Below are 57,671 nucleotides of genomic sequence, written 5' to 3'. Positions count from 1 at the left end.
TACAATTTCTATCTGAATAATATTATCGGCCGCTTCTGTCACGAACCAATTTCCAGTGAAAGTTTCCGTAGATGATGTGACCACAAGAATATCATTCTCTTGAAAGTGAAAAGATAAGTCCTCATACTGTGTTTGTAAAAACATATTATCACGCCTTAAACTATCTACTATCCAATCATCACATGAAAGGAAGAGTTCTTTTATTTCATCTTCATTACAACCTTGACAATCATCATCGTCAAAATTGTTATCATCATCTTCATCACAATTATTAGATGCATCGGCAATACTATTTTCCAACTCTTGAAGATCAAAAACTTGTAGTTCATCTCCATTACTCAATAGTAAGTTCAACGGAAATGTTATGTCGACGACATCGTTTTTGTCCAGGTTGGTAATAAAGTTGAATAAAACCTTGTCGTTTACTATTGAAAACGAATTGAACCGCTCACTATTGGTATTAAAGGTGGTAAGTGCAACGGGGTAGATAAGGTCTATGCATTCAATATCATCATCGACTTGGTTTTCACCACCACAACTACTTACGAAAGCATCAAAATCTGTCTGATTGTTTACTTCTTCTTCGGTATAATCAGCGAAAATAAGGGTAATAGGAAAAATTATTTCTAGGATATCATCGTCATCATCACGCTCTTCAAATATAAATTCTATTTCGTCATAACCATCTTCATCGGTGATAGTAAGCGTGTTGCCATTGGCAATAACCGTAAGTGGTAATGCAACAGAAAAACAACTTGCGCCATCTACAATATTATCAATAGAACCATCTTTTAAGGTCGTTCTAATCAATAGGTTAGCTACGGTAGAATTTGAACTTAACCCATCCTCTGGAGGAGTACCCACAAATTCGAATTCCTCTTTTCTGCATGAGGTTTGTAATAAACTCAAAACAAGTACAAAGGCAACTAAAATTCTACTGACAGTTTTCATCTTTGGTCTATTTTTAATAGTATTACCACAACTAAAACAACTTAACGTTTAAAACTCCTGAAAATTTTTTGAGAAAAGTTTTTCTACTTTTATAGAACAAAAAGGCATACCTGTTGAAAAAAGACCTGCATTTAGATATTTGTAATGAGACTTTATTTGAAAACATATATAATAAGTACATAAAAAACCTTCAGGATTTTCTCTATTACAGGTATGGAGAAAATCTTAATCCGGCAGATAAAGCGCAAGATGCTTTTGCCAAACTTTGGGAAAATTGTAGCAAAGTGACTTCCGATAAGGCAAAGAGCTTTTTGTTTACTACTGCCAATAATCTTATGCTTAACGAGGTAAAACACCAAAAGGTAGTGCTTAAATATAAAAATGAATCTCCTAAGCAATACACCAATGAGAATCCGGAGTTTATTCTTGAAAAAGAACAATACCTGAAAAAGTATCAAGAAGTACTTTCTAAATTGTCTGAAGAACAGCGAACGGCTTTTCTGTTAAACAAGGTAGAGGGTAAAAAACATCAAGAAATTGCCGATTTATTAGGGGTTACCAAAAAGGTTGTAGAGTACCGTATTTACTCGGCTTTTGACCAATTAAAAAAAGAATTGGAAAATTTTAAGATAAAATAATCAGGAGATTTAAGGATACGATTGTTATATAGGCAAAGAGTCAAAATCATGGACAAGGAAAATTTAATACAAAAATGGGTATTGAACCAGCTCTCAGAAGAAGAGAAGAAGGAATTTAATGCCTTGGATAATGCCCCTTTCTTTGAGCGTATTGTTAAGGATGCTTCACATTTTAAAGCAGCCGACCATTCTGAGTACAATGATTTTGATAGTTTTAGAAGTAAGGTTATGCAACCGGAAACTAAGGTTAGAAAATTACATTATTTAAGACCCTTGATGCGGATTGCTAGTGTTCTTATTGTGGTATTCGGTCTTTACTATTTCTTTTTGAACCAACAACCTATTAACATACAGACACAAGTTGCTCAACAAACTACCGTAGAATTGCCGGATGCGTCTACTGTAACTTTAAATGCACTTTCTGAGATAAGCTATTCTAAACAAGATTGGGCAGATAAAAGAGAAGTGAAATTGGTAGGTGAAGCATTTTTTGATGTGGCCAAGGGGGCAAAATTTGATGTGGTCACTTCAGAAGGTACCATAAGCGTATTAGGTACAGAATTCAATGTTAAGCAAAGAGACGATTTTTTTGAAGTTGCTTGTTTTGAAGGTACAGTACGTGTTGTTGCAAATGGCCATACCCAAATATTGAAGCAGGGTGATAATTTCAGAATTCAGGCAGGTAAGGCCCTAAGTGGTGAACATAATTATGATGCTCCTAAATGGACCAACAACATAAGTTATTTTGAACGTACGCCTTTGTCTGAGGTTTTTGCCGAATTAGAAAGGCAATATGGTGTTTCTGTTACTAGTAATACAGTTGATGCCAAAACTTTATTTACAGGTGGTTTTGCACATGGTGATTTAGATAGCGCCCTCAAAGCCATCGGAGAAGCGCTTGAACTTGATTACGAAATACTAAAGCCAAAAGAGATACGTTTTAGTATGCGTGAGTAAGAAGCTATTATTTTCAGGTCTTTTACTGTTATCTTTTTTCTACCATTCCCGCTGTATTTCCCAATCTAATGAGAAAACGCTAGTGCTTTCTGAGATTTTAAACGAATTACAAGAGCGTTATGGGGTGCAATTTAATTATGCTTCCGATTTAGTTGAAAACATTATTTTAGAAGCTCCTAAAAACAACTTAAGCTTAGAAAAGGCCCTAGAAAAAATAAGCTCGGAGACTTATCTGGATTTTATCTTTATTTCCAAAACTATTATCACTCTTAAAGAAAAGACCATACGTTTTTGCGGTTACTCAAAAGATAAAGACAGTAACGAAATATTGCCTTTTGTAACCCTGTATACAGGTAAAAATAGCACTATTTCTAATGAAGAAGGTTTTTTCGAATTAAAAAATCTTAAAGCAAGAGATACTATCACCATTGAACATATAGGGTATAAACCTATTCGTTTGGCTGTAAATTCCCTTAAAACCCAAGAAGCATGCGAAACCCTTTTTCTAACGCTCTATCAAGAGCAATTGGCCGAGGTAGTCGTCTATGATTTTTTGGTAAGAGGAGTAGATCAATTGGATAATGGTTCTTACCAATTAGATTTTAAGAGATTTAGCACCTTGCCAGGGTTGGTAGATAATGATGTTTTACAATCTGTACAGGCATTTCCGGGTATACAAAGTATCGATGAGACCGTTTCGAACATCAATATCAGAGGGGGTAGTAATGACCAAAACCGTATCACATGGGATGGTATTAAAATGTATCAATCGGGTCATTTTTTCGGGTTAATATCGATGTTCAATCCTAGCATAACACAAAAGGTCGAGCTTAAAAAAAATGGGAGCAATACCTATGAAACAGATGGCGTTTCAGGTACAATTGCTATGAAAACCAGCACAAAACTTAATAATGATTTTAAAGGGAGTATTGGTTTCAACCTCATTGATGCCCATTCATCGGTAGATACTCCTTTAGGTGAAAAAGCCTCCATGCAAGTAGCGGCTAGAAAAGCCATAAATGGTTTTGTACAAACACCAACCTATTCTAGTTATTTTGATCGTATTTCACAAGACACTGAAATACAACAGAATACGACAATGATTAATGAATCTGAAATTGATTTCGATTTTTATGATACTTCTTTAAGACTACTCTGGCAGCCAACTCAAAAAGATCAATTACGGTTAAACTTTATCCAGACCAACAACAGTCTTAAGTTTAATGAGACCGCTATCTTTAATGGGCAGACAGAGATTAGGGAAAGTAATCTAAATCAAAGTACTATTGCCGCTGGTTTAAATTATAATAGAGATTGGTCAGAAAAACTTAGCACAACAGTTTCAATTTATAATACGGATTATAAGTTAGATGCCAACAATGTTGCCATCGAGGCCGATCAGCGTTTTATTCAAGAAAACAAAGTTTCTGAAACCGAGTTCAGGGTTATGGCTAATTATGCCTTGAGTGAACAAATGAGTTTCATTGGTGGCTATGACTTTACAGAAACTAAAGTTACAAACCTAGATAATATAGATAACCCTTTATTTATAAGATTGGTGGGTGAGCTGTTACAGACACACGGTGTTTTTAGTGAAGTAAGATTATCTTCTAAAGATCTGGATACTAAATTGACTTTGGGCCTTCGCTATAATTATCTCTATGATTTTAACAAAGGATTATGGCAACCTCGTTTAAGCTTTAGCCATCGTTTTAATGAAAACCTTAGCGTTGAAGCACTGGGTGAGTTTAAACATCAAAGTACTTCACAGGTGATAAACTTTCAGAATGATTTTTTGGGAGTTGAAAAGAGAAGATGGCAACTTTCAAATAATGAATCCGTACCGGTAATTACAAGTAAACAAGGGTCTATAGGTATGAGTTATAACAAAGCGGGCTGGCTTTTTAATCTCGTACCCTTTTATAAGGAAGTAGATGGTATTACAACTCAAAGCCAAGGTTTTCAGGGACCCTATGAATTTGAAAGGACCTTTGGGTCTTATAGCGCTTTTGGTGCTGATGTTTTAATAAGAAAACAATTTGAAAAGAACGCTTTTTGGCTAAGCTATGCTTATTTGGATAGTCAATATTCTTTTCAGGAATTACCTGAGACTAGCTTTGCAAATAATTTTAATATTAGTCATGCTTTTACGGCGGGTACAAATTTTACAAAAGGCAATTGGTTGTGGGCAGCTGGTTTAAATTGGCGTTCAGGTAGACCATTTACTGCGCTTGAAGTAAACAATGAAGTGGTAGAGGGGGAACTAAATTTTACGAATAGTAACTCGGAGCGTTTAAAAGACTACCTACGCCTGGATTTTTCAACTCAATATCAGTTCAATTGGGGTGAACAAACCAGGGCGCAAATAGCTTTTTCAGTATGGAACGTACTTAATCGTGAAAACGAAATAAATGCTTTTTATCGTTTGAACGCTGAACAACAGGCACAAAGGTTCGGTCAGAATTCTTTGGGTATAACCCCAAATTTGTCAGTAAAGCTTCTATTTCTTTAATTTTTTTTGTTGTAGTGTAATTTTTCATATCTATATGTATGGTTCTCAAAAGAGTGGGTTAGTTCTAAAAAATTGCTAGGAATACGAAAAATTGTATTAGGCTAAAAACCACAATTCCCTTTAAACAAAAATCATGGAATTCGAACATTTTTTTTATTTGTTCGTCTCTTTGCATCATCTCCTTTTTTGTTAGCATAGTTTTTTGCATGGTCGTTCTTTTTATATAAAACAACCAAAAGTTAAAAACTCCTGAAAAGAATTTTTTTTTTCGATAAAGTGCAAAGAATTGATTGGGGGAAGAAAAGGAGATCAAGCCGGGCAATAAAGGCACTGGACCTATTTTTCAAAATGATCTCATGTCTAAATAGCCTTAGCTTTTAATAGGTATGTAATGGGCCTTTATGGGTCTTACCATCAATTTTTAGTGAGTATAAATAGACATTGTTCGTTATGTCAAATTTTTCAAGATCAATAGACGCTTTTATTTCTGGTTTTGAAGCAATTCCGTCAAAAAGCGTCTCCACTACATTACCATAATAATCCAATAATTCTAAAGTAGCAGGTGTTGATTTAACGGTTTTGCAGGTGATAAGTACTTCATTTTCTTCTTCGTTGGTCTTAATGGAGATGGGGATCCTTTTATCGGCTAAAGTAATTTCGGTAAGCACATCAGAACTATAAAGCACAAGTTCATCCACATTTTTGGTATTGAAAAGCTTTACATAAATAGTTTCACTGTCAATAAAATAACTCGTTCTTTTAGTTGTCATGAGTTCCTCAGTACTTGAGCTTTGGTCAATTAAGTTTCCGAAAGAATGCATGGCAAAAGGTTTTTTATGTGGATAGGGTACTTTCAAAACAATCCAATTGCCTGGCGCGCTTTCCCATTCAAAGCTTAGATCAAAAAAATTCATTGCTTCTTCACCCAGTTTAAGTTCGCATACATTTTTACCCGCCGTAAAAAGAGTAGTTCTGTTGGTGGGCTTTTTTAGAGATGTCGTTTTTTGTGTGAAGTGGTTGACAAGGTCAAGCGTATTAAAAGAATAGGAATGCTCATGAACAGGATCTAGAAGGCCGTGACCTGTGGAGATTACCAAAGTTCCGTATGAATCTCTCAATGATTTATAGATTTCAGTATTTTCAACCAAGGGCTTACTGTTGTTCGTGAGTAAAGGTGAATCTTGATGAAAAAGTAGATAATCTTTTTTCTTTTTGGGTTTAACATGGTGTGCATGATGACTTTGGCTCACCTTATGGGGCATATGTCTTTGATTTGGTTTATCCTCAAATTTTTCTTCTTTAAAACCCTTTGCAACAATGATACTTTCTGGGTCTAAATTTCCAAAACCTAAAGTGGTGGTATTTTCTGAAGCGATTTCCTCAAAATAGTTTTCAGATGCAATTAGCCCTTCATAAAAAATACCGGTCTTATAATTACGGATTGTAATATTACTAAGTTTTGGGGCCGATTTCCCTAAAGAGTCGGTTGCCCAAATGGCTTTCGAATTTAAATCAGGATTCAGATGGGTACGAATGAATCTTGAATTTTGCACGTAGGCAGTTCCCGGGTAAATTCCGATTAAATTTTCTTTAAAATCATAATCGGAAAGCACAGTATTTTTACTTTTTATAATTGCTCCAACAGGGAAATTAACTATCGCATTGTGTGTAGTTCTCCAAATCCCCAAATGATTAAAATCGTCAATGAATAAACCAATATTTTGATGTTCTTTGTTTGTTGAGCCATTAAGTTCAATACTATTATTGTTCAAAACAAAATGCTTTGAAACCGTTGACCACGCTTTGTCTTTGGTAGGATTGGGCTTTTTTATGGCAATACCGTTGGCGCTATTTGCGACTTTGACCTTATTTTTCTGAATAGCTTGAAACGGATTGCCAACCAAAAGAGCATAAGCCCCTTTTTTGTTATTGTTGATCAGTAGATTGGATTCTATCTTATTTTGATATCCCTTTCCATTTTTAGAACAGATAATGGAGCTTCCGTTTGCTGAGATGAAAATGTTATTTTCAATACGGGCCGAGGTGTTTTCTAAAACCAGGTCATCGCCTTTTGAATTGACAAAAACGGAATTTAATAAACTTGCCTTGCCTTCTTTATTGCCATTCCATAAAAAGGCCGGTTCGAAAGAATCCCCCATATTTTTAAATAGCACCCCTGATAGATTGACTTTAGACGCTTTTTCCAAACGGACAGAAGCGGTGACGCTCTTATTAGCGGTTGATAAAATAATGTTCTTGGTAAGTTGTTTTTCTTTAATAGCCTCACTTTGATATTCTATTGACGAAACAATAGTCAGAGGATTATAAAACAACAGATTTCCATCATTGATTACTTTTAAGCCCGATGAAAGAGTTCCCGACGAATGGGTAAATGTTATCTGACATTTGTATTTTTTTTCTTCTTGTTCCGTTCCAATTTCAAAGGTGCCACCATCAATCACAATTTGGGCAACCTGAATTTCAATATCCTTAACATCAGCAATTCGCAAAACACCCTGAACGGTAATCTTTTCCAATGGCGAAGGACTCTTCTTTAAAATAAGTGTTTTGCCTATAGGTATTACTAACTCACTTTTGCCTTGAGCTTTTAAAAAGTGAATGTTTAAAGTGATTAAAAGGGCAACAGATAAATAGCGAAATAATTTGATCATAATACTCCTGTTAAGGTTTAATGATTTTAATAGGTACTGAAATATCATCAACCCGCACGTTAAGGATATAAACTCCAGATTGCACGACTACATTCTCTAAGGATAGGGTATGATTGCCCGAATCCCTTTCGCCTAAAAATAGCTGCTTGGTTTTGCGGCCCAACATATCAAAGACTTCAACAGATAAAAACTCTTTTTGGTTTAGGGTATATTGCAGTACGGACGACGAAGTTAAAGGGTTTGGATATACAGTGATATCCCTAAAATAAAGGTCTGGGCTGTTGTCTGGCAGGCCATAGTTATTACCCGTTTTTTCTCCTTTTGGAATTAGATTTACTTTAGAATAACCGGTTTCATCGGTAACCATTTTGATATATAGTGCCCCCTCATCCTCATTAAAATAGTAGGAGTTCGCTAGTTCGTTATCTAAATCTTTTAAAGTGTCGACCTTGGTTATCGGAAAATCGTCTTCATCCAGAACCTCGACGCCAGTATAGGGGAAAGGATGCTTAAAAATGGCCCATTCACCTTCTTTTTCCAAAACACTTCGCAGCTCTAAAAGGTTTCGTCTATCATCTATCTCCCATTGGCCCAAAATGGTATAACGTTGATTGCCAAAAAAGCTATAATAGCGTTGTTTCGCCCTCTGCATTTTAGGAATACGGTGCTGATCATAGTCACGTATCAAAGCAACTTCTTGCGGCAGGTCGAACCCAATATCGGCCATTTTCAGCTGCATGGCACCTTCAGCCTCTAAAATATAGGCCTGCCATTCTTCTCTATATTCAATAGCGTCATTGGCAAATGAAGAATAGGGGTGTGCAATTAGAACAGGTCGATTATACCCCGTCAAACTACCATCTTTATCCAAAAGAATAGAAGAATTCTCGTTTTTACCCTTACTTCCCCTAGTGCTCATCCATAGGGGTAAAGTTTCTCCTTTTACTTGAATATTTTCAAAAAAATTGTATTCTTTATGACCTCCGTGCCCTATTATGGCCGCCGCCACTTTACCTTCTTCAACATCTTTATTGATATCTATAAAGGTCACGTTGCTCAATTTGGGCTCTTTACTTCCGCCTTGGGCTATGGAATAGTATCCCGCCCTTCGGTCTCCATGTCTCAAGTGTCTGTTTTTGCCCCCTATTTCATTTTTTGATTTACCAATAACGAGGGAGTTTTGCACATAAGACTCCGATGATAAGAGCCCTATGGCATTGTCGGCCAAAATAAAATTATCTAGAGTGACATTGGTTATCTCTGTCCATGCCCCGCTCATGGCATTTTTGTAGCCTGTGAAGTTATTAAAAGTCCACATCAAATCCCCATTATGAAAAGTTGTCATGAAAAAACCATGACCGTGGCCTACTTGTCCGTAAAGTGCGGTATTGGAAATTCCCTCGTTACCTAAGTTCCCTGGAACAGAGCAAGAATGGGCAACATTATCGTTGAATACAATTTCTCGGGGTAATAAGTCGTAGTCTCTAAATTCTTTGCCTCGACTACGAGTATCAAAGAAAAACCCGGTGCCGCGTTCAGAACCCGCAACATGATTGCCGATAAGATTATTATGCGGGTTTCGCATCCAAAAACCACCAACCCTTTGTTCGCCCTGAGAACTTCCACCATTACCTTCTCTAGGAAAGGCAAAAAAGTCTTTGTCCGGTCTGCGAACTAGCATAGCTAGATTGTTCTTAAAGGTATTGTTCAGCTCATTACCGTCTTCTGCGGGTACAAAAGCATGATTTTGTATGTTATAAGCAACAACATTTTCTACCAGTACATTGTCCGTTTGATGCAGTACGACCGCTCTTTGCATACCATGGTGAATACTAGAGTTTTTTATATAATCACCTTCTCTGTCACCTGCTAAGTGCCAATGAAAATTATATCTCGCTTCTTTACCAGGTTGACCTGTTTTGGTAAATTCGACGCCTTCAACACGAATTGGTCCTGAGTCTACCATGACCATGATATGTGCTCCAAACCGGAGTTCGGGCGAATCATCTGCCCCTTGAATTCTTACGTTTCTGGTCAACATCGCTACTTCGGCACGTTCATCAAGAATTTTTCCTTCATATTCTTGTAGCTCCCCGTAATGGGCATATTGCAAAGCAGGTGTAAACGAAATAGAATTTCCATTAATACCGGTTATAGTGAGCTCTTCGGCCTCGTAGGGTTCGTAACCACTTGGGGCAATAGCAATTTTATCGCCTATCTGCCATCCTTTTGGTTCAAGGTTTAATGTGAGCGAGGTGGCCCCGACTTCAAGATTGCCTTCTAATTGGCCCCAACTCAATTTTGAGGCACTTGCGCCATGAATCTCTAAAGAACCGCCCATCATGGTGGTCAAAAACCGGCCTCCCATGGTATTTACGTCTTCCTCGGGCCCATTTAAGGTAATTGTGGCTTTGCTCTGAAAAGGATTTTCTTTTGTTCCTATTTGCAAAAGGCCGTGCACCATTATCCATCTGGCGGTCAATGTCACATCGCTATCTTCAAAAATAAGTTTTCCATTAACGATTAAGCTACCAAGATTAGGAGTGCTGGTATCCAATATGATGGTTTTTCCATTGGAGATAATAACATTTTCGTTAGTTGAAGGAACTTTTCCATTTGGCCAAGAAGAAGGATTGGACCAATAAGTTTGGGCATAGCCGGTACCCACAGAGATTAATAAGATAAACAATAGGTTTGCGAATAGTGAAAGTGCTGGTTTACAGCTGGTTGATTCAGGTCTCATTGTAATAGCATTTAGGTCTACTACTGTGAACACCTGAAATCGGATAAACCCTACCATATATTCGATGAACTGCACAAAATTTTACTGAGTTGACATGAAACCTCATATTTGATTTAGTGCTAAGATGGTAACTTTCAGCTTTTAATAATTTTGGATGAGGTGCAAAAGTTAGTAAGGAGAGAAATAGTTTAAAGTAGCCCCGGCAAGAATCGAACCTTTTTCCCAGCCCCCTTTATTTAAAAGGCTTTCAGCTTTTTATGATTTTTAATGTTGACGATTTGTGAACTTTTTTGGTGATTTTTCTTTCGTCAATACAAATGTAATCGAAAGAACTTAAATGCTATTATTCTTAATTAGAATATGTAACTATCCCAAATCTTACCCTTAAACTTTAAGCATGGATCCTGTTCTGATTTTATAGTGTTCCGAGAGATAAACGTCGAGTAAAATCAGAATAGGGCGCATCCTACTTTTAATTTGAAGTTCCATTTTTTCTTTCATTATAATTACTTTTCGCTTTAATGGAACTACTTACAACTTAAATATCCAATATGTAAAGTCAATTTATTAATACGGATAAAAGGGTATTAACGACCATTTTGAGATAAGCTTTGCCGTGTTTATTTTCTTTTGCGACCTCCGGGAGAAAAAGCAAGATTGTCATGACAATGACACATCTTGAATAAACTCTCAACTTCAAATTATCTCTATCCTTAGTGGAGAATGAAAAGCGCCCAAGTTTTAACTAGAGAAAAGAAGCTCTTTTAGAAGAAGTTCATTGAATGAAAAGAATCAACGAGATTTTGAAAATGAATATATGGTGTTTTGTAAAAAACTACTATGAAACCAACATGAGCATATGCGCCCTATTTGATTTTTGATTGATGGAATTTGAGTTATTTAATCATTTTTTGCGGCTCAAAAAAATTTAAAATTACTACGGAAATAATTTTTATTAACAAATAATTAATAAAGGTTGTAAACTTATTACCATGGAAACATATTTTAATTACCTTACAATTAAATTTCAGAATAAAAATGACTCAAATTAGTTCCCCAAAGAATAAGGCACAGGAAAATGGTAAGCTCACCAATTCAAAAATAGAACAACTAAAGGATATTATTTTTGGCGAGAACATTCAAGAATATGATTCCGAATTTGAAAAAATAAAAAGCGAAATACAAAGTAAAAAAGTAGAACTTGAGAATCTAATTAACGAAATTAAAAATGAATTAGATGCTGCTATCGATAATTTAAGTACAGACATCAATATAAGACTAACAGATATTGAAGATAGTTTTTCTGATAAACTCAAAGATTTGGACAACAACAAGATTGATAAGAACTCTCTAGGGCAGCTCTTAATATCATTAGGAGAGAAAATAGCCAAGGGCCAAAAATAAAAGCCCTTTTATATGAATGAGAAAGATAAGCTTACATTATTCAAAGAAATTCTTTTAACGGACGAACGAGAGTTTGCAGAAAAAATTTCAACTAGAATTGATCAAATTGAAAAGACAATAAACGAACAAAAGAAGCTTTCAAAAAAAGTCGATCCCATAATTACTGAGCGTTTGAACGAATACACTCGAAGTATTCCCGAAACATTAGGCAGTACAATCACAGAAACACTCAAAAAAGAAATTAAAAACTCACGTAATGAAGTAGTTGATGCCCTATACCCCATTTTAGGGAAAATGATCAAAAAGTATATCTCACAAGAAATAAAAGTTCTTTCAGCCAAAATTAATGATCGTCTTAACTGGAAAAAGAGATTTAAGAATAGCATTAGAACTAAAAATAATGCTTCAACAAAACATTTAATCCCCACTAAAATTGAACAGGTTTTGCTTATTGAGCAGGAGTCCGGAATTTTGATTGGAAGTTATTCAAACAAACAGACCATTGATGAAGAAATGATTTCAGGAATGCTAACAGCAATAAAATCTTTTGTTGAAGACGCATACCTAAAAAAACAACAACACCTGGAGCTCATTGAATATGAGTTATTTAAAATACATATTCAAAGTTTTATGACTCATTACATTGCAGTTGTAATTTCAGGTAATTATCATCCTTCTTCGAAAGACAAATTACAAAACATGATTTTTGACTTTTATGAAGAGTTTACAAAAACTAGTATAATAGAAACAAAGAACCTTAATAAAAAATTAGCAAGTTATTTCAGTAATGCAGAAATCTAAAAAGATTGTACTTCTGGGACATTTCGGAGTTGGTAAAACCTCTTTAATTAGGCAATTTGTAAATAGCTCTTTTTCAGAATCTTATAAAGTAACCATTGGTGTTCATATTTCAAAAAAAGAACTCATTATCGAAACACTAGGTCCACTTTCACTAATTATATGGGATATAGAAGGAACCAAAGATTTAAATTCTGTCAGAGATGCTTATCTATTGGGTACTGATGGTGTGCTATATGTTTTTGATATAACCCGGCCTAAGAGTTATGAAAATATCCAAGACGATTTAAAAATTATTAAACAAAAATGCCCTAAAGCAAGCATACAAATCATTGGCAACAAATTAGATTTGATTGAAAAAGAAGTCTTAAACCAACTTGATAAAAAAAATCAGCTTACTTATGATTTTCTAACAAGCGCAAAAACAGGTGAACATGTTAATACTGCATTTTTAAATCTTGTAAAAAATTGTATTCTCCCAAAATCGTAAATAGAATGGGGCCGAGAATTCAACATATTATTACAGATTTAAATGGAAAAATCATTAACAGCAATCAAGCTATCTATAATTTTCAAAAAAATAGCTTGATTAGTGAAAAACACCCTTTTTTTTACAACATAGAATTTTTACCAATAAGTGACAACGGACTAATATTTACTTGTGTCAATTTGTGTATTGAAGACCAAGAAATTGTTGCTGATATTGAAATTAATAGAAGAGGGAAAATTCTTTCTATTGTTATTCAAGATTTGACAACTTATTATGAGAATTATCAATTAGTTGCCCAAGAAAAGAACGAATTAAATATCAGCTTAGAAAAAGTTAGCGAAAAAAATTTCATTCTTGAAGAAAGAGAGCAATTCAAAGAGAATTTTATTCAGAATTTTAGTCATGAATTACGAAATCCTTTAATGCATATTATCTCTTTTACTTCCCTTCTTTCTGATACCGGTTTAACTCAAGAACAAAAAGACTACGTCAATTTTATAAAAAGCTCAAGTAATAAATTGACTTCTATGGTAGAAGATATTTTAGAGGTTGGAAAAATTAATACAGGACAATTAATTATAAAAAAAGAAGCTTTTAGCATCGTTAATCTTCTTGAGAGTCTCCGCCTAGTATATGGTTTAAAAGCAAAGCAAAAAGGTCTTATTTTAAGAATGGAAATTAATAAAAATATACCTGAGGTATTAGTCTCTGACGAAAAATGCTTGTTTCAAATATTAACCAATCTTTTGGATAATGCCATTAAGTTTACAAATAGAGGGGAAATAGTCTTAAAGGTTATACTGAATCAACGCTGGGGTAGAAATATTAATTTGAGCTTTCATGTTTCCGATTCGGCTGGAGGCATTGAAAAGACTAGTATACCAAATATTTTTGAATATTTTCATCGCCTAGATAATGCCAAAGAACATAGAGGTTTAGGATTAGGTTTGCCAATAGTTAAAAAAATACTGAATGCTCTAAAAAGTGATATAAGAGTAACATCAAACTCAAAAGGTGGTTCTGTATTTTACTTCGATTTGAGTCTAACATGTATTCGAAAATCCTACATTAATCTCCCGACTTATTTGAATAAAAGTGTTTCTAAAACAACAGGTACAGCATTAAATAAAGCAAAGAAGCGTGTCATGATAGTTGAAGATGACGAGCAAACTCAATTAATCTTATTCAAGTACTTATTAGAAGAAAAAAAATACTCAATTGAAGCGTTTTCGGGTAAAGAAGATTTAAGTCCTATAATTACTAAAGAACCATTAGATTTAATAATTGTTGATATTCATCTACCAGAGACTAATGGCTATGAAATCGCCAGCCTAATTCGAAATCTTCCTGATAAAAAGACTAACAAAACTCCGATTATAGCCATAACAGCGGACGCCTATAAAAAAAATATCGAAAGATGTTATTCCTCAGGTATTAATACTGTCCTAACCAAACCATTTACAAAATTAGATTTAATTAATGCAATTAATACCTTTATTTAACCCTCAAAAAGGTGTAATTCAATTTTAACATAATTTTTTAAGCTTTTTACTTGTTAAAATACATTTCATCGATAAAAAAATACTTTTAATCGATATTTTTCTCCCTAATTCACTCTACGAATCTTACAATTAACAAAAGCAGAGCTAGCTTTATAATTAAAATGTAAAACTGGTTGTTTTCATTTTGGTGTTTTGTGGACGGGTAGATCTAAAAGTACTTATTAGTTCCCCCGATTACTTTTATTATTTACCCGTGCTAAACATTTAGCAAAAAATTTGGAAAATCAACTAATTGAATAATACCATTCATCGATTATTCATTGTTTCACAACAACTTATCGATGAAATACAACATCCGGGGGGATTGTTAAAAAAAATATAATATGTTTGAATTTTCTTACAAATATTTAAATAAAATCTTAATGAAAAGATTTATACTCAATAACTGGTTCTTTAGTCTTCTATCTTTTTTATTGCTCGGCACTGCGTTCTCTTATGGCCAAAATTGTTCGGTCAATGCAGGTATAAATGAGACAATATGCGTTAATGATGGTACGTTTACTTTATCAGGTTCTTCCGCTGGTTTGATTCAGAGTGGTCCGGTATGGTCTCAGGTTGCTGGTCCATCAGTTATCATTGATGACCCAAATGACCCTAATTCCTCAATAACGGGCTTAATTGGGGGGAACGTTTACACATTTCGGCTTTCGGCTAACTGTACGGATGGAAGCACACAATTTCAGGATGTTAACATTAGCGTGGAACCTATAACGATAGCGGATGCTGGAAATGATGTGACCTCTTGTCCCGATACCTCTGGAGCCATAAGCATAACGGGAAATACGCCGATTAATCCAGGTGAAATAGGGAGTTGGAGTATAGACGGCGCCAACAATGCTGGAGTTACTATAAATTCTCCAACTTCAGCAACAACAACTTTAGACTTAGCAGAAAGTAGCGCAGGTACCACAACACTTCGTTGGACTATTACCGGGCCAGACTTTGCTCCTGGTCAATTTTGTGAATCATCGGATACCATCACCATCACTAACTATGGTGGGGAGCTGCCAGTAAGTGCGGGAGCAAATCAAAATTTGGATAATTGTTATACCGTAACGCAGTCTACAAATTTGAATGCAAGTTTTGGCGGCAATAATATTAATGGACAACAAGGTGCCTGGTCTTTTGTCAGCGGGCCAAGCACACCAAACTTCTCAAATGCAAATAGCAATACTAGTAATGTATCTAATCTCATTGAAGGAACTTACGTATTAAGATGGACGGTTGCAGGTCCTTGCGTTTCCGGGCAAGATACGGTCACTATAACTGTAGATGAAGCTACCCAAGACATTTCGAATGCTTCAGTTCAGGAAAACAATATTCGCTTTTGCGACCCAAGTATTACAACTACAACTTTAGTAGGGTCACAACCCCAATTCTCTGGAGAGACCGTTCAATGGACACAAACCGGTGGACCTTCGGCCTCAATCCTCAATGATACGAATAGTACAACACAAATATCAGGTTTGGTTTCGCCAAATACCTATACTTTTGAGTACACGATAAGCAATTCGGTAACGGGTTGTTTTGATACGGAAACAGTTACCATAAGATATTCCGTAAATCCAATCACTATAACCGCAAACGGTGGCACTGATATCACTGGAGTTTGTGGGCAGTCCGAAGTGGACATTCCCTTTACGACAACGGGCAATGGCGGGAATACCTTTGCTATAGTTAGTGGCCCATCTGGTTCTACCTTAGTGGATCCCAATGATTTTAACAATACTGGAAGTACTCCATTGGCCATTGATTTTGATGTAGAGGGTACCTATACTGTACTATTGCGGAGAGCGGTAAGTGGGTCGGTACAGACCGGTTGTGAGGTAGGTACGGATGCCATCAATGTGACCATATCCTTGAATCCAACAAGTGCTAATGCAGGCACTGGGCAGGTCTTGGCTTGTAATGTGACATCGACCTCCTTGGCTGGTAATGCGGTAAGTACGGGGAACTCATTGTGGTCGCAAATAAATGGTCCAAATACGGCAACCATCACAAACCCCTTCGATCAGACCACCCCGGTTTCAGGACTTATTCCAGGTGAATACATCTTTCAGTATGCCATATCCGGGGGTAATGCCTGTTCTCCTTCTGCGGAGTCAACAGTAAGCGTTACCGTATCCTCAGATGCAGCGATTACCACAGATGCAGGACCAAATCAGCCTTTGGTATGTTTTGGAGCGCCAGTGTTGTTAGCTGCCCAAGATCTTCCTGCGCCCAATTTAGTTGGAGAATGGACCGTTGATACCGCTCCGGTTGGGGCTACAATCGTCTTTGCAGACGCCAATGATCCAAATACTTTGGTTTCCGGTTTGGATGATGCCAATGAAACCTATGTTTTAAGATGGACGGTTTCCAACCCCAATGACAATACATGCCCACCGCCGGGTACGGATACTGTAACCATTACCACGAATGCAACACCAGGTCCAACCACAGCAAATGCAGGCACTGATCAATGTTTAGCAGCTGGAACGGGCACAGTGAACCTGAATGGAAATGCCCCAGGTGCTGGGGAAACAGGACAATGGACCGCAACACCCAATACAGGAATAAGTTTTGCGGATAATACGTTGTTCAATACAACGGCAACAATTACAGTTGATCAAAGTTATACCCTTACTTGGACCATTTCAAAAGCCGGTTGTCAATCAACATTCGATGATGTAGAGATCACCGTAGATGCCTCGGCATCGGCCAATGCGGGTCCAGATGATAGTGTGTGCGTAGCTACGTATACGATGGTGGCAACAAGCTCAACAGGAACGGGCTTGTGGACCCAAGTTTCTGGTCCTGGTGGTGTTACCATTGATGATGAAACAAGCCCGACCGCACAATTTACTTTCACTTTTTCTGGTCAATATGTATTTGAGTGGACGGTCAACAGTGGAACCTGTTCCACAGATTCCGATCAGATTACCCTTAACATTGGTATCCCTCCTACTATTGCTGCTGTAGGTGCTGATCAGACTATTTGTCTGGCGGATAATACGGTATTGTCAGGAAACGGATTCGATTCCAATGTGGAAACTGGGTTTTGGACCTTGCTTTCCGGTGCCCCTAATACGCCCACAATTGCCAATGTGAACAATCCAAACACAGTGGTATCCAATTTAGTATCGGGAATTTACAATTTCAGATGGACCATAGCAGGGGATAGCAATTGCCCAACCTCATTTGCAGATTTACAAGTAGAAGTATTTGCACCTGCCGGAGATGATGAAACATTGCAGTTTTGTGAGATAACAAATTTTTTGGTGGAAGCTACCTTTGGTGCTACAGGTACTTGGGCACAAACCTCAGGTCCGACGACAGGTGTTTCCATAAATCAAAATCCGGCAAATAGTAATGTAGCCGAAATCGAGATTGTTGCTGGAAGTACATACGAGTTCACTTTTACAACGGATTATGCGTGTGGTACGGATACAAAAGTGGTGACCGTTGTTTCTAGTACGGCGCCTTCTATTGATCCCAATGCGGGACTAGACCAGATTTTGTGTACCGCAGATATTGGAGCTCCATTTCAGACCACTTTAGCCGGAAATTCACCACCAGTTGATGTTTCCAATGCGGAATGGCGTTTTGCCAATGAACCCTCAGGGAGTTTAGCTACCATTGATTCCCCCAACAGTCCAACATCTACAATATCAAACCTATCAGTACCGGGAGTTTATATTTTGGAATGGAACTTTGAATCTGGCAATTGTACGGATACTGCGGATGTTGTGCGCATTGAAGTTTTTGAAGCACCTTCCACCGCAGACGCTGGTGCAGATCAGACGGATGCTTGCCAATTGGATGCTCAAATGAATGCCGTTCCCCCAACTGCTGGAATTGGTACATGGACATTTTCCAACGATCCATCTGGAGGTGTCGCGGTAATTGATAGTCCAAATTCTCCCACTACAACCTTATCCAATATCACAATTTTGGGTACTTACGAACTTACATGGACGGTTACCAATGGAACAACCTTTGTTAACCCATCCTTATGTGCACCTAGTGTGGATACGGTTGAAATTACCTTTACCGACGTCCCACCTTCAGATGCTGATGCAGGCCCAGACCAAGATTTTTGTGATGCCACTTCAGCAAACTTGGCAGCTGTAGCACTAACTACAGGAACAGGAACATGGAACCAAACAGCCGGGCCTGGGATAACACAATTTGGAACTCCTGCCACAATTACGGATGTAAACAATCCCAATACGCCAGTTTCTGATTTGGAAGCTGGAACGTACGAATTCACCTGGACTGCAAGCAATGGGGGATGTACACTTACAGATACTATGGAAATTGTGATTCTATCCCAGCCGATAATAGCGGATGCTGGGCCGGATCAAACAATTCAACAATTTTCTACCATCGCCCTTGCAGCTACTCCAACGACTGTTGGCACAGGGCTTTGGACCCAGATTTCTGGACCCACTACAGCAAGTTTTGTAGATGACACTGCCCCAGATACAGAGGTCTTTGGTGTTGATGTGGGAGACTATGTATTTGAATGGACCGTATCTAATGGCATCTGTGCCGATGTTTCGGATACCATGACACTAACCATTTTAGGGATGGCTGATTTGGAGTTGACCAAGACGGTAAATCCTACTAGCGTAAACGCCGGTGACACGGTTACCTTTACCATTTCTATTTTTAACAATGATGGTACTGCTTTTGGCAATTCTGATGCTACCGGAGTTACTGTTGAAGATATTGTTCCAAGCGGATATACCCTAGTTCCAGGAACGGTTAGTAATGGTGGTGTTTTTAATGCAGGGGATTTATCAATAGTATGGTCCAATCTGACTGTGGTATTTGGAGCTACCCTAGACCTTTCTTTCGATGCTACCGTCAATACGACAGGTGTATATGACAATACCGCTGAGATAACGGCAAGTGATCAACCCGATCCAGATTCTACGGTAAACAATGCCAGTCCTGCAGAAGATGATCAAAGTACAACAGCGATTACCCTTCAATCTTCGGATTTAAGTTTATTGAAGACGGTGAGTCCCACCACGGCAAGTGTAGGCGAAACAGTGACCTTTAGTTTGGAGGTCTCCAATGCGGGTACTTCCAATGCGAGCGGGATTGCGGTTTCGGATGTTGTTCCCAGTGGTTATACCATAGGCACGGTGAACAATGGTGGGTCTGTTTCCGGAAACGAGATAAGCTGGAGCGGCCTATCGGTGACCAGCGGGGGTTCCACCACGGTTTCGTTTGAAGCTGCGGTGAGCATGCCCACGGGAGCCGCCGGAGAGTACACGAACACGGCTGAGATTACGGCGAGCGATCAATTGGACCCGGACAGTACGCCAGGGAACGATGATGGGAATCAAAGTGAGGATGACGAGAGCGCTTCGGGGATTACCTTGGAACAAGTGGATTTGGAACTTGGCATAAGCAGTGCCCCTACATCTGGCAATGCTGGCGACACGGTGACCTACACGGTTTCCTTGACCAATGACGATACCGTTGCAACGGGGGACGCCACCGGTGTGGATGTTGTAGTTGTGGTACCATCGGGCTTTACCATAGTACCGGGAAGTATTAGCAACGGAGGGGTGTACAACTCTGGGAGCGGGACGATAACTTGGAGCGGTGTTTCCCTTACCAATGGGACAACAACGGACTTCACGTACGATGTTACGGTGAACCCCAGTGGCAATTACGATACCACGGGAGAGATTACGACTTCGGACTTGCCCGACCTGGACAGTACGCCCAACAATGATGATGGGGACCAGAGCGAGGACGATGAAGCACTTGCTTCCTTCACCTTACAGTCAGCGGATTTAAGTCTGTTAAAAACTGTGAGTCCCACCACAGCTAGTGTTGGGGAGACCGTAACGTTTACACTCGCTATTTCCAATGCTGGAACTAGCAATGCTACAGGTGTTTCAATTGCCGACCTTGTGCCTGGAGGCTATACAATTGGCACCATCAACAATGGAGGAACCCGGATTGGGAATGAAATAACATGGACGGGCCTTACCGTAACAAGTGGCGGTTCTACCTCAGTTTCTTTTGAAGCAGTGGTGAACATGCCAACAGGAGCAAGTGGGGAATACAACAACACAGCCGAAATAACGGCAAGTGATCAAATAGATCCAGATAGTACTCCAAACAACGATAATGGGGATCAAAGCGAAGATGATGAGAGTGCATCTGCGATTGTATTAGAGGTTGCGGATTTAGAACTAACGAAATCCATATCCTCATCTAACGGAAATGTTGGGGATATTTTAACCTTTACCATTTCTTTAGAGAATAATGGGACAGGAGATGCAACCGGGGTTTCCATCGTAGATACACTTCCAAACGGTTTTGATATTGTTGGTGGTACCATAAGTAATGGCGGTTTCTATAACCCAGGAAGTCTGACCATAACATGGGACAACCTATCGGTAACCAATGGAGCTACGCAAAATTTAACGTATGATGTAAGTGTTAATGCGAGCGGAAACTACACCAATATTGCCCAGATTACGGCATCGGATTTACTGGATCCCGATAGTTTACCAAACAACGATGATGGCGATCAGAGCGAAGATGACGAGACAAACGCCACTTTTACCCTTCAATCGTCTGATTTAAGTTTGTTGAAGACTGTGAGTCCCACCACGGCAAGTGTTGGTGAGACGGTCACCTTTTCCTTAGAGATATCCAATGCAGGGACTTCGAACGCAAGTGGGGTTGCGGTTTCAGATGTTGTTCCCAGTGGTTATACCATAGGAACGGTGAACAATGGTGGGTCTGTTTCCGGAAACGAGATAAGCTGGAGCGGCCTATCGGTGACCAGCGGGAGTTCTACCACGGTTTCGTTTGAGGCTGTAGTGAACATGCCCACCGGATCGGGCGGAGAGTACAATAACACGGCTGAAATCACGGCGAGCGATCAATTGGACCCGGACAGTACCCCTGGGAACGACGATGGTGACCAAAGTGAAGATGATGAGAGCGCTTCAAGTATTACCCTTGAACAAGTAGATCTTGAACTAGATATCTCAAGCGTACCAACTTCGGGTAATGCGGGCGATACCGTTACCTATACCGTAGCGTTGACCAATGACGATACCATTGAAACTGGTGATGCTACTGGAGTTGAAATAGTGGTTGTAGTTCCTTCTGGGTTTACAATTGTTCCAGGCAGCATTAGTGGTGGCGGTGTTTACAACCCAGGTAGCGGGACAATCACTTGGAGCAATGTTAATGTTGCAAATGGTGATACTTCTAACTTTACATATGACGTAACCGTAAATGAGTCTGGAAATTACAATACAACCGGTGAAATTACGGCCTCTGATTTACCTGATGTCGACAGTACACCAAACAATGACGATGGAGACCAAAGTGAAGATGATGAGGCAATTTCCCCATTCTCTTTGCAATCCGCCGACCTTAGTTTAGTAAAAGATATTAGTGCTGGATCCAGTGCGACTCCTAACATAGGTGATACCTTGGTTTTTGAACTTACAATAACCAATGCAGGTCCAAACACTGCAACTAATGTAGTTATTGAAGATGAAGTACCAAGAGGCTACACCTTAGGAACCGTCAACAATGGCGGTACTTCCATTGCAGGTATTTTCTTAAGTTGGGATATTGCCTCACTGCCAGTTGGCAACACTACCTTATCTTATGAAGTTACAGTAAACGAACCTTCTGGTGATATTGATGAATATTTAAATATTGCGGAGGTTGCGGCAAGCGACCAATCAGACCCAGATAGTGAGCCTTTCAATGATGATGGTGACCAAGATGAAGATGATGAAGACTTTTTTGAAATAACACCACAGCTTATTGATTTAGATCTTGACAAATCTGTTAGTATAAGTAATCCAAATGTTGGTGACGTTGTTACCTTCACAATAGCAATCAGCAACTTAGGTAATGCACCTGCCACCGGGGTTGCTGTTGAAGATATTCTTCCTTCTGGTTATAGCAATGTAACTAGTATTAGTAATGGTGGTTCGTTTGGAGCCGGAGTTGTTTCTTGGTCTGGATTAAACATTCCATTGGGTTCTAATAGCATATCCTTGACATTTAATGCACAAGTTTTAGCTCCAACTGGAGCAGTTGATGAGTATAAAAACCGAGTTGAAGTTACCGCTGCTGACCAATTTGATACAGATAGCGCTCCAAACAACGATGATGGTGATCAAAGTGAAGATGATGAAGATAATATTACCATCATACCACAACAGGCAGATTTAAGCCTCACTAAAACTGCAAGTACCCCAAGTCCAAATGTTGGAGATACCGTAATGTTTACATTAACGATTAATAACTTAGGACCTAACATTGCAACAAATGTTGCTTTAGAAGATATTTTACCTTCAGGATTTACTTTAACTACAGTAAATAATGGTGGTTCGTCAGCAGTAAATACCGCAAGCTGGACGGGTCTAACAGTACTAGCTAATGGTGGTTCAACTTCAGTAACTTATGAAGCAACTGTAAATGCACCTACAGGGGCATTCGATGAATACTTAAATGTGGCGAGTATTACCGCATCTGACCAATTTGACCCAGATAGTGACCCTACTACTGGTAATGCTATTGATGAAGATGGTAATGGTCAAGGTGACGACGATGATGAAGATGCTATAAACCTTACACCGAACGTTGCAGATTTATCATTGACCAAAATAGTTGTTGATGGCGATACTAGTCCGCAAGTGGGAACTGAAATTAGTTTTGAAATTACGGTTTTCAATGATGGTCCACAAGATGCCAATGACGTAGTAGTGCAAGATTTACTTCCTACCGGTTTCGATTTTATACTATATAGTTCAACTTCCGGAATCTATAATGAAAGTACCGGGGTTTGGTTGGTTGGTGATATTTCTAGCGGAGGTTCAGAAACTCTAGTAATAGATGTTTTAGTAAATCCCACAGGAAATTATACCAATGTTGCAGAAGTGACTGCGTCTGATGTCTTTGATATAGATTCTACACCAAACAATGATATTTTGACAGAAGATGATCAAGATGATGTTACGGTATCACCAATAAGCACTATTGACATTTCTCTGGACAAAACTGTTAGCAATGATACACCTGATGTTAATACGGACATTACCTTCACTATAACGGTTACTAATGAAGGACCAAGCGAAGCTACTAACCTTCAAGTCTTAGATCAGTTACCTTCCGGCTTCACTTATGTATCAGATGATTCGGTAGGGGCTTACGATGATACAACAGGAAATTGGAATATTGGAAATCTAGGTATTGGAAATACAACAGTATTAAATATCGTGGCTACAGTAAATACCATCGGAGTCTACACAAATATTGCAGAGGTCATCTCACATACAGAATTAGATATTGACTCAACACCAAATAATGATATTCTTAGTGAAGACGACCAAGACGAGGTTGTTGTTTCACCAAGACCATTGGTTGACATTTCAGTAACCAAAGTTGCTAATGATATGACCCCCAACATTGGAGGAGAGGTTGAATTTACTGTAACTGTAACCAATGATGGACCAAGTGATGCTACAAATATCGTTGTGACAGACTTATTGGAATCTGGCTATGAATTTGTAAGTGCTACACCTACAAACGGAATTTACGAAGATCTAAATGGTTCATGGACTATTGGAGATTTGGACAACGGTATCACTGAAACAATTATCATTACTGCTAATGTTTTGGCAAATGGCACGTATACTAATACCGCGGAACTAACAGACTTGAATGAATTTGATATAGATTCAGAACCTTCAAATAATGATGACACCGAAGATGATCAAGAAACTATCGAGCCAACTCCGGTTCTAGTTTCAGATCTCGAATTGACCAAGACCGTTAATGACGCATCTCCATTTGTGGGTAATGAAGTCATATTTACCTTGAGTTTAATCAATAACGGTCCAAGTGACGCTAGTGGCGTTGAAGTGGTTGATTTACTTCCAGACGGTTATACTTATGTATCTAACAATAGCACAGCTGGGGTCTATAATGAAGCTTCAGGTTTATGGTCTTTGAATGGTGTAATTCCAAATGGAACGACGGAAACCTTGAATATTGTAGTAGTTGTTAATCCTTCTGGAAATTATAGCAATAGTGCGGAAATTACAGGTTCTAATAATAATGATATTGATTCCACACCAGCGAATGATATTGCTTCGGAAGATGATCAAGATAATGCGGACACCACTCCGACACCACTAGCTGACCTCTCACTGGTCAAAACAGTGGATAATGAATTTCCTGATGTTTCAGACACTATAACCTTCACATTGACTCTGAATAATGCTGGGCCTAGTGCCGCAACAGGCATTCAGGTTAATGAGACGTTACCCTCGGGTTATACTTATATTTCTGATGATAGCGGGGGTCTTTATAATCCGGGAACAGGAATTTGGAATGTTACTAGCCTCGCTGCTGATGCCACAATTGAACTTAATATTGTAGTTGGTATAAATACTACAGGAAGTTATGCAAATGTTGCAGAAGTTATTGCAGTTAACGAATTAGACCCAAATTCCACACCTAACAACAATGATATCAATGAAGATGATCAAGACGAACAAGTGACTTTACCAAGAGTTATAACCGATATCTCTGTATTAAAAACAGTCGATAATGCAAATCCTTCAGTTGGTTCTCAAATAACATTTACTATTACTGTAACCAATGATGGTCCAAGCGATGCCACAGGCCTTGTTGTAGAAGACATTCTAGCATCTGGTTATGAATTTGTAAATGCGGTACCATCCTCAGGAACTTATGATGAAGTCATCGGTTCTTGGAATATTACAGGCTTATTAAATGGAGCTTCTGAAACCTTAGATATTGTTGCTACCGTTTTAACAAACGGTGATTACTCCAACACTGCAGAATTAATTGCACTTGATACTTTTGACCCCGATTCGTCACCAGATAATAATCTTAACTCTGAAGATGATCAAGACACCGTTACCCCTGTTCCAACAGGTCTAGCTGATTTGAGCCTAACTAAAGAGGTGGATGAATTAAACCCAAATGTCGGTGACATTATAGAGTTTACTATTAACCTTACCAATAGTGGTGATAGTGATGCTACGGGTGTTGTGGTTACAGATGTTGTACCAAGTGGATACACTTATCAGTCCCATTTAAGTACTGCCGGGGTATACGACCCTAATACAGGAGTTTGGAATACCAATGGGGTAATACCAAATGGTACTACTGAAACCTTAATAGTGCTTTTACAAGTAAATGCACCGACAGGTACGGATGGAGAGTATACCAATATTGCTGAAATAACAGCCAGTAATCAAGCTGACCCTGATAGTAATATCAATGAAGATTCATCTATTGATGACTTGGCTGACGGTTTGGCCGATGATGATGAAGCAAGTGTAACTGTAGTTCCGCAATCAGTTGATATTTCGGTAGACAAAATAGTAAGCAATGAAAGACCTAAGATTGGTGATGAAATTCAATTTACTATTACCATTAGTAACTTAGGAATTTCTGATGCCACGAACGTTGGTATTGAAGAGTTATTACCAAACGGTTATGCTTACCAAAGTTCACAGGCTTCTATGGGCGCATTCGACCAGGTGGATGGATTCTGGGAAATTCCAGTATTAGCAAGTTCCGAAACGGCCACTTTAATCATTAACGTAGAAGTTTTAGAAGAAGATGACTATATCAACACAGCTAACCTAGCATTTGTGGATCAAATAGATTTAAATGAATCCAATGATTCAGATCAAGCCACAATTGATCCTACCTGTTTGACTATTTACAATGAGTTTTCACCCAATGATGACGGCGTAAACGATTTATTTCAAATTGATTGTATTTCAAGATATCCTAATAATGTGCTACGTGTCTATAATAGATGGGGGAACATTGTTTTTGAGCAGAAGAATTATGATAATACTTGGGATGGTCTTTCTAACGGAAGAGCCACTATAAGTGAACAAGAACTTCTGCCTGTTGGTACTTATTATTACATACTTGAGTTAGGAGATGGCTCAGAACCTGTTTCAGACTGGCTATATATTAATAGATAAACCGATAATAAAATTTCAATAAAAGCTTCTATAATGAAAAGTTATTTAAAATATATTTTACTAATAATATGTACCGGTTTTGGTTCTTCCCTGTTTGGACAACAAGACCCTCAGTTTACCCAATACATGTATAACACGCTTAGTGTTAATCCAGCATATGCCGGATCAAGAGGTCATTTATCCATTCTAGGTATGTATAGAACGCAATGGGTTGGATTAAATGGTGCCCCAACAAGTCAAGTGTTAGCCATTGACGGCCCTGTTGGAAACAACGTTGGTTTAGGGGTGATTTTAACTAATGATGAACTTGGCCCAGCTAATGAAACGTTTTTTGATGCCAATTTTGCATATACTATTCGTTTAAACCGCGATGATAAAAGGTTGTCCTTTGGATTAAAAGGTGGAGGGCGATTATTTAACGTAGATTTTTCCAGAGGGTTATTTGACGACCAAACCGATGTTGCCTTTCAAAATAATATTGAAAATAAATTCTTTCCGACCATTGGAGCAGGAATTTACTATCATACCAATAAAGGTTATTTTGGTGTAGCGATTCCAAACTTTTTCTCAGAAGAGCATTACGATGGCTCGGTTCAAAAAATAGCAACCGAGAGATTACATTATTTTATAACCGGAGGACGAGTTTTTCAACTTAATCAAGATGTATTATTTAAACCAGCTGTTTTTGTAAAGTGGGTTCCTGGTGCGCCAATAATTGCTGATTTGTCCGCTAATTTTTTAATAAAAGAAACCTTAACTCTTGGAGCAGCTTATAGATGGGATGATTCCTTTTCAGGGTTATTGGGTATTGATATTTCTCCAAAATTTCATGTGGGCTATGCCTATGACTTTACCACAACTGAGTTACAAAATTACAATAACGGCACCCACGAAATCTTTTTAAGATTTGAACTTAAATCATTAGATAAAAGAGTAAAATCCCCAAGATTCTATTAAAATAAAAGCATGAAAAAAATATTCTTTTACAGTGTTGTTTGTGTTGCAAACATTATGTTCGCCCAAAACACAAATACCTCAGCAGAAAAAAGTTTTAATTCTCTTTGGTATGTTAGAGCAGCAAAGCAATTTCAAGCTCAAGTACAAAGAGGCGATGATTCTCAAGAGGCCCTTCAAAAAGTTGGGGATGCCTACTACTTTAATACCGATATGAAAAATGCGGTTAAATGGTACGGACAACTATTCGGTAACTATGAGCAAGTTTTGGAACCAACCTATATTTTCAGATATATACATGCCTTGAAAGGGGTTGGAAATTACGGCATGGCAAAATTATTAACGGAAAGATATGAGAAGGTTTTAAAAGAAGCAGAATATGATATTAGTACTTTGGCTAGTAACAAAGACGAATTGGAAAAGCTGCTAAATATGGAGCCACAGTTCTATGTATCCAACTTATCAATAAATACGAAACTAGCGGACTTTGGCACAGCCTATTACAAGAACCAAGTTATTTTTGCGTCGAGTCGGGATACTATGAATCTTCATACGCGAATTTATAAATGGAATGAACAGCCCTATTTAAATTTATTTAGTGCGGATACCATAAGTAGTGGTTTGGATTTAAAAAATGTAACAGCATTCTCAAAAACCATAAATAGTAAATATCACGAGGCTATTGTAGCTTTTACTCCGGATGGTAATACCATGTATTTTACACGTAACAATTACACAGACAAAGAGCTTAAAAGGGACAATGAGGGCACCAACCATTTAAAATTGTATAAATCGAAATTGGTTGATAGTACATGGAATACTCCAATTGAGTTACCATTTAATGATGAAAACTACTCCGCAGGGCAGCCCGCTTTAAGCCCAGATGGTAAGAAACTATACTTTGTATCTGATATGCCCGGTTCTATAGGTGCTACAGATATTTTTGTAGTCGACATTTTGGATGAAGATTCTTATAGCAATCCTAAGAATTTGGGACCTACTATAAATACAAATGGAAGGGAAATGTTTCCATATGCGACTGAAGGTAAACTTTACTTTTCGTCAGATGGTCATTTAGGCCTTGGAGGTTTGGATGTTTTTGAGAGTGACCAAAATGAGACTTTCTCTAGACCAAGGAACTTAGGTAAGCCACTGAACGGTAAACTTGATGATTTTGCTTATATAGTTAACGAAGAAACTCAGCAAGGATATTTTTCTTCGAACCGTGAAGGAGGAAAAGGAGATGATGATATTTATTCATTTCAACGCATAGAAGTACCTTGTAAGCAATCTGTCATGGGCAATATAATAAATCAAGAGAGTAAGCGACCTTTAGCTAATTCTATAGTAACTATAGAAGATAGCTCTGGGGATTTACTAGCTGAAACTATGAGCGACAGTTTTGGTGAATATCATTTTAATATTGAGCTTCCTTGTGCACAAACTTTTTTAATTAAGGCAAGCAAAGAAGGTTTTGAAAGTTCCGACAGACAATTTGCAACTACAACAGAGTCAAATTATTCCAATGAAGTTACTTTAAACCTTAACAAATTAAACCCACTTATTGTCCGAGAAGGTAGCGTATTAAAAATTAAAATCGGAATGATTTATTTTGACTTTGATAAGCACAATATAAGATATGATGCATCAATTGAATTGAACAAAATTGTTTTCTTGATGAAAGAATATCCTAATATGATAATAAAAATTGAATCACATACGGATTCAAGAGGTAATGATGCTTATAACGAAAGTCTATCGGATAGAAGAGCAAAGGCCACAAGAGACTACATTATTTTAAATGGTATAGTAGCGCACAGAATAGAAAGCGCTATTGGCTATGGTGAAAAACAACTCGTCAATGAGTGTGATAACAATTCAGAATGTAGTAACGAAAGACACAATGTAAACAGAAGATCAGAGTTTATAATCTTACAATTGGAATAAGCAGATTAATGTTCCAGATAATTCTTCATGTTTCCCCAAAATTATTTTTATGATATTAGAAAAAACAAGATAGTTGGTCTTAAAAAAGAACTTTTCTCGGTTAGAGTTAAGCTCCTGTTTTGACATTATTTTCTAGTTTTTGCCTTAGTACTTGCATATCATCACATACTTTTCTTTCAAGAACTTTTGCATATATCTGTGTAGTGGTTAATTTGGAATGACCAAGCATTTTTGAAATAGTTTCAATTGGGACACCATTTGTTAATGTAACTGTGGTCGCAAAAGTATGTCTAGCCATATGAAAAGTTAAGTTTTTTTCAATTTTTGCTAGCACAGCTATTTCTTTTAAATATAAATTCATTTTTTGATTGGATATCATTGGGAACAATGTGCCATTCATCTTTGAGCGTTTATCGCATTTGTACCGTTCAATTAATACCAATGCTTTGGCAAGCAAGGGTATCTTGACAGAATTTCTAGTTTTCTGCCTTTGCGTAACTATCCAAGTGGTTTTGTCCATACCTAGAACTAAACTTTGGTTATTCAATAGCACTAAGTCAATATAGCTGATGCCTGTATAACAACTGAATATAAATAAGTCTCTAACTGTTTGCAAGCGCATAGATTCTATATTCAATTTCTCTATATCGTTCAACTCTTCAGAGGTAAGATAACCTCTTTGTGTAGGTAGTAGCTTTTGTTTGAATTTGTGGAATGGGTCTCTATCAATCCATTCTAATTGATAGGCAAGAGTAATCATTCGGCGTAATCTTTGAATGTGCTTCATCACTGCATTGTTTCCAATTTTCTTTCGATAGTTTCTTGGCTTATGGTTTCGTAGAAAGGTTTCAAAATCAAGAATGAATTTATAGTCAAGGTCAGCAAGTTCTATGTCTTCTACTTTGTGTTTCTTTTTTAGGAAAAGTAGAATATACCTTTGGCTTGTAAGGTATAACCTAGAGGTATTGTAATGAAGTTTGCTGAACATATTGGCGTTATGGTACTCAATAATATTTCTCAAAGTATAATGGTCAATCTTTTCATCACCCACAAACTTCGATTTTATAGCTTGGGGTGTTATTCGTTTATGGTCAGCCCTTAGCTCTTGGTAGCATTGAAATAATTTAGAATGTACTTCATCAAGATATTGATTGATGGTTCTGGCTTCTTCGCTAGTTCCTCTAATCCTTTGAATTTTTGGGTTCCAATATCTAGTATCAACCCTTCTTTTGAGGCTAATATTGAGTTTTTTTCTATCTACCGTTATTCTGGCATATAGAGGTGCTTGATTATTCCTAATTCTTTTTGCATATATCCAGAATAGGATAGAAAACGTTGAAGAAGTTCGCATGACGTTCATCTTTAAGTTAAACTTAGTTTAGACGAAAGTCAAATCACCAGTAAAGCTATTGTTTAACAGCTTTAAAACCAATATCTTTAAGAAAAGAAAACATTTGGTTAAAAATGTTGACGATTTGTGAACTCAAATGAATGGTTTTAAATAATATCATTTAAAGTCAAAAAAACGTAAAACATTGAAAATCAATATATTTAAGCATTTATAGGATGCCTTTAAATGTTAAAAAGCGGCCCCGGCAAGAATCGAACTTGCATCTAAAGTTTAGGAAACTTCTATTCTATCCATTGAACTACGGGGCCCATAAACAGGAGGGTAAAAATAGTATTTTTGATAGAAAGCAATTCTATATCTCAGCTATAAAATTTATTGATTATGCAGACTCACGGATATTCAGGAACACCATTAGCAAAAAAGTTGGGAATTAAGGAAGGGTTCTATATTCAAGTGTTAAACGCACCTAAAAATTACTTAGATTTTTTTACTTCCTTTCCTGCAGCTGTTCAAATAAGTACTACCAAGGAAAAATTGAAGATAGATTTCGCCCATATTTTCTGCACTACACAAGAGGAGTTGGAAATCTATTTTGTTTTAGCTAAAAACAACCTAAAGAAAACAGGAATTCTTTGGGTGAGTTGGCCGAAAAAGAGTTCTAAAGTTCCAAGTGAAATAGACAAGTTCAACGTAATGAAATTTGGCCTTGAATCTGGTCTGGTAGATACAAAAGTGGCTGCCATTGACGCTGATTGGAGCGGGCACAAATTTGTTTACCGAACAAAGGATAGATAATATTTAATTCTTCATTACCTTTAAATTAAATACTAAGAGCTTGGAAAGAAAAGTAAAAAACGTATTTGTAAGTGGGCCTATCACTCCTGAATTTATAGCAAATTCCATTGCCAAACATCAGAGCAAAACCACTATTGGTGCTCATGACATTTTTTTGGGCCAGGTACGTGCAGATGAAATTGAAGGAAAAAAAGTAGGGGCAATAGAATACACGGCTTATGAAGAAATGGCCAACATAAAATTTCATGAAATCAGAGAGGCTACGTTCGCGAAATTCGACCTTACTTGTATGCACATTTATCACAGTTTGGGTAAAGTTGAGGTTGGTGAAATCTGCCTATTTGTTTTTGTTTCTTCCCCACATCGAAAAGAAGTATTTGATGCGCTACATCATGTAGTCGAAGAAATTAAAAAAGAAGTCCCCGTATTTGGTAAAGAGTTGTTTGAGGATGACTCTTATCAATGGAAAGTTAATACATAGTTCATGGTAGATATCACGCAAAAACAAAACACCCATCGAACTGCGGTAGCGCAAGCCATTGTAAAAGTAGGCTCGCAAGATACTATTACTGCCATTAGAGAAAATAAGGTGCCTAAAGGTGATGTATTTGCCATGAGCAAGGCTGCGGGATTTTTGGGCCTTAAAAAAACACCGGAATTATTGCCCGACTGCCACCCATTACCTATTGAGTTTGCAGGAATAGATTATGAGATTGATGGATTGAATATTATTGTAAAAGTCACTGTGAAAACCTTTTATAAGACTGGGGTAGAGGTTGAGGCCATGCACGGAGCTAGTGTGGTAGCCTTAAATATGTATGATATGCTGAAGCCTATAGACAAAGCCATTGAAATTCACCAAATTAAATTACTTAAAAAGACAGGTGGCAAGTCTGACATTGGTGCTTAAAAAAATCAATTTTTGTTGAACGTATTCTTTTTTTGTTTTCATTTGTAAAGTGTTTTAGCTGAACATTTGAAACCTGTTTATTTGTTCGGGTCTTCGGCAGTTAGGAAGTCAATCGCCAAGACAGCCCTAGGGTGGGGTAACCGAAAATTAAAGCTAGCTTCCGTTTATATTTCTTCTATTTTGGGTAGTCAACACCCCTACTTTTTCGTTCCAACAACTGAAAGGCAGATTATTATCTGATTAAGGTTCATTTTTCTTTTTTGAACCCTTACCCTTAATATTTTTCATTTTTAGTCTTCAATGAATACGAAATATAGCGATCTGATCACTCAAACATATGAATTTCCCCAGGTAGAATTCTCTACTAAGGGAGATAGCTTGGCGTTTCATGGTATTCCTTTAGAGCAATTGGCAGCTCAGTATGGTACGCCATTGAAATTTACTTATTTACCTAAAATTTCCGAAAATATAAATAGGGCTAAAACCTGGTTTAAAAAGGCCATCGCTGAACACAATTATAAAGGTTCATACAATTATTGTTATTGTACAAAAAGTTCGCATTTTAGTCATGTATTGCAAGAGGCACTTAAAAATGATATCCATCTAGAGACTTCATCGGCCTTTGATATTGAAATCATAGAAAACCTAAAACAGCAAGGGTTGGTTTCAAATGACACCTATGTAATTTGTAACGGGTTTAAGCGCGAACGTTACATCGAAAATATCGGCAGATTGCTCAATAATGGCCACCACAATTGCATTCCAATCATTGATAATTACGAAGAGCTAGATTTGCTTACAGAAGAAATCAAAGACTCCTTTAAGGTGGGTATTCGTATCGCTTCTGAAGAGGAACCCAAGTTCGAATTCTACACCTCTAGACTGGGTATTGGTTATAAAAACATTGTGCCGTTTTTTGAGCAGCAAATCAAGAATAATGAACAGGTAGAGCTGAAAATGTTGCATTTTTTCATCAACACCGGTATTCGAGACAATGCCTATTATTGGAATGAACTTATGAAATGTCTTAAGGTATACATTCGCTTGAAAAAGGCATGTCCCAGTTTAGATAGTTTGAATATTGGAGGTGGTTTTCCAACAAAAAATTCTTTGGCCTTTGAATTTGACTATGAGTATATGGTCTATGAGATTGTGAACCAGATCAAATTAGCTTGTGATGAAGCCGGTGTTGCCGTTCCGCATATTTTTACCGAGTTCGGTAGTTTTACGGTCGGCGAAAGTGGTGGTGCCATTTATGAAGTACTCTACCAAAAACAACAGAACGATCGTGAAAAATGGAATATGATCAATTCGTCTTTTATCACCACTTTGCCTGATACTTGGGCCATCAATAAACGATTTATCATGTTGCCCATTAACCGCTGGAACGATGAGTACGAGCGGGTTTTATTGGGTGGACTCACCTGTGATAGTGATGATTATTATAATAGCGAGCAGCATATGAATGCCATTTATTTGCCAAAATTTAAAAAGGATAAACCACTTTATATTGGCTTTTTCAATGTTGGAGCCTATCAAGAATCTATCGGTGGTTTTGGGGGCTTGCAGCATTGTTTGATTCCCCACCCTAAACATTTACTATTACAGAGAGATGCAGATGGTGAGCTTCAAGTATCCGTATTCAAAGAACAACAGACGGCTTCACAGCTATTAGATATTTTGGGGTATCAGCCCCAAGAAAGAATAAAACCTATTCAAGAAAAAGAGCAGGAATTGACCTCTTAATTCAAAGTAATAAAACTATAAAAGTGGAAACAACAAAAAACTATGCCGGTATTTCCAATGAATTTGCACTGCAAGAAACAGCTAAAATCGTATTGATACCTGTTCCTTATGATGGTACCAGTACTTGGGGTAAGGGAGCCGATAAAGGTCCTAATGCTTTTTTGGAAGCTTCTGAGAATATGGAGCTTTATGATATTGAAACAGAGACCGAAGTATATCGACAAGGTATTTATTTGGCCGACGCGATTACTGAAAATAGTTCTCCTGAAGCCGTGGTCAACAAAGTACATGAGACTACTAAAAAGTATATCAAACGTAACAAGTTCGTTACCTTGTTTGGTGGCGAACATAGTATTTCGATTGGTTCCATTAGAGCATTTAACGAACATTTTGAAAATTTGACCGTTCTGCAGTTAGATGCCCATGCAGATTTACGAGAAACATATGAAGGTACACCTTATAACCATGCTTGCGCGGTACATGAGGCCAATAAAACCTCCAATTTGGTTCAGGTAGGCATACGTAGTATGGATTTGATCGAAAAAACCTTCATGAACGAAGAGCATACGTTTTTTGCGCATGTTATGATCAATGATGACTTTTGGATGGATAAGGTGCTAGAGGCCTGCACAGAAAATGTGTTCATTACTTTTGATTTGGATGCTTTTGACCCATCTATTATGCCTTCAACCGGTACACCAGAGCCTGGAGGACTTTTATGGTATGAAACTCTAGAGTTGCTGAAAATGGTTTTTGAAGAAAAAAATGTGGTTGGTTTTGATATCGTCGAGCTTTGTCCGAATCCTGCCGATAAATCTTCAGACTTTCTAGCGGCCAAATTATACTATAAAATGCTTTCTTATAAATTCAATGAAGCACAAGTAGATGAAGAATATGAGAGCGGATTTACTTCCAAAGAAAACAACAATCAAAAATTCAAATTTGAAGATGAGTGACAAAGGGGCTATTAGCCAATTTATCGAAAAATATTACTTACACTTTAATGCTGCCGCATTGGTAGATGCCGCAAAAGGGTATGAAGAACAGCTGCATAATGGAGCTCAAATGTTGGTGTCTTTGGCAGGCGCTATGTCAACCGCCGAGTTGGGTAAGATTTTTGCGGAAATGATCCGGCAAGACAAGGTGCACATCATTTCCTGTACCGGTGCAAATTTAGAAGAAGATATTATGAATTTGGTGGCGCATTCACATTACAAACGCGTACCAAATTACCGTGACCTTACCCCCCAAGATGAATGGAATTTATTGGAAAAAGGTCTTAACAGGGTAACAGATACCTGTATTCCTGAAGAAGAGGCCTTTAGAAGAATTCAGAAGCATATTGTAAAAATTTGGAAAGATGCCGAAGCCAATGGCGAACGTTACTTGCCTCATGAGTATATGTACAAACTATTGCTTTCTGGTGTCTTGGAAGAATATTATGAGGTTGATCTAAAGGATTCGTGGATGTATGCCGCTGCAGAAAAGAATTTACCCATTGTTTGCCCTGGTTGGGAAGACAGTACCATGGGAAATATTTTTGCCTCTTATGTTCTAAAAGGAGAACTAAAGGCGAGTACCATGAAATCGGGAATCGAGTACATGACCTTTTTGGCAGATTGGTATACTGAAAATTCTAAAAACGGAATTGGGTTCTTTCAAATAGGTGGAGGTATTGCAGGTGATTTCCCAATTTGCGTAGTGCCAATGCTCTATCAAGATATGGAAAGAACCGACACGCCATTTTGGAGTTATTTTTGCCAAATAAGCGATTCTACTACAAGTTATGGATCTTATTCTGGTGCCGTACCCAATGAGAAAATAACATGGGGAAAATTAGACATCAATACACCTAAATTTATTATCGAGAGTGATGCAACTATTGTTGCGCCTTTAATTTTTGCTTACCTTTTAAATATGTAATTATGGACAAGCACGCACACTTAAATAAAGTAATCGTAGATTTTAAGAAATTGACTCCTGAAGTTTTAAAGCTTACCGTGGAAAGGTACCCTGACGGATACGATGATGAAGATATCATTTCTTACCGTAACTCAAATGGAGAGCTTGTAGAGGCCGTTGAAGTGATAACATCCGATACCAAGTATTTAGTAAAAATCAGTGAGAAGTTAGAAAAGACCATGGCCAATTACGACGAAGCCGATTATGAGGATTTTGATGACGATGACCCCAATGCGGTGGTAGAACCTGACCCGAATGATATGTTGAATGACGAAGATGTAGAAGATTAGATATATTTTGATTTTAGAAAACGTGATTTTTCTATTCGAAACTTGACGTCTTTCAAGTATTAATTCTTTAAACTGTTTACATGAAAAATGCACCTTTTCACCTTTCGTTGCCATGTTCAAGCATTAATGAGACCAAAGCGTTCTATGTTGATGTTTTAGGGGCTGAGCAAGGCAGAAACTCTCATCTTTGGTTAGATATTAATTTATTCGGCAATCAAATAACCTTTACCAAATCTGGTGAATTCGACTTTTCTTTTAAGTCCTATAAATTTGAGAATACCATATTACCTTCTTTCCATTTTGGAGTAATTATAGATAGAGAAACTTGGAATTTACTTTACAAGAAATTGGTTGCTTCGAGTTATGAAATCACTACTGAAGTAACTTTTCTTAAACAACAAAACGGGGAGCATAGATCTTTTTTTATTGAAGACCCAAATGAATATACTGTAGAATTCAAATGTTTCGAAGATGCCAATGAAATGTTTGAGCAGTAAGCCCTTGTTGTAAGGGGATAATTTTTTTCAAAAACTTGTTTTGCTTTAAAAATGAAAGACTTGCAAATTATAGGTAGTGAAGAGTGGTGCGTTTTTGAGAGTTTGGGAATACCGGCCATCAAAGCAAGAATAGATTCTGGAGCAAAAACTTCTTCAATTCAAGCAACGAATACAAAAGTGGTACTCAAAGGAGGTCAAGAATGGGTTAAGTTCGAGGTCAACCCTTTACAAGAGAACCGCAGTATTTCAATTGCTTGCGAGGCACTTTTGGTAGACCGTCGTATGGTGAAAAGTTCTTCAGGTATCTCAGAAGAACGGTTAGTAATTAAAACCAAATTGACGTTGGGCGAAGCGGCTTATGATATAGAACTTACCTTGGCCAATCGTGATACTATGGAGTTTCGCATGCTGCTGGGTCGAGAGGCATTGACGAATCGATATATCGTTAATCCGGCAGAAAACTATTTGCGGCAAGATTTTACCGAAACGGAGATTAATACCAAATATGCCCCTTTTTTTAAGGAAAAAACAGGTTTAAAAATTGCGCTTTTGGCCAGTAATCCGCAATTGTACAGTAATAAACGTATCATTGAGGCTGCTGAGGCAAGGGGTCATGAAATTGTTTTTTTAAATGTAGAGCTCGCATACATGAAATTGGATGCCCGCTCCCCTGAGATTCGTTATCGTGGGGGTAATATACTTAATGAGTTTGATGCCATCATACCAAGAATAAAACCTTCGGTAACTTTTTATGGATGTGCTTTATTACGTCAATTTGATAATTTGGGAGTGTATTGCCAGAATTCAGCTGAAGCCATAAGCCAATCAAGAGATAAACTTTTCGCTTCGCAGCTGTTCTCTAAGAATGATATACATATTCCTATTACAGGTTTTGCCAAGTCACCGATTGATACCAAAGATCTGATTAAAATGGTCAATGGCGCACCCTTGATTATCAAGCTTTTAGAAAGTACACAGGGCAAGGGAGTAGTGCTGGCAGAAACAAATAAGGCCGCAGAAAGTGTCATTAATGCTTTTAAAAGTGTACAGACCAATATTTTGGTGCAAGAATTTATTAAAGAAGCCAACGGACAAGATATTCGTTGTTTTGTGGTAAACGGTAAGGTTGTTGCCAGTATGCAACGCCAGGCCCAAAAAGGAGAGTTTAGGGCAAATATTCACCAAGGTGGTTTGGCATCTATTGTAAAAATCACCCAAGAAGAAAGAAAATTGGCCTTAAAGGCGGCGAAAGTATTAAACTTGGCAGTTGCAGGTGTTGATATTATAAGATCTAATAAAGGACCTTTACTATTGGAAGTTAATTCTTCCCCGGGATTGGAGGGTATAGAGAATGCAACTGGCAAAGACATTGCAAACGAAATGATTGTTGCCATTGAGAAGAAGTTAAAATTTAAGATTTAGCTTAAAAGTTATTTGCCCAAATTCGCTAACATCTCTTTAGTGGTTTTTTCTAAATCAAACTCTGGTTTCCAGTTCCAGTCTTCTGAAGCTTTAGAATCGTCTATACTACTTGGCCAAGAATCGGCAATGGCCTGTCTAAAATCGGGTTCGTAACTCATTTCAAAATCTGGAATGTGATTTTTTATACTGGCAGCAATTTCCTCAGGCCCGAAACTCATGGCCCCTAAATTATATGAAGATCGTATTTTAAGGGTATCAGAATCTGCATCCATAATTGAAATGGTGGCCCTTATCGCATCATCCATGAACATCATGGGCAGTTTCGTTCCTTCCGCCAGAAAACAGGTATATTTTTTATCCTCCAAAGCTTTGTGATAGATTTCAACGGCATAATCGGTGGTGCCGCCACCTGGTAGGGTTTTCCAGCTAATCAGCCCAGGATAACGTACGCTTCGCACATCGACCCCGAACTTGTTAAAGTAATATTCGCACCATCGCTCTCCAGATTGTTTACTGATGCCATAAACAGTACTTGGCTCCATAAGCGTGTTTTGAGGCGTTTGCTCTTTTGGTGTATTGGGTCCGAAAACAGCAATACTTGAAGGCCAAAAAACCTTGGTTATTTTCTTTTCTTTGGCCAGATTTAAAATATTGAACAAAGAATTCATATTCAGGTTCCAGGCCCGCATGGGGAATTTCTCTGCCGTGGCACTTAACATAGCGGCCATTAAATACACTTCTTCGATTTCGTAATGCATTACCACATCTTCGATGGCGGCATAATCAGTGGCATCTAATAATTCGAAAGGCCCCGATTGCATTAAGCTGTCGCTTCCTTCTCTAATATCACTGGCGATTACAGAATCTGCACCATATTTTTCGCGTAAGGCCATAGTCAGCTCGGTACCAATTTGGCCACAAGCGCCTATAATTAAAATGGATTTTTGCATTTAAAAAGAAGTTAATTGAATTGGCCCGTAAAGATAGCTTATCTTAAAATTTGTACTTTCGTTTTATGCAGAAATTGTGGATTTATTTTCTCCTTATCGGGATAGTATTCAGTTGTAAAAAAGAAACCCAACCTGAAGTGGCAGATGCAAATCTGTCTGAGTTTACAGCATTTCAGAATACTCCAAAAACGCAAGATATCAATGCTGAAGCCATGATAATTTTAAAAGATTGGGCAGAGTTTACCTCATTTCAAAAAAGTTTTGATTTTATGTATCGTGCGGGTAATAACGAAGATTTGGTGTTGGCAATAGATGATTTGTTAGAGAAAGAAAATAACCTAAGGGAATCTAAATATCCCGAAGAATTTGATAAAACACAGATAAGGAGCAGGCAAAAAGTATTGAGAACATTTCTTTTGAAGATCAAAGCGAGCTTGGTCGAAAATACCGATGTCAACGAACCCGTAAAACAAATGCTAACGGCAAGAAATGCTTTTAGATACCAGTTTAATATCATTGTAAGCAATAAACTAGATACCAAACTCATACTCGATGAAAATTAAATCAATAATTGCCCTTCTCTTTTTGGGCACTGCTATTTGTCTGGGACAAGATGATGAAAGGAAAGCGATAGATAAGGTTTTGGATTCTTGGCATCAAGCTGCTTCGGATGCTGATTTTGAGGCTTATTTTGATAAAATGACCTCAAAAGGGGTGTTTTTAGGCACAGATGCGACCGAAAATTGGCAAAATCAAGAATTTAGAGCGTATGCAAAACCACATTTTGATAAGGGTAGGGCATGGAGTTTTATCGCTGTAGAGCGAAACATTTATAGCCATGATTTCGATAATTCGGCTTGGTTCGATGAGCTTTTAGATACCCAAATGGGTCTATGCAGAGGTTCAGGAGTGGTACAGAAAGTAGATGGTACTTGGAAAATTGCGCATTACGTATTGTCTATTGCAGTACCCAATGAAAATGTTGCTGAACTCGTTGCTCTTAAGAAAGAAAATGATAGTACCCTTACGGCAAAACTAAAGGCGAAAAAATAGTCTATTTTGTTTGTGATACGCTAAATTTAGGTGGCGATTGCCAAAGTACATTTACAATCATCCACTTTCCATTTTCTTTCATTAAACTCAAGTAATCTATTCCCCAAACCGCGGTTACCTTGGCACTGGCGGTTTTATCGGAAACTTCGAAGACTTTTACTTCTTTTGGAGAATTTTCATCCGTTCTATTTCCACTGGCATTCCATCTTTTTGCCAACCCGACCAGTTTGTCAAATGGCATCTCTAATTGTTCGGAATATATACTTTCATCATCCTTAAAATAGAAGCCTGTTTTACGAACGCTTTTATGAACACTGCGATATGCCAATGTAGTATCGGCTTCGTAAAATGTATTGATATAGTCTAAACAAGCTGCCTTTACACCAGCGATTTCTGTATTCGAATCTTGAGCACTCAGTGACGAAGCTATAACTAGAAGTAAGACAAATGTAAAAATTCGTTTCATAAAATTGATTTTGGTACAACTAAAGATAAAATAAGTTTGATTTTAACTGTAAAAAAGCATGTTAAACTTTAATATTCAGTTAGTTGTATAAAAAAAGAGGCTTAGGGGCCTCTTTCTTATTAGGTTACATGCAACACTATTCTTCTGTCGGTGGAGCTTGCTTTCTTGACTCTAAAGCTTGTTTGCTTAAGCTTGCCAAGTTAAAATTGGGATCAATTTTTAGCGCTTCATCCATATAAACAATGGCAGCATCGATATCTTCTTTGTTGGTATTGAACTGTACCAAACCCTTTAAATGTGTAAAAGCGGCTTTTAAAGAAGCCTCATAAGGCTGCTGACGTTCATAGAAAGCATATTTCATATCATCTTTGGCATTTGCCAGACCATACTCAATATTAGTGGCCGCACCTTCACTATCGCCTACCTGTATTTTTAAGTCGGCTAGCTCATAGGCTACATAGGCACTTGGATTTCGCTTGAACATCGTTTCAAAATGTACAATGGCACGTTGTGGTTGATTTAATGCCTTTAAGGAAACGGCCTTAATTTGTACGGCTAAGTCAGAATCGTTAGCTTCACTTTCAATACCTACAGTATTTAAAGCTTGAAGGTGCTGATTGTTCTTCATATAAACAAAAGCAAGGGTATCTCTGCGTTGCTGAGAGGGAGAAAGTACATTTAGATGCGTTAATGCATTGATAACACCATTGACATCACCTTGTAATTTCATCTCTTTATAGAATGCTTCGTAGTGTGATTGTAAATCTGATTTTGTTTGCGCGGTAGTTGCCAAAACCGTAAAAAATGCTAAGGCCAGCAAAGTTTTTTTCATCTTGTTTCTTTTATAGTGGGGCAAAACTATAAAAATATTGGCTAATAGGCTGTTAAAGAAAACACTATGTTTAAAACAAAAAAAGATGCCTTAAGACATCTTTTTCATTAGCAACTATAATTTTTTAAAGGGCCATATATGTGACATCTTTATTTGCGTACTCTCGCAATAACCGGGCGTAGAACGCCAGACTCTTCACATCTTTCTCTAAACACGATTTAAGAAGAAAATAAATATCTTTAAAAGAGAGACTCAATGGCATTGTAGAAATGACTAGGTTTACCTTTTTAGGGTCGTAATTTTTGTCGCACAAAACAACGTCCATATTTATTCTTTGCCTGTCATAGTCGATGTTTACATCGGCGGCATTATAATACTTTCTGAGAATTGCAGAATGTAGTTCTTTTGATTTCTTTGAAAGCTTTGATTTTGAACAACTGTTCAGAATCAATCTTTCTGTTTCCATCAAGATTCTTGTGCCTAATCTTGAATTTTCCATAACTATACTTTTATATTCGATAGAATAAAGGTATAAATTTAGAGTATAAGTAGCTGATATTCAACTGTATAATTAACTTAAATAGTTCTTAATTGTTGTAAAAAGGAGGTTTTATATGGTGAACTAAGAAATTATTGATGTGTATAGAAAATTATTATTATTAAGAAAATTCTTACAAACAACACATCTTTTAACTATTTTTTCTGCAGATTTTTCAAATATAGGTTTAAGTAGCCCGCGTTTTATAGCCTCATTGGTATAATACTCTTTTTTAGAGGGATGTAGTGGGTATACTCCATTAAAAATTGAATTCCAATAGTTCTTTTCAAGGATAGTTTTAATGATATGGATACAATCTTTTCGGTGAATTAAGTTTACCAATTCCTCACCGTTCTTCAATCCGCTTTTTCCGGCAAGATGATGAATAGGATGCCTATCTTCACCGATGAGTCCTCCAAAACGAATAATAGCAGTATTCAGGGTTTTAACTTCGCTAAAGAGTTTTTCGCTGCGTAGTAATTGTTTGCCAGATTCTGAGATAGGTCTTGGGGCAACAGCTTCCGTTATTTCACCCTCTACATTGCCGTAGACCGAAGTACTGCTCACAAAAACGATATGCTTTACTGAAGCCTTCTGAATTTCTTTTAGTAAAGACTTCATTTTGGATACATAATTTTCGGGATTATCGCCTCTTAGCCCTGGCGGAACATTGACAATAAGTATATGCAGACCTTCTAAAAAGTTTTGTATTTGCCCGGTAATACCGTCTTCATTGAGATTTATATGAAACCCTTCTATACCTTCTCGTTTTAAGGTATCCATTTTGGCGTTTGATGTCGTTGTACCCTTTACCCGATAGCCAGAATTAAGTAGCTCTTTTGCAAGTGGTAGCCCTAGCCATCCGCAACCAATGATCCCAACGATTTTATTCAAACTTTAAAGTTTTGGTGACCAAAATGGCATCGTTCAAAACAAAAGGCATTGGGATGCTATTTTTTGGTCTTTCAGGTACCGAAAACTGCCTATTGGTCAATAAATCATTGGAAGCCTCAAAGAAAGTCAGTTCTAAAGTATCATCTTTTGCAATATGTAGTTCTATTTCGGTAAAGTCGTTATCGGAGACATAATGCGTAATAAGCTTTCCATATCGCCTATGTTCTAAGTAATATTCCGAAAGTTCAATATTGTTCACAGTAGCCTTTGTAATAGCAATAGGGTTTGTAAATACTTCGAGCCGATTTACATCGCGTTGTGGTGTAATACATAGTGAGATTATCCGTTCTGTGCCCACAATTGAATCATGAACAACGTCAATTCTTGGCCCGGCAATGGGTTTTGGTTCAGTTTCGGCAACATAGGTAAACCCTGTACTATACTTACTGCTTATAATATTGGAATCTTCATTTGAAACCGGTTTTTTCTTTTCACCGAAAAATTGGCCGTTCCAGGCAATAGTCCTATTATCATAGGTCGCCCATTTTGCGGTATTATTGTCGGCATCGTAGACATATAACAAACTACTTGGTTTTGGATTTTCTTTTGAGAAACCAGAGTCTAGATGCGCAGAAATACCAAATAAGGCGAACAAGAAGAATGCGAAAATGGTCAAACGTATCGGTGCTTTAATTTGCCTAAATACCGGTATTGCAATAAAATATAAAAGCGTAGTGAAAATAGTGGCGGCAGCCATCATTTTTAGACCCAAACCAACAGGGAACATTTTAATAAATGGAGCGTATATAAATATACCAGGTAAGGCCAAGAACAATAATAGCAAGGCATTGGGTTTTTCTTGATTGATATAAACCATAAAAGCGGCCAATAATCCAAAGAGAGGAACTATAAAAAAACTGGCACCTTTGAGGTAAACCGAAACCAAGCCACAAATCAGTAGCCAAATAAATATAGGTGCTACCAATAAATTAGAAGTGCTGATGTTTTTGAAGCGGTTGTAAATCCAGAAACTTACCCCAAGGGCCAAAAAGACCATACATAAAATATACGTATGCCCGTTATAGGTAAAGCCATGGAGCATATCTTTATAATCAGGATACCACCACTTAAGTGAGGGCCAACTAAAATAACCGAAAAGACCATTTAATACCAAAACAAGAAGCAAGGGCAAAAACCCTATTAATATTGATTTTACATCAAGTTTTTTCTTTTTAAAACCTAAAACCAGAAGGCCACTAAATAACAGCATCGCTAGAGCGAACATTGGCCAAATCCATTCAAAGGGGTACGACACCAATCTAAAGAAAGGAACATTAAAATAAATGTAATCGTCAAGACTCTTTAAATCGTTTAAATCTGCACTACTAAAATGATTTAAAAGTGGCATTAAGTAGCTTCCTTGGTGCACAAGTGAATTTCGATCAAGTCTATCATAATTGTCTAGTGCAGTATGGTAATCGTAGTGATCATCGATAAATGCAAAATTAAAGCCGTCGATATCCCCATCTTCCCTAAAAACAGTTAAATCAGTATCATTTGGTAGCATTTTATAAATACTATAAGCCAATGAATTGGCAACCGGATATTTAGGATTCGCTTTTGTGAATTCTTTGATAAGCTTACCATTTCCTCTATTGGTTTCGATAAGCATATAACTAGGCCCTCCACTACCACGAGCTTCAAAATTTAAAACGAGGCCTACGTCTTTTGCCCAAGGATGTTTGTTGACAAACAAATCGGCACCGTTAAGACCTAGCTCCTCGGCATCCGTTATCAAAACTATAATATCGTTTTTCGGTTTCTTATTTTCTTCTAAAAAAGCACGTAGGCCTTCTAAAACTGTGGCGACACCGCTAGCGGCATCGCTAGCGCCAAATGATGAATGTGGATTGCTATCATAATGTGACATCAATAGCAATGCCTTACCCTGTTCAGAACCTTCTATTCGGGCCAGTACATTTGTGGCCTTGCTTAGATTGCCCCAATCACCTGCGGTATAACCTTCTTGAGTTATAGTCTGCAAGCCCATTTTTTTAAGCTCACCAATAACATAAGCAAGCGCATTGGTATGGGCTGGAAAACCAACAGCATGAGGTTGTAACGAAAGCTGTTTTACATGCTTTAAGGCATTCTCAGTTGAAAAAGAGCCTGTATCGACTATAACATTGCCTTTATAAGCCGGCATTAAGGATTTAAAACTATAATAGACAGCAAGCGCAAGAAGCAGCAGGGCAAGTGTTCTTGTAAGTTTCATAGGTGTTTTTAGTTGGTCCATAAAAGTATAAAAATAAACAGCTGTAATGCATTTGAACGTAAAAATTGATGTAAATGCTTAAAAATCACTAACTTTAATAATCAACCAAAAATGTAAAGCGTATGGCAATCAAGAGTTTTCAAGGAGCAAGGGCAAAGACGACAGGAAAGAAAGAATATGATGCTGCAATTCTAGTAACGGATTACATGACCACAAAACTGGTCACGTTCTCGCCTGATCAATCTATTTTGGAGGTCATGGAGGCTTTTGCAAAACACCATATTTCAGGGGGCCCTGTAATGGATAGTAATGGTTTTTTGGTGGGAATCATTTCTGAGGCAGATTGTATGAAGCAAATTTCTGAGAGCCGCTACTTTAACCAGCCTATTTTAGATAAGAGTGTAGAGCGTTTTATGACTAAAAACGTACAGACCATTCCGCATGATATGAGTATTTTCGATGCTGCAGGCGTATTTGATAAACACAATAGAAGAAGACTGCCTGTAATGAAAGATGGTATACTGGTTGGTCAAATAAGCAGAAAAGATATTGTTGTGGCGGCACTTAAATTGACGGGCCAAAACTGGAAATAGATTACTCTCGTTTTACGAGCATATAATAATCATTATCTAAAGGAAGATACCCTAAATCATAAACAAAGAAATAGGTGCTTCCTTTTTTTGTGGTGTAGAGATTGGTGATGTATTCAAAATCAAAACCCTTATCCAGTAACCTTGTCTTTGTAGTTCGCGTTTTTCCATCTTTTAATTCAAAACTGTCTAGAATGCGGTAGTTCTTGCGAAGTCTGTTATTGATGTTGCGCACGAGATTTTTACTGTCTTTATTAATTTTATTGTTATAGGCATTACGGCAGTAGTCCGAACAGAATTTTTTATCTATTCTTCCTTTAATTTCATCTCCGCATTCCAAACACTTTTTCATTGGTGCCGTTATTTTTTGTAATTGAAGACAATCTCGCTTTTAGTGCCATCATCATTACCAATTAAACCATAGATGTTCATCTCTTCTGGGCTCACATTTTCAAAGGTGAAACCATCAAAATAGACACGATTGCTATCTGCTTTAATAAATCTAAATTGTTGTACTTCATCTTTTTCTTCCCACCCGTGTAAATTAGTATCAAAATGTTTTAACTCGAATATTAGACTATTGTTAAGTTCACGGATATGCCCTACCTCATAAAAATTAACCTTGTCATCTAACATCTGGCGAAAAACGAACATCATAGAACCACCACTCGCTGGACTCCAGATTTCCTCGGTAGTTCCTCCAAAAGCCATTCCTTTCCAGTGTCCTTCCATCCAAGAAACTAAGGTTATTTTAGCTTCTGTAGACTCTTGTCCTTTAGGTAACTGAAGTGTGTTTTGGCCATAAGTGGATGCAAAACTTATTGCCAATAGAAAAAGTAAAACTCTCATAATGTTGTTCTTTTAGTAATGACGAACAAAGGAACGTACATTGGACTTATTCTATAACAATATCGTATTTTTTCAATAAACCCAAAACACTTTCTTTGCTGAAAATGGCTTTTTTAATCTGATTGTTTTCAGGACTCAAGGCTAAGTTAAAGACGGTTGTAAAGTTTGCTTTGGTAAGAATCGTTTGTTCAAAAACAGCTCTGTTTAAATTAGAGTTGGTGAAAGTTGAGGCTGTTAGGTCGGTCTCCGTAAAATCTGTTTCTACGAGACTGCAGTCTTTAAAAACCGTATGCTTCATACGTAGGCCAAAAAAAGAAGCAAAATCTAGCATACAATTTTCAAAACGCAGCGATATCAATGAGCCGTTGACATCTTCAAATCGTAAACCGATCAGTTTACAATCTCTGAAGGTTACATCGTTAAAAATACTGTGTTTAATATTTGTATTGCTCAGGTCGCAAGTCATAAACTCACATTCAGCAAAATTCTGATTATCCAAAAAGCCATTTTGAAATTGGCATCCCTCAAAAACACATTCCTCGTAATCGGCACGGGGTAAACGAGTAGTAGTGAATTTTTCGTTCTTAAAGTTTTTTCCAGTAATGAATTTCGTATTCATTAATCTTCGGTTAACAATAATGCGGGTAAATTCAGTGACCTGAACAAGCTATTGAACGTCTCCATCTCCGTATTGACTATTGTATTTTTTTCTTGCTCAAACGCATTCCAGTCGGTCAATAAATCGTGTAATCGCTCTTTGGCACCCTTAGTGACTTTAGGCTCGGCAACGTCAACAAAACCTTTTAGGTGCAATAAGTCGGCATTGAGTTGATTGTTAAAGTTAATGACATCTTGAAATGTCTTTTGATTCGGTTGAATAAGGTTTTCTTCCCATGCCATAATGCGTTTTTCTAAAGCCTTGCCTTTTTCAAGCAATTCCTTAGCGGACTGGTTATCTTTCAGTAATTTCTGATAGTTCTTTAATTGTGCCTTTGCGGAGCGCATTTGATTAACCGAGTTGTGCATTTTCTTTACGGTTTCGTCTATCGTTTGTAATACTTGTTGCTGCTCGGTGTAATCTGCTGCCGTACCTTGTACTGATGGATTGGGCAAAACAATAGCCGAAGTTTCAACGACCTCATTTTCTGAGCTCAACCTAAGTGTGTAGGTGCCCGGGCCAACTCTATGACCAGCGGAGTTTCCGAAAACGAACACTTTTTCTACACTGGGTAGAGATTCAGTTCTAAAGTCCCATGTAAATCGGTTATATCCTTTTTTGGAAGGGAGCACAGCCGGTTTTGGAGGTCCACCAGGCCATGACTTAAAACTCTTTGCCTTTTGGTTGGTATAGCTCCGTATAATTTTACCGTCATATAAAACCTCTAATTTTAACTTAGTTGAATCTAACTTTTTTGGTAGGTAATAATCAAATGTCACTCCAGATTTTGGGTTTTGTCCTAAACCAGGAACAGGCTTTTCTTGGCTTCCGCCAAAAATACGGTAGCTCGGTTTTGGTTGTACGATGCTCAGTTTATCCAAAGAAGCCATACTATTTTGAATCGCTCCGACATCATCCAATATCCAAAAAGAGCGCCCTGCGGTGGCAGCTACTAAATCATTATCTTGAATAGTTAGATCATTGATTGGTAAAATCGGTAAATTCAACTGAAATTTTTGCCAATTTTGACCATCATCCAAAGAAATATAGAGCCCCGTTTCTGTACCTGCATACAATAGCCCTTTTTTCTTTTTATCCTCACGAACAACGCGAATAAAAGTATGTTTATCAGTAATGCCATTCGTGATTTTTGACCAAGTTTTTCCGTAGTCGGAAGTTTTAAAGGCGTATGGTTTTAAATCCATCGACTTGTATCGCATCACGGCGATATAGGCCGTAGCCGGATCATGAGGTGAAACTTCAATACTATTTATGATGCCATTCCCAATATTCAGTGGTGTAATGTTAGTCCAATTGGCACCACCATCTCTAGTGATATGAAGCAGGCCATCATCACTACCTGCGTAAAGTAAACCCTGTTCGTGCGGAGATTCTACCAAATACATAAGGGTATTGTAGTTTTCTCCACCTGCGGCTTCATTGGTGTATGGTCCGCCGCCAGGGCCTTGTTTGTCTTTTTCGTTTCGGGTTAGATCAGGGCTGACAACGTCCCAACGCTGCCCGCCATCCGTAGTTTTAAAAACTACATTGCCCGCGTGGTAAATTGTATTTCGGTCATGTGGTGAACTAATGATCGGCGCGTTCCAGTTGTAACGATATTTAAAGTCTTTGGGAACTTTGCCCAGACCAAGTTCTGGATATTCTTTTATGGGTTTTCCTTCGCGTGATGCTTTTACCCATTTTTCAATAATTCCTTGATAACATCCACCGTAAACCACTTCAGGATTATCTGGGTCAAAAGCTAAATAAGCACTTTCACAACCGGCCACAGAATACCAATCTTTCCAGTCAATACCTGCATCATTTGTTCTGCTGGCAATGGCAATGGCCGAATTATCTTGCTGCCCACCGTAAACATTATAAGGCACTAAATTATCTGTAATAACTCGGTAGAACTGAGAGGTTGCCTGATTTTGCTGGCTACTCCAACTTTTGCCGCCGTTATTCGAGATGTTTGCCCCACCATCGTTCGAATTTATCATTTTTGAATTATCATTGGGATTGATCCATAAATGATGATTATCACCATGAGGCGTAGGTAGTGGCTTAAAAGATTTTCCGCCGTCAATAGACTTGGTCACTGGAGCATTCAAAACATAAACGGTATTTTCATTTTGGGGATCAGCAAAAATCTCCATGTAGTACCAAGAACGCGCAATATTAATACGGTCTTTATTTACCTGAGTCCATTTTTTACCAGCATCAACACTTTTATACACACCACCTTTATCGCCTTCTGCTTCAATAACAGCAAAAACGATATCTGAATTTGCCCGAGAAACCGAGATGCCCGCTTTGCCGAATTCTTTTGGCAAGCCTTCTTTTAGTTGTTTCCAAGTTGTACCCCCGTCGGTAGACTTATAGATTCCCGAGGAAGCACCCCCAGATTCCATCATCCACGGATACCGTTCGTGTTGCCACATTGCTGCGTACAAAATCAGTGGATTATTCATATCCATGGATAGGGAAGAGGCTCCTGTGTTTTCATCTATAAATAATACCCGTTCCCAATTTACACCACCATCCAAAGACCTATAAATACCGCGCTGTTCAGAACGGCCGTACTGAGCTCCTTGGGCCGCAACAAATATGATATCTGGATGATGCGGGTCTATAATTACATCAGAAATATGTCTGGTCTCATCCAGACCGATATGCTTCCATGTTTTTCCGGCATCCGTAGACTTATAGACACCATCTCCCATAGATGTCATTACCCCTCGAGCTGCATGTTCACCCATACCTGTAACCACAATATTAGGGTTGCTTTCTGCAACTGCAATAGCACCCACGGTGCCGGTATTTAATTGACCATCGGAAATATTTTTCCAAGTGATACCATCATCAGTAGTTTTATAGATACCACCTCCTACGGTGCCCATATAATAGGTCATAGGTTGATTCACGACCCCTGTAGAAGTTACACTACGACCACCACGAAAAGGCCCTATATTACGCCATTTAAGCCCTGTATACATAGAATCGTTTAGGGTTACTTTTGGAGATTCATTGTTCTTTTTTCTTCGTTGTGAATTAGTTGATTCTGGAATCAGGATTACTGCTAAAAAGAGAAGCAAAATATGTTTCATTCGTTGTGGTGTTGGTTATTTTAATTTTTTGTCAAGCGCTAAAATTGTATGTAAAAGCACATTGGCACCATTAGCCATATCTTTTGCTGATGTAAATTCTTTTGGGGAATGACTAATGCCATCTTTACTTGGTACGAATATCATTCCTGTAGGTACTATAGTAGCCATATCTTGAGCGTCATGTCCTGCGCCGCTTGGCATATAATGGTAACTAAGCTTAAGGTTTTTTGAAGCACTTTCTATTTCTTTTTGAATTGAAGTAGCTGTTAAAGCAGGATTGGCGGTAGTATCAAGTGGTTCAAAACCTATTTTAACATTAGACTCTTGAGCAATGGCTTTAGCTCTTTCTTTAATACTTTGATATACTTTTTCGATAACATCTGAAGAAAGATCCCTTATCTCTAAACTAGCGATAACTTTACCTGGGATTACGTTCGGTGCTCCGGGTTCCGCTTTTATTCTTCCAACTGTCGCAACCTGTGCACCATTAAAACTATTGGCTACTTCATTTACGGCAACAACAAATTTTGCAGCAGCCAATAAAGCATCTTGTCTTGCATTCATAGGAGTTGTTCCCGCATGGTTTGCGAAACCTTCAAAGGTAACATCCCACCATTTTAGACCTACAATACCCTCTACAATGCCAATATTGAGCTGTTTTTGCTCTAGAATACCTCCTTGCTCTATGTGCAATTCTAAAAAGGCCGCCATAGATTCTTTTTTGCGAACTACTTGATTTAATTTTAGGGTATCACCACCAAGACGCATAATACCTTCGCCCATTGAATAACCTGTAGAATTTTTAACAGAAAATGCACTTTTGGTCAAGTGCCCAGAAATAGCCCTACTTCCCATAACCCCACCTTCTTCATTAGAAAATATTATAATCTCCAATGGGTGATTGGTTGTAATATTCTGCTCTTGCAAAACAGTTAAGACTTCTATCGAAGCCATAGACCCAACACAACCATCATAGTTGCCCCCATTTGGTACTCTATCAATATGCGAACCAAAAGAAATTAATTTTTTAGAAGGGTCTTTACCTTTACGTCTGCCGATGATATTACCAGCATAATCGATATGTACCTTGAGTTTTAATGCTTCTAGAGTTTCTATAATCCATTTTCGAGCTTCAATGTCCGCATCGCTAAAAGCTACTCCTTCCGTATCCCCATTTTCTTGTAATCCGAATTTGGCTAAGTCAAAGATGCGCTGCTCCAATCGATCTTGAACCACAGTTGGTAATTTTTGCTGTGCCAAGAGGGGGGCAGTTATAAATACTATAACTAGCGGAATTTGAAGTACTTTCATTTGGTTGGAAATTAGTACCTAGAAAGATACTAAATCAAAATGTATATCCATCCACAAAAAATACTATTGCAAAAGTCTGAATTTAACATTTACGGTGGCTTCAACCTTTATTTTTTCAAATCCAATGTCTAATGGTTCCGGTGTAGAGGCATCTTCCATAACCATAGCTTTCATTCGCATTTGGGGCTGGTTGTATCTTGGATAATACGGCTGTGAATTATCAACGATATGAATGGCAACACCTACTTTTTGACCAAGAGGTTCGGTAAGGGCTTCGGCTTTTCGTTTTGCCTTTTTTACGGCTCTTGATTTAAGGGTGAGTTCCAATTCATCCATTTTAGAATATTCCGTTTTTTCGAGATAGGCGTTGGCGATATCTAAATTTTCTAATGCCGCCATAACTTTACCAGCTGTTAATCCGTCGTAGACCAATAAAGAATATTGTTTGCTTTTCAGCACTTCTTTAGAGCGCAAAAAATATTTTTTATAGTTGCTGGCAAGGTCTTTAATCGTTAATTGCTTATCGATATCTATGCCTAGATTTTTAAGGCTTTGTGCCATTTTATTTTCTTGTTCTTCAACAGATTTTTTTCCTTTTGAATCCTTTTCTTGAATCGTAATATTCAAATAGATTTTATCAGGGTCTACCAAGGTATCTACCCTAGCCGAGGTCTCTAGATAAGAAACATCAAGAAAGTTTTTTGTCTGTGACATAAGTGATGATATTGCAAATAATGCGATTAGTGTAAAAGTTTTTTTCATGACCTTAATTTAAAAGGAAAGTTACTAAATAAATCTATGGATTAATTTACGCCTAAAATTTTCATGGGCAATTCGTCTATCCATTGCGTACTGCCCAGATAATTACTTAGGTTTTCTGCAACCCTCATATTATGCTCTTTGGTAGCAGTGGTATTCAGCATATTACATCCTTTATTTCTGAAACCAATGTTATATTTTTTAGTAAAAGATTTCATTTTTTCTGTTACGATATCAGTAATGCCATGATATACAAAGTAATCTGCCACGTGTATCGACTCAGGTTTTTTTATCATATTATTAGTGGCGTGAGCGTGCGGGCCGGTTAAGAAGAAACCAAGGAGTACAAAGAATAGAATATTACGGAACATAGTGGTTGTTTATAGTAAAGACGATAGTTTAACAGAAGAGTGGCAAGAATTGTTCCGTTTTTTAATTAGGTTGGTGTTTACCTGCTTTTAACTATTCAACCAATTTTTAAAATCACTCGTTTTTGGTCTACTAACTATAAACTCTTGATCTCTTGCGTTGGCCACGGCCAATTTTACCCGGTGATTAAAGTAAGGGTCTATCTTTTCAATTGCGCTTTTCGAGACGAGTTGACCACGGTTTATTTTAAAGAATTCATTGGTCTCGAGGGTGCCGAATAGTTCGTCAATAGTTTCATTTATGATGAAACGTTTGGTCTTGGTTACTCCAAAAGTGATACTTTCTTCAGAGTAGAAGTATAAAAATTCAGCAACTTTTACCTGAAAAAAACTGTTGCCTTCCTTTACCAAAAGCCCATCTCTTTTATGCATTGTCTGCATTGATTGAAGTAATTGTTTTAAAATAGCAGGTTCAGGAGCTGATGGTTTGTTGGTCTTATCAAACTTTTGTAGGGCCGCATCCAATTCTTCTTTTTGTATAGGTTTTAAGAGATAGTCAACGCTGTTGACTTTAAATGCCTGTATGGCATACTGGTCAAAAGCGGTAGTAAATATAATTGGCGCCTCAACACTAATTTTTTGAAAAATCTCAAAGCTTAACCCGTCAGCTAATTGAATATCCATAAAAACGAGGTCCGGATTGCTATTTTGTTGAAACCAAAGCACCGAATCTTCTACAGTGTCGATAATATTCAATAGTTCGTATTGAAAATCACAGGTTCTTAGCATTTTCTGCAACTGATTTGCCGCTCTAGCTTCATCTTCAATTATGAGTACTTTCATTATATTTCTTTTGATCTGCTATTTGCAATAACGGAATGGAAATTTGAAATTGACCTTCATCATTTTTAATTTCAATCGATTTGCCCGAAATTAAATGATAGCGTTTTTCAATGTTTTTTAAACCCACTTTTGTTGAGGGTAACTGCGTAGATTTTGGTTGAATTTTATTGGAAACTACGAGATGGTCATTGTTGGCCGATACGCTAATCAAAAGTGGTCTGGCCTTTGAAATTACATTGTGCTTTATTGCATTTTCAAGTAAAAGTTGCAAGCTCATTGGTACGACCATACTTTTTAGGGCTGTATTCGGTACATTCCAATTTACTTTAAGGTTTTCACCAAACCGTTCAGACTGTATGTGTATGTACGACTTGGCAAACTTTAATTCTTCTTGTAAAGAGGTTAGATTGGCATTACCTGATTCTAGTATAAACCGATAGACGTTGGCTATTTTGTCTACAAATTCTTTGGCATCTTCTTTAGAATTTTGATCTATGATATCCCTTAAGGTATTAAGTGTATTGAATAGAAAATGTGGTTGAGCCTGGTTTCTTAAGGTGTCTAATTCGGCCTGAACCATTGCCTGTTTGGCCTGTTCTTTTTCTATGATTGATTTTTTAAATCGCACATAATAGTAGATGGCCTCATATATGGCCATGGTCATTGTACTTATTATAATAACAGGTAAAAGAACCTTAGAAAAGCTTTGTGCGTTATAGTTTCTTTTAAAGATGAGGGTCAATATTTTATTTCCAATAAAATCAACTAGTATAACAGTACCTACAATAGCAAGAAACAATAGTACAAGACGCTTTCCAACATCTTCGAAATTGGTATATTTCTTCCGCAAAAGAATAATAACTTTTCTTATAATAAGCCAATTACATATAGTAAAAAATAAGGATACACTCCAACTGATTAAGGCTTCCACTAAAGGAAGACGAAAGAACGATTTGCTAAATAAATAGTCTGTAACAAAGCTCAGAACAATAATTCCAATGATCATAAACCAAAAATCATTGAAACCTAAATACTTTATTCGTTTTTCGTTTTTAACAAGCATTTCCGTTTTTTATAATTGAATCAATGCCATACCCATTTTGGCTTGATAAAAGGTATATGCTATCCAACCTGCATAGAGTAGTCCAAAAATGGTAACCGCTAGAATTTGGTTTTTGTTCGTAAAGTTCCATTTTTTAGTGACCCATAGTGCAAATAACGGAATTACCTGTATGGCGTGTAGGCCAAAAAAATGCGCTACTCTTAAATCACCGGCAATGGTACTCCAATTTACCAATGGTAGACCGGCCCCACCATCAGCAACACCAACATTATGTGCCATTTGGCTTATCATTTGACCGCCAACCCAACTGCCGAACACTACAATTATCCAACCTAGTAATATGGCCCATTGAATTGATTTGGCTGTATTTAGTTTTAAGCGTATCGTATCGAAGATAAACAATACCATGATCAAGACATTTATTGCGATTAAAATTCCCATGGCCGCAAATAGAATTCCGTCAAAGGGGGAAGAGATATTGTAGTGCGATTGTACACCTCTTGCCGCTTGGTAGATGATAATGCCAATTTCTAACAATAAGGTTATGGCAACAACATTTGTTATAATACTACGCTTTCTTTTTGAATAGGGATAAAGTGTCGTTAAAATACCCAGGGTAAGAATATAGATGCCTCCAGAGATGGAGAATTTTAATGGCTTTATCCATACATTAATGCCCATAAGGGTTCTGTCGTCTATGGCCAACCCTATTGCACATATTATTGCAAATATGACATGAAGTATGACCACCCAATAAAGAATGGGACTTGCTTTTTTTACGGGATTGAGTATTTGGTTTAGATATTTCATGGCTGATTCGTTTTAATGGTTTTGATGATCATAAAGGCTAAAAACCCTATTGGGCCTAGCATAAAAGTGCCCAGTAGGCATGGAGCTATTAAGAGTTGATGAATTTTTAACGTTTTGTTTTGGTCCAACATCCACATGCCCACCAAAAGGTCAAAGGCGAGGTAATGTACCCAACCTGCTAGAACAGCATTTTCGGCAGTAAATAATTGCATGACCGATGCTAAGCTACCGAAGTCCATTCCGCCTCCTGCTTTGATGGCTATGAAAATATAGATGGCATAGACTAGGGCCAGTGTCAGTGGAATTATTTTATAATCGATTAAGAATCGGGTGACTTTCCACTTGGGTAGAAAAATCATAAGAAGCCACATGGGCATGGCGGCGAGATTAGTTACGGAAAATACTTCTGTTGGTGACATATATTTGTTTTTAAGGTTGATGAATTCTGATTCAAAGATGTGCCTGTTCAGCGAAAAATAGAATTACTTTAGGTTGAATCATCGTTAAATAAGATTGAATTGTATATAGTTCTCTTCTTAGGGCATCTATATATATTATGGGATAGGAATAAAACAAAAAAAAGGGTAAAAGCCAAGCGACCTTTACCCTATATTATGGAATTGTCAATGTATCCTTAGTAATGAAAGTTCCCCAAATCTAACCAAAACCCGTAGGAATACTCTTATAAAACTTTAAATTATTGCTTTTATTGCATTCTTAATCTGAAAAAAATCTTAGTTCCTTTTCGTATATAGATGCCTATGTGGAGGCATCTATATACAAAGTGGGACATGACAGTTAAATAAAATATTCTGAATAAAGAACAATACCTAAACCTAAAGCACTCCCAATCATGCGCCATATAAAAATATCTCTGTCTTGTTTTTTAGACTTTTTGAAATGATATAAGTTATATCCAAAAGCAACCATGAAAGCTAAGTAGACAATATATAAGCTCATTTTATAAAGTTAACACAAACCCTCCTGAACCTAAAAAAGAATCTTAGTTCCTTCTCGTATATAGTTGCCTAAGAAAATTCGATTGATAAGGCGGATTTGCTAGAATTTGATCGAACGGATTGAATTTCGTAACTTTACAGCATGAAAAAAGGGGCGTCCGCCAAGAACAACCCCTTTTCCGACGGTAATTACTTAAAGCCCTATCCTAATGAGAGACGGCACACTTTAATTTTCTCGTCTAATTGACTCCTAATGATGGAATCGAATGTATTTTAAAGCTCCTAAACCTAGGAGCTTTTTAATTTCTAAAAATCTATACTCTTCTTTTTTGGAGCTTCTACCAAACTTTTATTATACATATGCTTGGGTAAAGGCTCATCTCCTAATAGCTCATCGAGCCATTTAGCAGAACCCCAAAAAGTGTTTTTAAGTGAATTGTTTACCTTAATATTAGTGATAGCGCCTTTTGTTTCTCTTTTTATTGAAGAAAGTAACGCAGAAACCCTTCTGCTGACCCATTTCTCATCTTTATTCCAATATGGTAACAATATATTGGTAATCTCACTATTGTGTAAGAACCGATTTTCTTTTTCCAATATGTAAATAATTTGATCAAATTGAGAAGCGTTTTTAGGAAAAGAATCATCCTCTATTGCTTTTTTAGGAGCTGACGTATCTACATCTTCCCCTAGTTCTCTTAAAAGTTCATTTATATAATCTA

Annotated in this window: 44 protein-coding genes and 1 tRNA gene (2 of these 45 cut by a window edge); 22 read left to right on the top strand and 23 right to left on the bottom strand. The window is 37.5% G+C overall.

The features are described from left to right. On the bottom strand, positions 1-951 hold the 5' portion of the coding sequence (locus tag ACFSQJ_RS18250; protein WP_377768330.1) for a hypothetical protein. The gene continues 129 nt to the left of window position 1, outside the view; only the first 951 of its 1,080 coding nucleotides appear in the window; its start codon is at positions 949-951; its stop codon lies off the left edge, out of view. Positions 952-1,064: 113 nt separating this feature from the next. Between ACFSQJ_RS18250 and ACFSQJ_RS18245 the strand changes: the two genes are divergently transcribed. The 3 genes from ACFSQJ_RS18245 to ACFSQJ_RS18235 all read left to right on the top strand — a co-directional run bounded on the left by ACFSQJ_RS18245 (position 1,065) and on the right by ACFSQJ_RS18235 (position 5,058). Beyond that, complete coding sequence (locus ACFSQJ_RS18245) at positions 1,065-1,589, top strand: RNA polymerase sigma factor (protein WP_377768329.1); 525 nt, start codon at positions 1,065-1,067, stop codon at positions 1,587-1,589. Positions 1,590-1,637: 48 nt separating this feature from the next. Further along, on the top strand, positions 1,638-2,546 hold the full coding sequence (locus ACFSQJ_RS18240; protein ID WP_377768328.1) for a FecR family protein: 909 nt from the start codon (positions 1,638-1,640) through the stop codon (positions 2,544-2,546). 82 nt (positions 2,547-2,628) lie between these two features. Further along, positions 2,629-5,058, top strand: coding sequence for a TonB-dependent receptor (locus ACFSQJ_RS18235; RefSeq protein WP_377768327.1), 2,430 nt, complete (start codon positions 2,629-2,631; stop codon positions 5,056-5,058). A gap of 377 nt (positions 5,059-5,435) precedes the next feature. On the opposite strand, the gene ACFSQJ_RS18230 is transcribed toward ACFSQJ_RS18235, so the two are convergent. Together ACFSQJ_RS18230 and ACFSQJ_RS18225 are read right to left on the bottom strand one after the other, a co-directional pair. Then, positions 5,436-7,730: a G8 domain-containing protein gene (locus ACFSQJ_RS18230; protein WP_377768325.1), complete on the bottom strand. Its 2,295-nt coding sequence runs from the start codon at positions 7,728-7,730 to the stop codon at positions 5,436-5,438. Between the two features lie 10 nt (positions 7,731-7,740). Beyond that, entirely contained in the window at positions 7,741-10,473 is a 2,733-nt protein-coding gene (locus tag ACFSQJ_RS18225; protein WP_377768324.1) for a G8 domain-containing protein, read from the bottom strand. Positions 10,474-11,511: 1,038 nt separating this feature from the next. On the opposite strand from ACFSQJ_RS18225, the gene ACFSQJ_RS18220 reads away from it, so the two are divergent. The 7 genes from ACFSQJ_RS18220 to ACFSQJ_RS18190 all read left to right on the top strand — a co-directional run bounded on the left by ACFSQJ_RS18220 (position 11,512) and on the right by ACFSQJ_RS18190 (position 29,648). Further along, a complete protein-coding gene (locus tag ACFSQJ_RS18220; RefSeq protein WP_339335530.1) occupies positions 11,512-11,877 on the top strand; it encodes a fructose 1,6-bisphosphatase in 366 nt (121 codons plus the stop codon). 12 nt (positions 11,878-11,889) lie between these two features. Beyond that, a complete protein-coding gene (locus ACFSQJ_RS18215; RefSeq protein ID WP_339335528.1) occupies positions 11,890-12,678 on the top strand; it encodes a cell envelope biogenesis protein OmpA in 789 nt (262 codons plus the stop codon). After that, positions 12,665-13,165 (top strand): Rab family GTPase, encoded by a 501-nt coding sequence (locus tag ACFSQJ_RS18210; RefSeq protein WP_339335526.1) that lies wholly within the window; start codon positions 12,665-12,667, stop codon positions 13,163-13,165. Before ACFSQJ_RS18215 ends, ACFSQJ_RS18210 begins: the two co-directional genes overlap by 14 nt. A 5-nt stretch (positions 13,166-13,170) precedes the next feature. Beyond that, positions 13,171-14,667, top strand: a complete 1,497-nt coding sequence (locus tag ACFSQJ_RS18205) for a hybrid sensor histidine kinase/response regulator (protein ID WP_339335524.1) — start codon at positions 13,171-13,173, stop codon at positions 14,665-14,667. Positions 14,668-15,089: 422 nt separating this feature from the next. Next, positions 15,090-26,747: a PKD domain-containing protein gene (locus ACFSQJ_RS18200; RefSeq protein WP_339335522.1), complete on the top strand. Its 11,658-nt coding sequence runs from the start codon at positions 15,090-15,092 to the stop codon at positions 26,745-26,747. A 33-nt stretch (positions 26,748-26,780) separates the two neighbouring features. Next, positions 26,781-27,704: a PorP/SprF family type IX secretion system membrane protein gene (locus tag ACFSQJ_RS18195; protein WP_339335520.1), complete on the top strand. Its 924-nt coding sequence runs from the start codon at positions 26,781-26,783 to the stop codon at positions 27,702-27,704. A 9-nt stretch (positions 27,705-27,713) separates the two neighbouring features. Further along, positions 27,714-29,648 (top strand): OmpA family protein, encoded by a 1,935-nt coding sequence (locus tag ACFSQJ_RS18190; RefSeq protein WP_339339887.1) that lies wholly within the window; start codon positions 27,714-27,716, stop codon positions 29,646-29,648. Positions 29,649-29,754: 106 nt separating this feature from the next. Here ACFSQJ_RS18190 and ACFSQJ_RS18185 read toward each other — a convergent pair whose 3' ends face one another. Together ACFSQJ_RS18185 and ACFSQJ_RS18180 are read right to left on the bottom strand one after the other, a co-directional pair. Then, entirely contained in the window at positions 29,755-30,999 is a 1,245-nt protein-coding gene (locus ACFSQJ_RS18185; protein WP_339338347.1) for a site-specific integrase, read from the bottom strand. A gap of 236 nt (positions 31,000-31,235) precedes the next feature. Then, positions 31,236-31,307: transfer RNA gene (locus tag ACFSQJ_RS18180), tRNA-Arg, on the bottom strand. A gap of 73 nt (positions 31,308-31,380) precedes the next feature. Here ACFSQJ_RS18180 and ACFSQJ_RS18175 point away from each other — a divergent pair. The 9 genes from ACFSQJ_RS18175 to rimK all read left to right on the top strand — a co-directional run bounded on the left by ACFSQJ_RS18175 (position 31,381) and on the right by rimK (position 38,621). Further along, a complete protein-coding gene (locus ACFSQJ_RS18175) occupies positions 31,381-31,794 on the top strand; it encodes a DUF3052 domain-containing protein (protein WP_377768323.1) in 414 nt (137 codons plus the stop codon). Positions 31,795-31,834: 40 nt separating this feature from the next. Further along, entirely contained in the window at positions 31,835-32,275 is a 441-nt protein-coding gene (locus ACFSQJ_RS18170) for a molybdenum cofactor biosynthesis protein MoaE (protein WP_377768321.1), read from the top strand. 3 nt (positions 32,276-32,278) lie between these two features. Then, on the top strand, positions 32,279-32,704 hold the full coding sequence (moaC, locus tag ACFSQJ_RS18165; protein WP_377768320.1) for a cyclic pyranopterin monophosphate synthase MoaC: 426 nt from the start codon (positions 32,279-32,281) through the stop codon (positions 32,702-32,704). Positions 32,705-33,004: 300 nt separating this feature from the next. Further along, positions 33,005-34,450 (top strand): arginine decarboxylase, encoded by a 1,446-nt coding sequence (locus ACFSQJ_RS18160; RefSeq protein WP_377768319.1) that lies wholly within the window; start codon positions 33,005-33,007, stop codon positions 34,448-34,450. Between the two features lie 23 nt (positions 34,451-34,473). Then, positions 34,474-35,406: an agmatinase gene (gene speB / locus ACFSQJ_RS18155; RefSeq protein WP_377768318.1), complete on the top strand. Its 933-nt coding sequence runs from the start codon at positions 34,474-34,476 to the stop codon at positions 35,404-35,406. After that, positions 35,399-36,373: a deoxyhypusine synthase family protein gene (locus tag ACFSQJ_RS18150; RefSeq protein WP_377768317.1), complete on the top strand. Its 975-nt coding sequence runs from the start codon at positions 35,399-35,401 to the stop codon at positions 36,371-36,373. Before speB ends, ACFSQJ_RS18150 begins: the two co-directional genes overlap by 8 nt. Before the next feature lie 2 nt (positions 36,374-36,375). After that, positions 36,376-36,702, top strand: coding sequence for a hypothetical protein (locus ACFSQJ_RS18145; protein WP_377768316.1), 327 nt, complete (start codon positions 36,376-36,378; stop codon positions 36,700-36,702). 80 nt (positions 36,703-36,782) lie between these two features. Then, on the top strand, positions 36,783-37,199 hold the full coding sequence (locus tag ACFSQJ_RS18140; protein ID WP_377768315.1) for a VOC family protein: 417 nt from the start codon (positions 36,783-36,785) through the stop codon (positions 37,197-37,199). Between the two features lie 51 nt (positions 37,200-37,250). Continuing rightward, positions 37,251-38,621, top strand: a complete 1,371-nt coding sequence (rimK, locus tag ACFSQJ_RS18135; protein WP_377768314.1) for a 30S ribosomal protein S6--L-glutamate ligase — start codon at positions 37,251-37,253, stop codon at positions 38,619-38,621. Positions 38,622-38,629: 8 nt separating this feature from the next. On the opposite strand, the gene ACFSQJ_RS18130 is transcribed toward rimK, so the two are convergent. Beyond that, a complete protein-coding gene (locus tag ACFSQJ_RS18130) occupies positions 38,630-39,571 on the bottom strand; it encodes an NAD-dependent epimerase/dehydratase family protein (protein WP_377768313.1) in 942 nt (313 codons plus the stop codon). 65 nt (positions 39,572-39,636) lie between these two features. On the opposite strand from ACFSQJ_RS18130, the gene ACFSQJ_RS18125 reads away from it, so the two are divergent. Both ACFSQJ_RS18125 and ACFSQJ_RS18120 read left to right on the top strand, forming a co-directional pair. After that, positions 39,637-40,134: a hypothetical protein gene (locus ACFSQJ_RS18125; RefSeq protein WP_377768312.1), complete on the top strand. Its 498-nt coding sequence runs from the start codon at positions 39,637-39,639 to the stop codon at positions 40,132-40,134. After that, complete coding sequence (locus ACFSQJ_RS18120) at positions 40,124-40,624, top strand: nuclear transport factor 2 family protein (protein WP_377768311.1); 501 nt, start codon at positions 40,124-40,126, stop codon at positions 40,622-40,624. Before ACFSQJ_RS18125 ends, ACFSQJ_RS18120 begins: the two co-directional genes overlap by 11 nt. Position 40,625: 1 nt before the next feature. Here the strand turns inward: ACFSQJ_RS18120 and ACFSQJ_RS18115 are convergent, their stop codons facing one another. From ACFSQJ_RS18115 to ACFSQJ_RS18095, 5 genes are all read right to left on the bottom strand, one after another. Beyond that, a complete protein-coding gene (locus tag ACFSQJ_RS18115; protein WP_377768310.1) occupies positions 40,626-41,090 on the bottom strand; it encodes a nuclear transport factor 2 family protein in 465 nt (154 codons plus the stop codon). Positions 41,091-41,226: 136 nt separating this feature from the next. Further along, the gene (locus tag ACFSQJ_RS18110) at positions 41,227-41,922 is read right to left on the bottom strand and encodes a hypothetical protein (protein WP_377768309.1); all 696 of its coding nucleotides are present in this window, start codon (positions 41,920-41,922) and stop codon (positions 41,227-41,229) included. A gap of 124 nt (positions 41,923-42,046) precedes the next feature. Further along, on the bottom strand, positions 42,047-42,421 hold the full coding sequence (locus ACFSQJ_RS18105; protein ID WP_377768308.1) for a hypothetical protein: 375 nt from the start codon (positions 42,419-42,421) through the stop codon (positions 42,047-42,049). Between the two features lie 123 nt (positions 42,422-42,544). Then, positions 42,545-43,354, bottom strand: coding sequence for an NAD(P)H-binding protein (locus tag ACFSQJ_RS18100; protein ID WP_377768307.1), 810 nt, complete (start codon positions 43,352-43,354; stop codon positions 42,545-42,547). Further along, entirely contained in the window at positions 43,347-45,629 is a 2,283-nt protein-coding gene (locus ACFSQJ_RS18095) for a M20/M25/M40 family metallo-hydrolase (protein ID WP_377768306.1), read from the bottom strand. The genes ACFSQJ_RS18100 and ACFSQJ_RS18095 overlap by 8 nt, the downstream gene beginning before the upstream one ends. 122 nt (positions 45,630-45,751) lie before the next feature. Here ACFSQJ_RS18095 and ACFSQJ_RS18090 point away from each other — a divergent pair, with 122 nt between their 5' ends. After that, positions 45,752-46,222 (top strand): CBS domain-containing protein, encoded by a 471-nt coding sequence (locus tag ACFSQJ_RS18090; RefSeq protein WP_377768305.1) that lies wholly within the window; start codon positions 45,752-45,754, stop codon positions 46,220-46,222. A 1-nt stretch (position 46,223) separates the two neighbouring features. On the opposite strand, the gene ACFSQJ_RS18085 is transcribed toward ACFSQJ_RS18090, so the two are convergent. The 12 genes from ACFSQJ_RS18085 to ACFSQJ_RS18030 all read right to left on the bottom strand — a co-directional run. Beyond that, the gene (locus tag ACFSQJ_RS18085; protein WP_377768304.1) at positions 46,224-46,571 is read right to left on the bottom strand and encodes a hypothetical protein; all 348 of its coding nucleotides are present in this window, start codon (positions 46,569-46,571) and stop codon (positions 46,224-46,226) included. Positions 46,572-46,579: 8 nt separating this feature from the next. Further along, positions 46,580-47,068, bottom strand: a complete 489-nt coding sequence (locus tag ACFSQJ_RS18080) for a DUF6265 family protein (RefSeq protein WP_377768303.1) — start codon at positions 47,066-47,068, stop codon at positions 46,580-46,582. Between the two features lie 46 nt (positions 47,069-47,114). Continuing rightward, positions 47,115-47,687 carry a pentapeptide repeat-containing protein gene (locus tag ACFSQJ_RS18075; protein ID WP_377768302.1) on the bottom strand — a complete coding sequence of 191 codons (573 nt, stop codon included), beginning with the start codon at positions 47,685-47,687 and terminating at the stop codon, positions 47,115-47,117. Further along, positions 47,687-50,836 carry a VPS10 domain-containing protein gene (locus tag ACFSQJ_RS18070; protein WP_377768301.1) on the bottom strand — a complete coding sequence of 1,050 codons (3,150 nt, stop codon included), beginning with the start codon at positions 50,834-50,836 and terminating at the stop codon, positions 47,687-47,689. Before ACFSQJ_RS18070 ends, ACFSQJ_RS18075 begins: the two co-directional genes overlap by 1 nt. 15 nt (positions 50,837-50,851) lie before the next feature. Next, positions 50,852-52,147, bottom strand: a complete 1,296-nt coding sequence (locus tag ACFSQJ_RS18065; RefSeq protein WP_377768300.1) for a Zn-dependent hydrolase — start codon at positions 52,145-52,147, stop codon at positions 50,852-50,854. A gap of 63 nt (positions 52,148-52,210) precedes the next feature. Next, the gene (locus tag ACFSQJ_RS18060; RefSeq protein WP_377768299.1) at positions 52,211-52,909 is read right to left on the bottom strand and encodes an SIMPL domain-containing protein; all 699 of its coding nucleotides are present in this window, start codon (positions 52,907-52,909) and stop codon (positions 52,211-52,213) included. Positions 52,910-52,950: 41 nt separating this feature from the next. Next, positions 52,951-53,277 carry an FEKKY domain-containing protein gene (locus tag ACFSQJ_RS18055; RefSeq protein WP_377768298.1) on the bottom strand — a complete coding sequence of 109 codons (327 nt, stop codon included), beginning with the start codon at positions 53,275-53,277 and terminating at the stop codon, positions 52,951-52,953. A gap of 87 nt (positions 53,278-53,364) precedes the next feature. Next, a complete protein-coding gene (locus ACFSQJ_RS18050; RefSeq protein ID WP_377768297.1) occupies positions 53,365-54,117 on the bottom strand; it encodes a LytR/AlgR family response regulator transcription factor in 753 nt (250 codons plus the stop codon). Next, on the bottom strand, positions 54,098-55,180 hold the full coding sequence (locus ACFSQJ_RS18045; RefSeq protein ID WP_377768296.1) for a sensor histidine kinase: 1,083 nt from the start codon (positions 55,178-55,180) through the stop codon (positions 54,098-54,100). The genes ACFSQJ_RS18050 and ACFSQJ_RS18045 overlap by 20 nt, the downstream gene beginning before the upstream one ends. A 9-nt stretch (positions 55,181-55,189) precedes the next feature. After that, complete coding sequence (locus ACFSQJ_RS18040) at positions 55,190-55,990, bottom strand: hypothetical protein (protein ID WP_377768295.1); 801 nt, start codon at positions 55,988-55,990, stop codon at positions 55,190-55,192. Then, the gene (locus ACFSQJ_RS18035; protein WP_377768294.1) at positions 55,987-56,409 is read right to left on the bottom strand and encodes an ABA4-like family protein; all 423 of its coding nucleotides are present in this window, start codon (positions 56,407-56,409) and stop codon (positions 55,987-55,989) included. The genes ACFSQJ_RS18040 and ACFSQJ_RS18035 overlap by 4 nt, the downstream gene beginning before the upstream one ends. 846 nt (positions 56,410-57,255) lie before the next feature. Then, on the bottom strand, positions 57,256-57,671 hold the 3' portion of the coding sequence (locus ACFSQJ_RS18030) for a hypothetical protein (protein WP_377768293.1). It continues 52 nt past the right edge of the window; 416 of the gene's 468 nt are visible here — the last part of the coding sequence; its start codon lies off the right edge, out of view; its stop codon occupies positions 57,256-57,258.

Source organism: Croceitalea marina, from assembly GCF_042684265.1.
Classification (GTDB): Bacteria; Bacteroidota; Bacteroidia; order Flavobacteriales; family Flavobacteriaceae; genus Croceitalea; species Croceitalea marina.
Note: the sequence above shows the minus strand (reverse complement) of the source record. Positions and strands in the feature narration are given on the sequence as shown.

Coding starts and splice junctions, on each gene's coding strand:
- ACFSQJ_RS18195 (WP_339335520.1), top strand. CDS start 26,781: ATGAAAAGTTATTTAAAATATATTTTACTAATAATATGTACCGGTTTT.
- ACFSQJ_RS18240 (WP_377768328.1), top strand. CDS start 1,638: ATGGACAAGGAAAATTTAATACAAAAATGGGTATTGAACCAGCTCTCA.
- ACFSQJ_RS18150 (WP_377768317.1), top strand. CDS start 35,399: ATGAGTGACAAAGGGGCTATTAGCCAATTTATCGAAAAATATTACTTA.
- ACFSQJ_RS18205 (WP_339335524.1), top strand. CDS start 13,171: ATGGGGCCGAGAATTCAACATATTATTACAGATTTAAATGGAAAAATC.
- ACFSQJ_RS18050 (WP_377768297.1), bottom strand. CDS start 54,117: ATGAAAGTACTCATAATTGAAGATGAAGCTAGAGCGGCAAATCAGTTG.
- ACFSQJ_RS18115 (WP_377768310.1), bottom strand. CDS start 41,090: ATGAAACGAATTTTTACATTTGTCTTACTTCTAGTTATAGCTTCGTCA.
- ACFSQJ_RS18055 (WP_377768298.1), bottom strand. CDS start 53,277: ATGTTCCGTAATATTCTATTCTTTGTACTCCTTGGTTTCTTCTTAACC.
- ACFSQJ_RS18105 (WP_377768308.1), bottom strand. CDS start 42,421: ATGGAAAATTCAAGATTAGGCACAAGAATCTTGATGGAAACAGAAAGA.
- ACFSQJ_RS18040 (WP_377768295.1), bottom strand. CDS start 55,990: ATGAAATATCTAAACCAAATACTCAATCCCGTAAAAAAAGCAAGTCCC.
- ACFSQJ_RS18125 (WP_377768312.1), top strand. CDS start 39,637: ATGCAGAAATTGTGGATTTATTTTCTCCTTATCGGGATAGTATTCAGT.
- ACFSQJ_RS18120 (WP_377768311.1), top strand. CDS start 40,124: ATGAAAATTAAATCAATAATTGCCCTTCTCTTTTTGGGCACTGCTATT.
- ACFSQJ_RS18045 (WP_377768296.1), bottom strand. CDS start 55,180: ATGCTTGTTAAAAACGAAAAACGAATAAAGTATTTAGGTTTCAATGAT.
- ACFSQJ_RS18060 (WP_377768299.1), bottom strand. CDS start 52,909: ATGAAAAAAACTTTTACACTAATCGCATTATTTGCAATATCATCACTT.
- rimK (WP_377768314.1), top strand. CDS start 37,251: ATGAAAGACTTGCAAATTATAGGTAGTGAAGAGTGGTGCGTTTTTGAG.
- ACFSQJ_RS18225 (WP_377768324.1), bottom strand. CDS start 10,473: ATGAGACCTGAATCAACCAGCTGTAAACCAGCACTTTCACTATTCGCA.
- ACFSQJ_RS18145 (WP_377768316.1), top strand. CDS start 36,376: ATGGACAAGCACGCACACTTAAATAAAGTAATCGTAGATTTTAAGAAA.
- ACFSQJ_RS18220 (WP_339335530.1), top strand. CDS start 11,512: ATGACTCAAATTAGTTCCCCAAAGAATAAGGCACAGGAAAATGGTAAG.
- ACFSQJ_RS18085 (WP_377768304.1), bottom strand. CDS start 46,571: ATGAAAAAGTGTTTGGAATGCGGAGATGAAATTAAAGGAAGAATAGAT.
- ACFSQJ_RS18035 (WP_377768294.1), bottom strand. CDS start 56,409: ATGTCACCAACAGAAGTATTTTCCGTAACTAATCTCGCCGCCATGCCC.
- ACFSQJ_RS18110 (WP_377768309.1), bottom strand. CDS start 41,922: ATGAAAAAAACTTTGCTGGCCTTAGCATTTTTTACGGTTTTGGCAACT.
- ACFSQJ_RS18090 (WP_377768305.1), top strand. CDS start 45,752: ATGGCAATCAAGAGTTTTCAAGGAGCAAGGGCAAAGACGACAGGAAAG.
- ACFSQJ_RS18130 (WP_377768313.1), bottom strand. CDS start 39,571: ATGCAAAAATCCATTTTAATTATAGGCGCTTGTGGCCAAATTGGTACC.
- ACFSQJ_RS18075 (WP_377768302.1), bottom strand. CDS start 47,687: ATGAATACGAAATTCATTACTGGAAAAAACTTTAAGAACGAAAAATTC.
- ACFSQJ_RS18185 (WP_339338347.1), bottom strand. CDS start 30,999: ATGCGAACTTCTTCAACGTTTTCTATCCTATTCTGGATATATGCAAAA.
- ACFSQJ_RS18095 (WP_377768306.1), bottom strand. CDS start 45,629: ATGAAACTTACAAGAACACTTGCCCTGCTGCTTCTTGCGCTTGCTGTC.
- moaC (WP_377768320.1), top strand. CDS start 32,279: ATGGTAGATATCACGCAAAAACAAAACACCCATCGAACTGCGGTAGCG.
- ACFSQJ_RS18230 (WP_377768325.1), bottom strand. CDS start 7,730: ATGATCAAATTATTTCGCTATTTATCTGTTGCCCTTTTAATCACTTTA.
- ACFSQJ_RS18190 (WP_339339887.1), top strand. CDS start 27,714: ATGAAAAAAATATTCTTTTACAGTGTTGTTTGTGTTGCAAACATTATG.
- ACFSQJ_RS18080 (WP_377768303.1), bottom strand. CDS start 47,068: ATGAGAGTTTTACTTTTTCTATTGGCAATAAGTTTTGCATCCACTTAT.
- ACFSQJ_RS18160 (WP_377768319.1), top strand. CDS start 33,005: ATGAATACGAAATATAGCGATCTGATCACTCAAACATATGAATTTCCC.
- ACFSQJ_RS18140 (WP_377768315.1), top strand. CDS start 36,783: ATGAAAAATGCACCTTTTCACCTTTCGTTGCCATGTTCAAGCATTAAT.
- ACFSQJ_RS18200 (WP_339335522.1), top strand. CDS start 15,090: ATGAAAAGATTTATACTCAATAACTGGTTCTTTAGTCTTCTATCTTTT.
- ACFSQJ_RS18210 (WP_339335526.1), top strand. CDS start 12,665: ATGCAGAAATCTAAAAAGATTGTACTTCTGGGACATTTCGGAGTTGGT.
- ACFSQJ_RS18070 (WP_377768301.1), bottom strand. CDS start 50,836: ATGAAACATATTTTGCTTCTCTTTTTAGCAGTAATCCTGATTCCAGAA.
- ACFSQJ_RS18175 (WP_377768323.1), top strand. CDS start 31,381: ATGCAGACTCACGGATATTCAGGAACACCATTAGCAAAAAAGTTGGGA.
- ACFSQJ_RS18065 (WP_377768300.1), bottom strand. CDS start 52,147: ATGAAAGTACTTCAAATTCCGCTAGTTATAGTATTTATAACTGCCCCC.
- ACFSQJ_RS18215 (WP_339335528.1), top strand. CDS start 11,890: ATGAATGAGAAAGATAAGCTTACATTATTCAAAGAAATTCTTTTAACG.